57 protein-coding genes and 1 tRNA gene (2 of these 58 cut by a window edge) are annotated in these 54062 nt (G+C 66.3%); 28 read left to right on the top strand and 30 right to left on the bottom strand.

Annotated features, from left to right (window positions below):
- Window positions 1–499: the beginning of an indolepyruvate ferredoxin oxidoreductase family protein gene (locus AC2FAN_RS14870; RefSeq protein ID WP_485175042.1), read on the bottom strand. It extends 3059 nt beyond the left edge of the window; the window shows 499 of its 3558 coding nt (coding positions 1–499); the start codon lies at window positions 497–499; the stop codon falls past the left edge of the window.
- Between the two features lie 312 nt (window positions 500–811).
- Here AC2FAN_RS14870 and AC2FAN_RS14875 point away from each other — a divergent pair, with 312 nt between their 5' ends.
- Together AC2FAN_RS14875 and AC2FAN_RS14880 are read left to right on the top strand one after the other, a co-directional pair.
- The gene (locus AC2FAN_RS14875) at window positions 812–1453 is read left to right on the top strand and encodes a DUF1007 family protein (RefSeq protein WP_265050545.1); all 642 of its coding nucleotides are present in this window, start codon (window positions 812–814) and stop codon (window positions 1451–1453) included.
- Window positions 1444–2469, top strand: a complete 1026-nt coding sequence (locus tag AC2FAN_RS14880; RefSeq protein ID WP_485175044.1) for a nickel/cobalt transporter — start codon at window positions 1444–1446, stop codon at window positions 2467–2469. Before AC2FAN_RS14875 ends, AC2FAN_RS14880 begins: the two co-directional genes overlap by 10 nt.
- Before the next feature lie 3 nt (window positions 2470–2472).
- On the opposite strand, the gene AC2FAN_RS14885 is transcribed toward AC2FAN_RS14880, so the two are convergent.
- From AC2FAN_RS14885 to AC2FAN_RS14910, 6 genes are read right to left on the bottom strand one after another with little or no spacing between them, the layout of a single operon-like run.
- Window positions 2473–3411, bottom strand: coding sequence for a DUF6454 family protein (locus tag AC2FAN_RS14885; RefSeq protein ID WP_265050543.1), 939 nt, complete (start codon window positions 3409–3411; stop codon window positions 2473–2475).
- Window positions 3412–3468: 57 nt separating this feature from the next.
- The gene (locus tag AC2FAN_RS14890) at window positions 3469–3876 is read right to left on the bottom strand and encodes a nitrile hydratase accessory protein (RefSeq protein ID WP_265050542.1); all 408 of its coding nucleotides are present in this window, start codon (window positions 3874–3876) and stop codon (window positions 3469–3471) included.
- Window positions 3863–4522: a nitrile hydratase subunit beta gene (gene nthB, locus AC2FAN_RS14895; protein ID WP_265050541.1), complete on the bottom strand. Its 660-nt coding sequence runs from the start codon at window positions 4520–4522 to the stop codon at window positions 3863–3865. Before nthB ends, AC2FAN_RS14890 begins: the two co-directional genes overlap by 14 nt.
- Window positions 4519–5157, bottom strand: a complete 639-nt coding sequence (gene nthA, locus AC2FAN_RS14900) for a nitrile hydratase subunit alpha (protein WP_485175047.1) — start codon at window positions 5155–5157, stop codon at window positions 4519–4521. Before nthA ends, nthB begins: the two co-directional genes overlap by 4 nt.
- A 12-nt stretch (window positions 5158–5169) precedes the next feature.
- Complete coding sequence (locus AC2FAN_RS14905; protein ID WP_485175049.1) at window positions 5170–6366, bottom strand: amidase; 1197 nt, start codon at window positions 6364–6366, stop codon at window positions 5170–5172.
- 6 nt (window positions 6367–6372) lie between these two features.
- Window positions 6373–7962, bottom strand: coding sequence for a gamma-glutamyltransferase family protein (locus tag AC2FAN_RS14910; RefSeq protein WP_485175051.1), 1590 nt, complete (start codon window positions 7960–7962; stop codon window positions 6373–6375).
- A gap of 132 nt (window positions 7963–8094) precedes the next feature.
- Here AC2FAN_RS14910 and AC2FAN_RS14915 point away from each other — a divergent pair, with 132 nt between their 5' ends.
- A complete protein-coding gene (locus AC2FAN_RS14915) occupies window positions 8095–8334 on the top strand; it encodes a hypothetical protein (protein WP_265050537.1) in 240 nt (79 codons plus the stop codon).
- Between the two features lie 103 nt (window positions 8335–8437).
- Here AC2FAN_RS14915 and AC2FAN_RS14920 read toward each other — a convergent pair whose 3' ends face one another.
- From AC2FAN_RS14920 to AC2FAN_RS14930, 3 genes are all read right to left on the bottom strand, one after another.
- Entirely contained in the window at window positions 8438–8803 is a 366-nt protein-coding gene (locus AC2FAN_RS14920; protein WP_485175053.1) for a DUF1850 domain-containing protein, read from the bottom strand.
- Complete coding sequence (locus AC2FAN_RS14925; protein ID WP_485175055.1) at window positions 8800–10938, bottom strand: TRAP transporter permease; 2139 nt, start codon at window positions 10936–10938, stop codon at window positions 8800–8802. The genes AC2FAN_RS14920 and AC2FAN_RS14925 overlap by 4 nt, the downstream gene beginning before the upstream one ends.
- Before the next feature lie 165 nt (window positions 10939–11103).
- The gene (locus tag AC2FAN_RS14930; RefSeq protein ID WP_265050534.1) at window positions 11104–12072 is read right to left on the bottom strand and encodes a TAXI family TRAP transporter solute-binding subunit; all 969 of its coding nucleotides are present in this window, start codon (window positions 12070–12072) and stop codon (window positions 11104–11106) included.
- Window positions 12073–12296: 224 nt separating this feature from the next.
- Here AC2FAN_RS14930 and AC2FAN_RS14935 point away from each other — a divergent pair, with 224 nt between their 5' ends.
- Window positions 12297–13931: an OpgD/OpgG family glucan biosynthesis protein gene (locus tag AC2FAN_RS14935; RefSeq protein WP_485175057.1), complete on the top strand. Its 1635-nt coding sequence runs from the start codon at window positions 12297–12299 to the stop codon at window positions 13929–13931.
- Here AC2FAN_RS14935 and AC2FAN_RS14940 read toward each other — a convergent pair.
- Entirely contained in the window at window positions 13913–14656 is a 744-nt protein-coding gene (locus AC2FAN_RS14940) for a hypothetical protein (RefSeq protein ID WP_485175060.1), read from the bottom strand. The two genes, AC2FAN_RS14935 and AC2FAN_RS14940, sit on opposite strands and share 19 nt — an antisense overlap.
- Window positions 14657–14788: 132 nt before the next feature.
- Here AC2FAN_RS14940 and AC2FAN_RS14945 point away from each other — a divergent pair, with 132 nt between their 5' ends.
- From AC2FAN_RS14945 to AC2FAN_RS14975, 7 genes are all read left to right on the top strand, one after another.
- A complete protein-coding gene (locus AC2FAN_RS14945) occupies window positions 14789–14935 on the top strand; it encodes a hypothetical protein (protein WP_485175062.1) in 147 nt (48 codons plus the stop codon).
- Window positions 14936–14949: 14 nt separating this feature from the next.
- Window positions 14950–15684: a zinc ABC transporter ATP-binding protein AztA gene (gene aztA / locus AC2FAN_RS14950; RefSeq protein ID WP_476806571.1), complete on the top strand. Its 735-nt coding sequence runs from the start codon at window positions 14950–14952 to the stop codon at window positions 15682–15684.
- A gap of 155 nt (window positions 15685–15839) precedes the next feature.
- The gene (locus AC2FAN_RS14955; protein ID WP_265050529.1) at window positions 15840–16715 is read left to right on the top strand and encodes a metal ABC transporter permease; all 876 of its coding nucleotides are present in this window, start codon (window positions 15840–15842) and stop codon (window positions 16713–16715) included.
- A 34-nt stretch (window positions 16716–16749) separates the two neighbouring features.
- Complete coding sequence (locus AC2FAN_RS14960; protein ID WP_485175064.1) at window positions 16750–17691, top strand: metal ABC transporter substrate-binding protein; 942 nt, start codon at window positions 16750–16752, stop codon at window positions 17689–17691.
- A gap of 44 nt (window positions 17692–17735) precedes the next feature.
- Window positions 17736–18698, top strand: coding sequence for a CobW family GTP-binding protein (locus AC2FAN_RS14965; protein WP_265050527.1), 963 nt, complete (start codon window positions 17736–17738; stop codon window positions 18696–18698).
- Window positions 18699–18869: 171 nt separating this feature from the next.
- Window positions 18870–19877, top strand: coding sequence for a WD40 repeat domain-containing protein (locus AC2FAN_RS14970; protein WP_485175066.1), 1008 nt, complete (start codon window positions 18870–18872; stop codon window positions 19875–19877).
- A gap of 5 nt (window positions 19878–19882) precedes the next feature.
- On the top strand, window positions 19883–20179 hold the full coding sequence (locus tag AC2FAN_RS14975) for a hypothetical protein (RefSeq protein WP_485175068.1): 297 nt from the start codon (window positions 19883–19885) through the stop codon (window positions 20177–20179).
- A 72-nt stretch (window positions 20180–20251) separates the two neighbouring features.
- Here the strand turns inward: AC2FAN_RS14975 and AC2FAN_RS14980 are convergent, their stop codons facing one another.
- Together AC2FAN_RS14980 and AC2FAN_RS14985 are read right to left on the bottom strand one after the other, a co-directional pair.
- Window positions 20252–21076 (bottom strand): OmpA/MotB family protein, encoded by an 825-nt coding sequence (locus AC2FAN_RS14980; protein WP_265050524.1) that lies wholly within the window; start codon window positions 21074–21076, stop codon window positions 20252–20254.
- A gap of 14 nt (window positions 21077–21090) precedes the next feature.
- A complete protein-coding gene (locus tag AC2FAN_RS14985) occupies window positions 21091–21861 on the bottom strand; it encodes a motility protein A (RefSeq protein WP_485175071.1) in 771 nt (256 codons plus the stop codon).
- Between the two features lie 141 nt (window positions 21862–22002).
- Between AC2FAN_RS14985 and AC2FAN_RS14990 the strand changes: the two genes are divergently transcribed.
- From AC2FAN_RS14990 to AC2FAN_RS15000, 3 genes are all read left to right on the top strand, one after another.
- Complete coding sequence (locus AC2FAN_RS14990; protein WP_485175073.1) at window positions 22003–23817, top strand: glucan ABC transporter ATP-binding protein/ permease; 1815 nt, start codon at window positions 22003–22005, stop codon at window positions 23815–23817.
- Window positions 23818–23954: 137 nt separating this feature from the next.
- On the top strand, window positions 23955–25052 hold the full coding sequence (locus AC2FAN_RS14995; RefSeq protein ID WP_476806576.1) for a calcium:cation antiporter: 1098 nt from the start codon (window positions 23955–23957) through the stop codon (window positions 25050–25052).
- A 101-nt stretch (window positions 25053–25153) separates the two neighbouring features.
- Complete coding sequence (locus AC2FAN_RS15000; protein WP_485175075.1) at window positions 25154–25489, top strand: DUF1330 domain-containing protein; 336 nt, start codon at window positions 25154–25156, stop codon at window positions 25487–25489.
- 10 nt (window positions 25490–25499) lie between these two features.
- Here AC2FAN_RS15000 and aroB read toward each other — a convergent pair whose 3' ends face one another.
- Both aroB and AC2FAN_RS15010 read right to left on the bottom strand, forming a co-directional pair.
- Window positions 25500–26645, bottom strand: a complete 1146-nt coding sequence (gene aroB / locus AC2FAN_RS15005) for a 3-dehydroquinate synthase (protein WP_485175077.1) — start codon at window positions 26643–26645, stop codon at window positions 25500–25502.
- Complete coding sequence (locus AC2FAN_RS15010) at window positions 26642–27241, bottom strand: shikimate kinase (RefSeq protein ID WP_476806578.1); 600 nt, start codon at window positions 27239–27241, stop codon at window positions 26642–26644. The genes aroB and AC2FAN_RS15010 overlap by 4 nt, the downstream gene beginning before the upstream one ends.
- Window positions 27242–27414: 173 nt before the next feature.
- Here AC2FAN_RS15010 and AC2FAN_RS15015 point away from each other — a divergent pair, with 173 nt between their 5' ends.
- Together AC2FAN_RS15015 and AC2FAN_RS15020 are read left to right on the top strand one after the other, a co-directional pair.
- A complete protein-coding gene (locus tag AC2FAN_RS15015; protein WP_265050517.1) occupies window positions 27415–27561 on the top strand; it encodes a histidine kinase in 147 nt (48 codons plus the stop codon).
- Window positions 27558–28487 (top strand): site-specific tyrosine recombinase XerD, encoded by a 930-nt coding sequence (locus AC2FAN_RS15020; protein ID WP_485175079.1) that lies wholly within the window; start codon window positions 27558–27560, stop codon window positions 28485–28487. The genes AC2FAN_RS15015 and AC2FAN_RS15020 overlap by 4 nt, the downstream gene beginning before the upstream one ends.
- 117 nt (window positions 28488–28604) lie before the next feature.
- Here AC2FAN_RS15020 and AC2FAN_RS15025 read toward each other — a convergent pair whose 3' ends face one another.
- A complete protein-coding gene (locus AC2FAN_RS15025) occupies window positions 28605–29303 on the bottom strand; it encodes a carbonic anhydrase (protein WP_265050515.1) in 699 nt (232 codons plus the stop codon).
- A 67-nt stretch (window positions 29304–29370) separates the two neighbouring features.
- Window positions 29371–29703, bottom strand: a complete 333-nt coding sequence (locus AC2FAN_RS15030; protein ID WP_265050514.1) for a DUF167 family protein — start codon at window positions 29701–29703, stop codon at window positions 29371–29373.
- Window positions 29704–29849: 146 nt separating this feature from the next.
- Here AC2FAN_RS15030 and AC2FAN_RS15035 point away from each other — a divergent pair, with 146 nt between their 5' ends.
- A complete protein-coding gene (locus AC2FAN_RS15035; protein WP_485175082.1) occupies window positions 29850–31343 on the top strand; it encodes an amidase in 1494 nt (497 codons plus the stop codon).
- Window positions 31344–31385: 42 nt separating this feature from the next.
- Complete coding sequence (locus AC2FAN_RS15040) at window positions 31386–32966, top strand: ABC transporter substrate-binding protein (protein ID WP_485175084.1); 1581 nt, start codon at window positions 31386–31388, stop codon at window positions 32964–32966.
- Window positions 32967–33159: 193 nt separating this feature from the next.
- Here the strand turns inward: AC2FAN_RS15040 and AC2FAN_RS15045 are convergent, their stop codons facing one another.
- Together AC2FAN_RS15045 and AC2FAN_RS15050 are read right to left on the bottom strand one after the other, a co-directional pair.
- Window positions 33160–34755 carry a gamma-glutamyltransferase gene (locus AC2FAN_RS15045; RefSeq protein WP_485175086.1) on the bottom strand — a complete coding sequence of 532 codons (1596 nt, stop codon included), beginning with the start codon at window positions 34753–34755 and terminating at the stop codon, window positions 33160–33162.
- Between the two features lie 109 nt (window positions 34756–34864).
- Complete coding sequence (locus AC2FAN_RS15050) at window positions 34865–35155, bottom strand: YggT family protein (protein ID WP_265050510.1); 291 nt, start codon at window positions 35153–35155, stop codon at window positions 34865–34867.
- Between the two features lie 118 nt (window positions 35156–35273).
- Between AC2FAN_RS15050 and AC2FAN_RS15055 the strand changes: the two genes are divergently transcribed.
- A tRNA-Ala gene (locus AC2FAN_RS15055) sits at window positions 35274–35349 on the top strand.
- A gap of 641 nt (window positions 35350–35990) precedes the next feature.
- Here AC2FAN_RS15055 and AC2FAN_RS15060 read toward each other — a convergent pair.
- On the bottom strand, window positions 35991–36887 hold the full coding sequence (locus AC2FAN_RS15060; protein ID WP_485175088.1) for an NAD-dependent epimerase/dehydratase family protein: 897 nt from the start codon (window positions 36885–36887) through the stop codon (window positions 35991–35993).
- 55 nt (window positions 36888–36942) lie between these two features.
- The gene (locus tag AC2FAN_RS15065) at window positions 36943–38052 is read right to left on the bottom strand and encodes an alkene reductase (RefSeq protein WP_485175090.1); all 1110 of its coding nucleotides are present in this window, start codon (window positions 38050–38052) and stop codon (window positions 36943–36945) included.
- Between the two features lie 130 nt (window positions 38053–38182).
- Here AC2FAN_RS15065 and AC2FAN_RS15070 point away from each other — a divergent pair, with 130 nt between their 5' ends.
- Window positions 38183–39130, top strand: a complete 948-nt coding sequence (locus AC2FAN_RS15070) for a LysR family transcriptional regulator (protein WP_485175092.1) — start codon at window positions 38183–38185, stop codon at window positions 39128–39130.
- On the opposite strand, the gene AC2FAN_RS15075 is transcribed toward AC2FAN_RS15070, so the two are convergent.
- From AC2FAN_RS15075 to AC2FAN_RS15090, 4 genes are all read right to left on the bottom strand, one after another.
- Window positions 39114–39527 (bottom strand): SRPBCC family protein, encoded by a 414-nt coding sequence (locus tag AC2FAN_RS15075; protein ID WP_485175094.1) that lies wholly within the window; start codon window positions 39525–39527, stop codon window positions 39114–39116. The two genes, AC2FAN_RS15070 and AC2FAN_RS15075, sit on opposite strands and share 17 nt — an antisense overlap.
- Before the next feature lie 96 nt (window positions 39528–39623).
- Complete coding sequence (locus tag AC2FAN_RS15080; protein WP_485175096.1) at window positions 39624–40682, bottom strand: L-dopachrome tautomerase-related protein; 1059 nt, start codon at window positions 40680–40682, stop codon at window positions 39624–39626.
- A gap of 10 nt (window positions 40683–40692) precedes the next feature.
- Complete coding sequence (locus AC2FAN_RS15085) at window positions 40693–41133, bottom strand: cupin domain-containing protein (RefSeq protein ID WP_265050504.1); 441 nt, start codon at window positions 41131–41133, stop codon at window positions 40693–40695.
- A gap of 273 nt (window positions 41134–41406) precedes the next feature.
- On the bottom strand, window positions 41407–42531 hold the full coding sequence (locus tag AC2FAN_RS15090; protein ID WP_485175099.1) for a zinc-dependent alcohol dehydrogenase family protein: 1125 nt from the start codon (window positions 42529–42531) through the stop codon (window positions 41407–41409).
- 479 nt (window positions 42532–43010) lie between these two features.
- Here AC2FAN_RS15090 and AC2FAN_RS15095 point away from each other — a divergent pair, with 479 nt between their 5' ends.
- The 3 genes from AC2FAN_RS15095 to AC2FAN_RS15105 all read left to right on the top strand — a co-directional run bounded on the left by AC2FAN_RS15095 (window position 43011) and on the right by AC2FAN_RS15105 (window position 44779).
- Entirely contained in the window at window positions 43011–43538 is a 528-nt protein-coding gene (locus tag AC2FAN_RS15095; protein ID WP_485175100.1) for a peptidase associated/transthyretin-like domain-containing protein, read from the top strand.
- Window positions 43519–44154 carry a ferric reductase-like transmembrane domain-containing protein gene (locus AC2FAN_RS15100; protein ID WP_485175102.1) on the top strand — a complete coding sequence of 212 codons (636 nt, stop codon included), beginning with the start codon at window positions 43519–43521 and terminating at the stop codon, window positions 44152–44154. Before AC2FAN_RS15095 ends, AC2FAN_RS15100 begins: the two co-directional genes overlap by 20 nt.
- A gap of 265 nt (window positions 44155–44419) precedes the next feature.
- Window positions 44420–44779: a nuclear transport factor 2 family protein gene (locus AC2FAN_RS15105; RefSeq protein WP_485175104.1), complete on the top strand. Its 360-nt coding sequence runs from the start codon at window positions 44420–44422 to the stop codon at window positions 44777–44779.
- Window positions 44780–44874: 95 nt separating this feature from the next.
- On the opposite strand, the gene AC2FAN_RS15110 is transcribed toward AC2FAN_RS15105, so the two are convergent.
- From AC2FAN_RS15110 to AC2FAN_RS15120, 3 genes are read right to left on the bottom strand one after another with little or no spacing between them, the layout of a single operon-like run.
- Complete coding sequence (locus AC2FAN_RS15110; RefSeq protein ID WP_485175106.1) at window positions 44875–45918, bottom strand: ABC transporter ATP-binding protein; 1044 nt, start codon at window positions 45916–45918, stop codon at window positions 44875–44877.
- On the bottom strand, window positions 45915–47495 hold the full coding sequence (locus tag AC2FAN_RS15115; protein ID WP_485175108.1) for an ABC transporter permease: 1581 nt from the start codon (window positions 47493–47495) through the stop codon (window positions 45915–45917). The genes AC2FAN_RS15110 and AC2FAN_RS15115 overlap by 4 nt, the downstream gene beginning before the upstream one ends.
- 55 nt (window positions 47496–47550) lie before the next feature.
- Entirely contained in the window at window positions 47551–48558 is a 1008-nt protein-coding gene (locus AC2FAN_RS15120; protein ID WP_485175110.1) for an iron ABC transporter substrate-binding protein, read from the bottom strand.
- A 232-nt stretch (window positions 48559–48790) separates the two neighbouring features.
- On the opposite strand from AC2FAN_RS15120, the gene AC2FAN_RS15125 reads away from it, so the two are divergent.
- Entirely contained in the window at window positions 48791–49066 is a 276-nt protein-coding gene (locus AC2FAN_RS15125; protein ID WP_476806157.1) for a hypothetical protein, read from the top strand.
- Here AC2FAN_RS15125 and AC2FAN_RS15130 read toward each other — a convergent pair.
- Window positions 49063–49968, bottom strand: a complete 906-nt coding sequence (locus tag AC2FAN_RS15130; RefSeq protein ID WP_485175112.1) for an AraC family ligand binding domain-containing protein — start codon at window positions 49966–49968, stop codon at window positions 49063–49065. The two genes, AC2FAN_RS15125 and AC2FAN_RS15130, sit on opposite strands and share 4 nt — an antisense overlap.
- Here AC2FAN_RS15130 and AC2FAN_RS15135 point away from each other — a divergent pair.
- From AC2FAN_RS15135 to minE, 4 genes are all read left to right on the top strand, one after another.
- Window positions 49946–51139 (top strand): MFS transporter, encoded by a 1194-nt coding sequence (locus AC2FAN_RS15135; protein WP_485175114.1) that lies wholly within the window; start codon window positions 49946–49948, stop codon window positions 51137–51139. The genes AC2FAN_RS15130 and AC2FAN_RS15135 overlap by 23 nt on opposite strands.
- A 188-nt stretch (window positions 51140–51327) precedes the next feature.
- Window positions 51328–52062 carry a septum site-determining protein MinC gene (minC, locus tag AC2FAN_RS15140; protein WP_476806159.1) on the top strand — a complete coding sequence of 245 codons (735 nt, stop codon included), beginning with the start codon at window positions 51328–51330 and terminating at the stop codon, window positions 52060–52062.
- A gap of 28 nt (window positions 52063–52090) precedes the next feature.
- Window positions 52091–52906: a septum site-determining protein MinD gene (gene minD, locus AC2FAN_RS15145; RefSeq protein WP_265050491.1), complete on the top strand. Its 816-nt coding sequence runs from the start codon at window positions 52091–52093 to the stop codon at window positions 52904–52906.
- Window positions 52903–53166: a cell division topological specificity factor MinE gene (minE, locus tag AC2FAN_RS15150; RefSeq protein WP_265050490.1), complete on the top strand. Its 264-nt coding sequence runs from the start codon at window positions 52903–52905 to the stop codon at window positions 53164–53166. Before minD ends, minE begins: the two co-directional genes overlap by 4 nt.
- An 84-nt stretch (window positions 53167–53250) precedes the next feature.
- Here the strand turns inward: minE and AC2FAN_RS15155 are convergent, their stop codons facing one another.
- Window positions 53251–54062: the 3' portion of a siderophore-interacting protein gene (locus tag AC2FAN_RS15155; protein WP_265050489.1), read on the bottom strand. The gene runs 268 nt beyond the window's last position; 812 of the gene's 1080 nt are visible here — the last part of the coding sequence; the start codon falls outside the window, past its right edge; its stop codon occupies window positions 53251–53253.

Below are 54062 nucleotides of genomic sequence, written 5' to 3' on the forward strand. Positions count from 1 at the left end.
CGGTATGGTCGTCGCCCATCAGGCAGATCACGCCGCCATGGGGGTCGGTGCCGGCCATGTTGCCATGGCGCAGGACGTCGCCGGAGCGGTCGACGCCCGGGCCCTTGCCGTACCAGAGCGCGAAGACGCCGTCATGCTTGCCTTCGCCGCTCAAGCCGGCCTGCTGCGTGCCCCAGATGGCGGTGGCGGCGAGGTCCTCGTTCAGGCCGGGCTGGAAGACGATGTTGGCCGCCTTGAGCGGCTTGGCCGCGCGCATCAACTGCTGGTCGAGGCCGCCGAGCGGGGAGCCGCGATAGCCCGAGACGAAGCCGGCGGTATCGAGCCCGGCGCGCCGGTCCCGCTCGCGCTGCATCAGCAGCATGCGGGCGACCGCCTGGGTGCCGGTGAGGAAGACTTCGCGCTTGTCGAGGTCGTATTTGTCGTCGAGCGCGACTTCGCGCAGTCCGATCTGGCGCAGCGCGCCCGCCTCGGTGCCGGATTTCCGCGGTGTCTCGGCCATGATCGGCCTCCCGGATCGTCGTTCCCGCCGACGGGCCGGTTGTTCCGGCCTCGTGCTCTGCCGTCATCGCGGCAAATATGTCAGCAACGCTGATATATCGGCCGGAGGCGGTCAATCAACTTGGTATCATTCCAGTTTTCGGGGCTGCGTCCAGAGGCTTGCGGGAACGGCCGAAGCGCGTCATGCGGAAGGCGCCGCGATTTGGCCCCGTTTGGCGGGGATGGCTGTTCGCGCGGTCGCACGCCTGTCGTCGTGGCCGTTGACGATCGGTCATGATCCGCCCGGCGTGCCGGAGCTTGGAGGGGTTCGCCCATGATGCGACGCGCCTATCTGACAGCCCTGACCGGGCTCCTGCTGGCCGCCATGGCGGGGCCGGCGGCGGCGCATCCGCATGTCTTCGTCAATGCCAAGGCCGAGATCGTCTTTGCTCCGGACGGCTCTGTTCGGGCGATCCGGCATCACTGGAGCTTCGACGAGGCCTATTCGGCCTATATCACCCAGGGTCTCGACAAGAACGGCGATGGCAAGCTGACCTCGGACGAACTCTCCGAACTCGCCAAGATCAATGTCGAATCGCTGCCGGATGTCGAGTTCTTCACGGCCGCCAAGCTCAACGGCCGGAAACAGGAGTTCGGCGCGCCGGGCGAGCAGGTGATGTCCTATGAAAACAAGATCCTGACGCTGGTCTACACGCTGCCGCTGAAAAGTCCGTCGAAGGCGCGCTCCTTCGGCATCGAGATCGGCGACCCCACCTATTTCGTTGCCTTCACCATCGTGGATGCCCCGGATGCGGTCGTCACCAAGGACGCGCCGCAGGGCTGCGTGGTGCGCGTCAACCGGCCGCCCAAGCTCGACGATGCCACCCAGAAGCGCCTCGCCGAGGCCGATATCACCGCGACGCCGGATGTCAGCGGGCTTGAGGTGACGACGCGGGCGCTGGTTGCATGTCCCTGACGCCGGCCGAAACCGCTCGCCCTGCCGGCGCTCTGCTGCCGCGCAGGCTGATCGCCTGCGTGCTGGCGCTGCTGCTGGTCGCCGGTGTGCTGACCGCCTTGGCGATGGCGATAGCGGCGGTGAGCCCGCCGCCTCCACCTCCGCCGCGCAATCCTTTCGGCACGGCCCTGCCGCGCGAGGCACTGCCCTCGACGACCGGCTTCGGCGCTTTGCTCATCGCCTGGCAATCGAGCTTCTATCGCGAGCTGACGGCGACGCTGAAGGCGATCGCGACGGCGCCGGGGGCGTTATGGGGGCTGCTCGGGCTCTCCTTCGGTTACGGCGTCTTCCACGCGGCCGGGCCGGGTCACGGCAAGGCGGTGATCTCCGGCTATATCGTCGCCGACAATCGCAGCCTGAAGCGGGGGCTCGGCCTGAGCTTCGCCGCGGCGCTGCTGCAGGCTGTCGTCGCGATCGCGATCGTGGCCGTGGCGACGCTTCTGCTGAGGACCACGGCCATGCAGATGAACGCGGCGACGAGCATGATCGAGCAGGGCAGCTTCCTGCTGGTTGCGCTGGTCGGGTTCCTGATGCTCTGGCGGAAGGCGGGAGCCTTGGTCGGGCTCGAAGCCGGTGCGTCCGCGCATGATCCGGCGGCCTGCGACCACGTCCATATGCCGGACGCCGATGCGGTCGCGCGGCTCGCGGGCTGGCGCGACATGGCCGGCGTCGTGCTGGCGGCGGGTTCGCGCCCTTGCGCGGGGGCGCTGATCATCCTCGTCTTCGCAGCCTCGCAGGGGTTGTTCTGGGCTGGTGTCGCCGCGACTTTCGCAATGGCGCTGGGCACGGCGATCACCACAGGGGCGCTTGCCGCCTTCGCCGTCTTCTTCAAGTTCGCGGCGCTGAAATTCGCCGGCGGCGGCAGCCTGCGCTCGGCGCGATTGATTGCCGGACTCGAACTCCTCGCCGCCGCCTTCGTCGCCGTGCTGGGCACGGCGCTCTTCACCGGCCTGTGGGTCGGCGGGATGGGAGGCTGAGCGCTACGGCGCCGCCTCGTAAACGAAGAGCGTCGACTTGTCGTCATCCGGCATGAAGTAGGCGCGCACGCCCTGACCGGCGGGCTCGACCCAGAACGGATTCTGCGTCATCGGCAACCCGGATGGCGACCAGAGCTCGATCGGGAGCTGGTAGACCGGTCGGTTGTCGCGCAAATCGACGATCTCGAACCCGCCAAGCCGGAAGACCGGGGCATCCGGTGCTGTCCGGTAGGTGTTGAGGCCGGCGCAGAGCATCCTGCTGCGACCGAGGAAGTGGCAATCCTGATAGTCGATATAGAGCGCGGGGTTGGGCACGCGCAGCTGCTCCGGCGGCGTTCCGGCATTGGTCACCTTGTCCTCGGTGTCGAGCGGCCATTTGTAGAAGCGACGCGAGCCCCAGCTGACGCCGTGCAGCGATTTGTCGTCGGTGTTGTGGACGATGCCGCCGATATGGTCCTTGAAGCGGAACACCTCGGTGGCCTTCATCGTCGCCGGGTCGACCTTGTAGATGATCGACTGGCTATTGGGCCGGTACTCGGCGACGGGCACCCAGATATGCTGGCCGTCGAAGTCGATTCCGCCGGGGTGGTAGATCGAGCCCTCGCCAAGCGTGAGATCGGCCAGAAGGCGGCCTTCGGCATCGACCTTGAAGAGATGGCCCACGCCTTCGCCGGTGTCGCGGTCATAGCCGCCCTGCGGAGTCGGGAAGCGCGTCGTCGGCTTGCGGATGTCGACGGAGGAGACGAAGAAGGCGTCGCCGATCTTGACCATGCCCTGCGGGTGGAAGGTCGGGAACTGCAGGGTTATCGCCGCCTTCTGCTGCCATGGCGTCGCGCGAGTCAGCTTCGGGATCGCGTCGTTGAGTGCGGGATCGGCGGCCAGAGCGGAGCCCCAGGACATGAGGGCGGCGGCGAGCAGCCCGGCGGCAAGGCGCGTCTTCATCGGGGTTCTCCCAGGTTGTGACGACGCCCTGTCGGCGTTCTCTCCGATTATAACGCTTTACCTGATCGATGGCGCTTCCGTCTGACGCTGCGGATCATTTTCCAGCAGGATCGGCTTGCCGTGCGGCGTCGCCTCGGCGGCGCGGGCCCAGGAGGCAGCGAGCGCATCGACGCCGTCATGCGAGGCGAGGCCCTTCTCGATCAGCAGATGCTCCAGCGCCTCGCACCAGCGCTCGTAATAATCCGAGCCGTCGCGGCAGCCGCCGGCAGCGAGCGCCTCGCGGATTTCGGCACCGAGAGCCTGCGCCCATTCATCGGCGGTGAAGACGCCCCTGTTCTGGAGCGCGACGACAAGAGCGAAGGCCTGGGCCTGCCAGGGCTCGGCGAAGATCGGACCCTCGGCATCGCGCGGGATCGGCGTATCGGCGGCCAATGCCTGCGCCAGATCGGTCTCAGGCCGGCTCAAGATAGCTCTCCCAGGCCTCGATGCTGACGGTGGAGGTGGGATCGGCGTCGCGGCCCCAGAGTGCGCGGCCGTCGAAGACGACGGTGTAGAGCCACTGCGCCGTCTCGGGTTGCCCTTGGGCGCCCGTATCCGGGAAGACATGGCAGCCGGTGACGCGCTCGATCAGGCCTTCCTTGCCGCGGGCATAGCGCGGCAGGCGGGTGTGGTGCTGCGGGTGCATCACGATGGTGCGGACCTTGTCGCCGACGGCGAAACGCGCAGGTGCCTTGGGTTCGCGCTCATAGGGGAAGCCGCGGCGGAGCACGCCAGCGACCTCCTCGCCCTTGAGCACGCGCTTCGGCTCGCGGCGCTCTGGCGCAGGCTTGCCGGAGGCGAGCTCTTTGGCTGTGAGGAAGCCGTGCTTGACCAGCACCTTGTCGAGCGCGGCGAGCCAGATCTCGTAATAGGTCGAGGAGAGATACTGCGCCGGCGGCAGGCTCTCGCGGGCGTGGCGGATCTCGTCGATCGACCAGGCGCCCATGGCGCCGGCCGCGACGTTGATCGCAAGGACGCGCTTTTCCCAGTCGCCGTGGAAGACCGGCTCGTTCGGCTCCGGCACGACAGGGCCGAAGGCCATCTGGCCGCCGAGGTCATGGGCGCTGTTCATGCTGTGCCCTCCGCCGCATCCTCCAGGTGGGGCAGGCCAGTGCCGATCATCGAATCGCGGCTGACGATGCTCGCCAGCTTTTCCTCGCTCCAGCCCTCGGTGCCGGCCGGGCGCATGGGGATGACGATGAAGCGGGTTTCGGCGGTCGAATCCCAGACGCGGATGCGCTGGTTCTCCGGCAACGTCACGCCGAAATCGGCGATGGTGCCGCGCGGGTCGATCACTGCCTTGGCGCGATAGGGCGGGGATTTGTACCAGACCGGCGGCAGCCCCAGCACCGGCCAAGGATAGCAGGAGCAGAGGGTGCAGACGATCAGGTTGTGCTGCTCGGGGGTGTTGAAGCAGGCGACGATGTGCTCGCCGCCGCGCCCGCCATAGCCGAGTTCGGCGGCCGCCGCCGTGCCATCAGCCTTGAGGCGATCGGCATAGGCCAGGTCCGTCCAGGCCCTGGCGACGATGCGGGCCCCGTCGCGCGGGCCGACCTTGGTCTCGTAGGTCTCGATGATGGCGTCGAGCGCGGCGGGATCGACATAGCCCTTCTCGACCATCAGCGTCTCCAACGCCTTCACCCGCGCCTCGATGGCGGTGAAGTGGTTGTCGTGGCTGTGGTCGTGATCATGGTGGTGTCCGCTCATGGCGACCTCCTCTCAGGCGATCCGGATGCGGGCGGCTTGCTCGTAGCGCACGGCGAAGGCGACGAGCGACCGGTCGGAGCCCTTCGGGCCTATCAGCGACAGGCCGAGCGGGGCACCCTCGCGCTGCGCTACGGGGATGGTGACCTGCGGAAAGCCTGAAAGGCCGGAGAGACAGAGCAGCCGCAGCGCCCGGTTGCGGAAATCCTCAAGCTCCGACTCCTTCGCACCGATCAGCGGCGCGACGTCCGGCATGGTCGGCAGGATCAGCACGCCGTCCTGCGCCAGCAGCCGCGAGAGCTTGGCGCGGAAGGTCTTGCGAGTGGCCTCGCCCCTGGCATATTCGGCGTCGGTCACCGCCTTCGAGAAGGCGAAGCGCTCCTTCACGCCCGGCCCGAGCGGCGGGGCGAAGCGCTCGATCATGGCGCCGTCGGCGATCCAGGCCTCGCGGCCCTGGATCCAGCGGAAGGCCCAGTAGAGCGGGTCGAGGTCGCGGACGAGCTTGACGCCCTCGGGCTGGCCGAGCGCGGGAATCGCCCGCTGCACGACGTTGCGCAGGATCGTCTCCGCTTCAGGCACCGCCTGGGCGAACATGTCGTCGGCGAGCAGCAGGCGCGGGGCTTCCGGCAGTTCGGTCCGGTCCAGGCCAAGCAGCACGTTGGCGACGCGGGCGAAAACGTCACCGTCACGGGCGAACCAGCCGGGCGTGTCGAGGCTTTCAGCCAGCGGCCAGCTTCGCTTCAGCGAGAGCCGGCCATGAGTGGGGCGGATGCCGAAGAGGCCGCCATAGCTCGCCGGCGCACGCACCGAGCCGCCGGTGTCCGAGCCCAGCCCGACATCGGCGAGGCGCCCCGCCACGGCCGCCATCGAGCCGCAGGAGGAGCCGCCGGTGATGCGCTCCGGCGCGGCCGGATTGATCGGCGAACCGAAATGCGCGTTCTGGCCGTTGAGCGAGAAGGCGAGCTCGTCCGTATGGGTCTTGCCGACGAAGCGGGCGCCGGCCTGGAGCAGGTCTTTCACGATCGGCGCGGTCTTCGTCTTGATGCCGGATTGCGCCAGCACGAGCGGCGAGCCGGCCCCGGTCGGATAGCCCTTGACGTCGAAGAGATCCTTCACCGCCAGAGTCAGCCCGGCGAGGGGCCCGGCGACGGCATGCTTCACCGGCGCGTCGGGATAAGGGACGAAACAGCGGAACGGATCGTCGAAAGTCATCTGGCGTCAGATCCCCCTGGAATCGCCGTCGGAGCGCGGATCATGCACCGCCTCGACATGGCCCTTGGCGTGCTTCACCAGCATGCCGGCATGGCCGAAGCCTTCTGAATAGGCCTGGCCGGTCTCGGTGATCGGATGGCCGGCCGCGTCGAGCCGCTCCAGCAGCGACGATTCGAAGCGGCTCTCGAATTTGAGGCTGGTCGAGCTGGCGCCCCAGGTCTTGCCGAAGAGCCAGCGCGGCGCGTCCACAGCCGTGGCGAGGTTCTGGCCGGCGCGGTAGCGCGTCAGGATCTGCGCCTGGAACTGCGGCTGGCCGTCGCCGCCCATCGAGCCATAGGGCAGGATGCGCCCGTCGGCGAAGCCGGCAAGGGCGGGGTTCAACGTGTGGAAGGGCTTGCGGCCGGGCGCCAGCGGATTGGCCGCCTTCTTGTCCAGCGAGAAGGAGACGCCGCGGTTCTGCCAATGGATGCCGGTGCGCGGCAGGACGCAGCCGGAGCCGTACTCCCAATAGATCGACTGGATGTAGGAGACGGCGAGGCCGTTGGCGTCGATGGCGCCCATCCAGACCGTATCGCCGTCGCCATTGCGCAGCGGCAGTTTCGCCGCCCGCTTCCTGTCGATGGCGGCCGCCTCGCGCGCCAGAGCGGCGTCGCTCAGGAAATCGGCTGGGGGATGATCGAGCTGGGTCGGGTCGGTGACGTAGCGGTCGCGGATGGCGAAGGCGCGCTTCGTCGCCTCGATCAGCCCGTGATGATGCTCGAAGCTGTCGAGCTTCACCGGGCCGAGCCGCTCGAAGATGCCGAGGATGAGCAGGGAGGCCAGTCCCTGCGTCGGCGGCGGCAGGTTGTAGACCATGAGGCCGGGCAGCTTCAGCGCCAGTGGCGCGACGCTCCGGGCGCGGTAGCGATCGAGATCGGCGCGGGCGATCGGTGCACCGATGCGCGCGAGATCGGCGGCGATCTCATGGCCGACATCGCCGCGGTAGAAATCGTCGAGGCCGGCATCGGCCAACTGCTGCAGCATCGCGGCCAGGGTCTCCGGTTTGCGGCGGGCGCCGGGCTTCGGCGGCGCGCCGTCGATCCAGAAGGCGGGCAAGAAGCCGGGCGCGGCCTTCAGCGCGTCCAGCTCGTTGGGCTGGTTGCCGAGTTCGGAGCCGGAGATCTCATAGCCCTCGCGGCCATGGCCGATGGCATCGAGGAGCAGGTCGCGCAGGGGCAGGCGCCCGCCCAGCGAGCGGGAAAGGTCGAGCGCGAGCTGCCAGCCGCCGATGGCTCCGGCGACCGTGAGAGCCGCTTCCGGCCCCCGCGAGGGGATGACGTCGTAGTCACGGCGGCGATAATGCTCGATCGTGGCGAGGGAGCCCGCCGGGCCGCAGGCCTCGATGCCGTGCATCCGGCCGCCGGGCTCATGGACCAGCCAGAAACCGTCGCCGCCGATGCCGTTCATATGCGGGTAGACCACGGCGATCGTGGCGGCCATCGCGACCATGGCCTCGATGGCGTTGCCGCCTTCGGTCAAAATGGCGCGCCCGGCCTCCGAGGCGAGGCGGTGAGGCGCGGCGACCGCGGCCGAAGCGAAGACTGGCGTTTCGAGCATCAGGGCTTTTCAATCTCCGAAGCCATGCCCATCTGGTCGGCTGGCGCGATTTTGTTGCATGGCGCGGCAAGCTCCGCTAGGTGCGTGCAGCGCATGACCGCTTGAGGTGCTCGCGCTCGAAGGAAGGACAGCATGGCCGGACGGCACACGAACTGGCGCAACCTGGTCATGGTGACCTCGTTCGGGATCCTGATCGCCGTCGAATTGTTCGGCGTGGCCCTGGCGGCCGGCTGGGCGCTGGCAGGCCTGTTCGATCTCGGCACCATCTTCGAATACATCATGATGGCGATCTTCTCGGTCTTCGCGGCCTATGGGATGCTCAATCTGATGCGCCGCATGCTCAAGATCGAGCATCTGACGGACGTCGACTGAGCTTGCGTCATGCTCGGGCTTGACCCGAGCATCTCGGAAACCAGCTTCTTCTCGTCCTGAGATTCTCGGGTCTGCGCTTCGCTTCGCCCGAGAATGACGGCCTCTACTCGCAGAGCTTCAGCGTGACCGGGTCAGCGTCCGCCGGCAGGTAATCGCCCATCGGGCGGCACTGGCCGGCGATGCAGATGCGCCAGTCGGCCGTGGCGCCTGAGCGGCGCATCACCACCTCCTTGAGCGGCGGCAAAGCCGGATGCCAGCGCCAGAAACCGTGGATCAGGCGGGCGCCCTCCGGCGGGTCCATGCCGGCACCCGAGCCTTCGATGCGCGCTTCCGCGAGTTCGAGACCGGCCGGTGTCTCGCGCCAGACCTCTTCCCACAGCGTCTTCTGCACCGAATGGCGCCAGCCGAGCGTGATCTCGCCGCGTCCGAGCACGACCACGAGCGCGCCGGCCGCGAGGCACAGGCTCATGCGGCGGCGGTCTCGGCCTTGCGCGCCGCGAACCAGTGCCGCAGCACGATGGCAGCTCCCAGCGCATAGCCGAGCGGGTCGCTATAGCTGAACTCGCCGAACAGCAGCACCGCCGCGCCGAAGGACAGCACCCGCTCGATCAGGCTCAGCCGCCCGAACAGGTAGCCGATCGCGACCATGCCGAAGAGCCCGATGGCGACCGTCGCCTTGAAGGTGGCGTAGACGACCGCAGGCCAGAAACCGATCACGGCCGCCATCGGGTCTCCGTTCTGCAGCATCAGCGCCGGCGAATAGACGGCGATGAAGGGGATGACGTAGCCCGCGAGCGCGACGCGCATCGCCTCCCAGCCGATCTTGTCGGGGTTCTCCTTGGCGATCGGCGCGGCGGCCAGCGCAGCCAGCGCCACCGGCGGCGAGAGATCGGCCATGATGCCGTAGTAGAAGGCGAACATGTGGCTGACAATCAGCGGCACGCCGAGCTTTTCCAGCGCGGGAGCCGCGAGCGCCGCGACGATGATGTAGGTCGGGATCGTCGGGATGCCGGTGCCGAGCAGGATCGACAGGATCATGGTCAGGATCAGCGCGAGGAACAGGCTGTGCTGGCCGAGCCCGATGATCCAGGCGCCGAAGGTGGTGCCGATGCCGGTCTGCGTCATCAGGCCGATGATGGTGCCGACGATGGCGCAGGCGATGCCGACCGGCAAAGCGGTCTTGGCGCTGTCGGCGAGCGCGTCGCGGCTGATCGCCAGCGTCGCGCGTCCGCCGAGGGTGAAGGCGTTCAGCAGGATCAGCACCGCGATCAGCCCGGCGACGATGCGGATGTCCATGCCGTCGCGGAAGAGCGCGGCGGCGATCAGCCCGAGTCCGACCCAGAAGATGATGCGCAGCGTCTGCGTGCTGAAGCCGGCGGTGATGCCGGCGCCGAGGAGCAGGCCGACCGTCAGCGCCAGGCCCATCGTGCCGGCGAAGAGCGGCGTGAAGCCGTGGAACAGCATGAAAATCAGCACGGCGAGCGGCAAGGCGAGATACCAGCGCTCGCGCAGGGCCTTGAGCGGGCTCGGCAGCAGCGCGCGCTCGATGCCCCTGAGGCCATACTTGCCGGCTTCGAGATGCACCATCCAGAACGCCGAGGCGAAATAGAGCACGGCGGGGATCGCCGCCGCCTTGACGATCTCGGCATAGGGGACGCCAAGCGTCTCGGCCATGATGAAGGCGACGGCTCCCATCACCGGCGGCATGATCTGGCCGCCCATCGAGGCTGTGGCCTCCACGCCGGCGGCGAAGGCGCGCCGGTAGCCGAACTTGATCATCAGCGGAATGGTGAACTGGCCGACGGTGACGACATTGGCGACGCCGGAGCCGGAGATCATGCCCATCAGGCCCGACGAGAACACCGCCACCTTGGCGGGACCGCCGCGCGTGCCGCCGAAGATGCCGAGCGAGACATCGTTGAAGAGATGGATCATGCCGGCCTTCTCGAGGAAGGAGCCGAAGACGATGAAGAGGAAGATATAGGTCGCGGAGACGTAGATCGGCGTGCCGTAGAAGCCCTCGGTGCCGAAGGAGAGGTGGCCGATGATCTGGTCAAAGCCGTAGCCGCGATGGTTGAACGGCGCCGGCAGATACTGGCCGAAGAACCAGTAGAGCAGGCAGACGCCGCACATGATCGGCAGGGCGTTGCCCATCAGCCGGCGCGCCGCCTCGAAGATCAGGATGATCAGCAGCGTGCCGACGACGAGGTCCAGCGTCGAGGGATCGCCGTCGCGCAGGATCAGGTCGGCGTAGAAGATCCACTGATAGAGGCCGATGCCGAAGCCGACGATGCCGAGCGCCCAGCCGAGCAGCCGGCCGGGCGTGTCCTTCGCCCGGAAATTGGCGACGAGGCCGAAGGAGAGCAGCAGCAGGAAGCCGACATGGACGCCGCGCGCCGCCTGGCTCGGCAGGAAATTCCAGGCCGAGATCGCGATCTGGAAGGCGGCGAAGGCGAGGGCGAGGCCGTAAGCAAGCAGCCCCCAGCCGCCCGGGCCGAAGCCGGGCGGGAAGCCATGCTCGAAATTGTCGAGATCGGGATGCTCGATCGGGACCGGGGTGGCGCCGGAGAGGGCTTCCAACTGGTCGGTATCGGCGGTGGCCATGTTCGAAGTCCTGGCGGTGTCATTGTGTCATCCCGCACGCGCTGCGGCACGTCAGTGCCGCGGCGCAGATGCGGGATCGTCTTTGAGACGAGGTGCCTTCCGGTCACACGGTCCCGTTTCCGCGCGGCAGCGTTGCACGCTGCTGCGCGCACGGGATGACGCGTCTTACGAACCGACCTTCAGGCCCTTTTCCTTGAGATAGCGGGCTGCGCCGGGGTGGAGCGGGATCGGCATGCCGTCCAGCGCCTTCTCCAGCTTGATGTCCTTGCCGGCCGAGTGCGAGGCGGCGAGATCGCCCAGATTCTCGAAGACGTTCTTCGTCAGCTGGTAGACCAGCTCTTCCTTCACGCCCTCATGGGTGACGAGGTAGTTGACCACGGCGGCCGTGTTCACGTCGCTGGTCTGGCCGGTATAGGTGTTGGCCGGGATCGGGGCGCTGATGAAGGGCGGGCCGGCCTTGTCTATGACCGCCTTCGGCACCTCGACGACGTTGATCTCGACCGAGGTCGCGAGGTCGCGCAGCGACGCGACGCCGAGGCCGGCCGATTGCAGGGTGGCGTCGAGCTGGCGGTTCTTCATCAGCTCCACCGATTCGGCGAAGGGCAGATATTCGATCTTGCCGAGATCCTTGTAGGTGATGCCGGCGGCGGCGAGGATGGCGCGGGCATTGAGCTCGGTGCCCGATTTCGGCGCGCCGACCGAGAGGCGCTTGCCCTTGAGGTCCGCCAGCGTCTTGATGCCGCTCTCCTTCGAGGCGACGATCTGGACGAAATTCGGATAGATTGCGGTGATGCCGCGCAGCTTCTTCAGCGGCGTCTTGAAGCCGGCTTCCTCATCGCCCTTCCACGCGGCGTCGAGCGAATCGCCCAGCGTGAAGGCGATCTCGCCACGGCCCTGCTGGAGCAGCACGAGGTTCTCGACCGAGGCCTTGGTCGCCTGGACGGTCGGCCGGACGTTCTGGATCTTCTCGCCGTAGATCTTAGAGAGCGCGACGCCCATCGGATAATACACGCCCGAGGTGCCGCCGGTCAGGATGTTGATGAATTCCTGGGCGCTTGCGGCGACCGGGGCGGCAGCGAGCGCGACGGCGGCAGCAAGGCCGGCGAGGTGCCGGCCGCGAAACAGCATTCTCATGATGACTCCCTAGATGCGTTCCGGCTCATGCGGCCGGTTGTCGCATTTTTAGAGCATGCTGCCAGGGAAAGGGAAAGCGTTCGGGCAACCCGAGCTTTCCGTCTTTAGCCCAACGGCCGGACTGGTTTCGCCATGATTGGCTGACTATCTCTGGCCTCGCGCGGTTGCCCTTGCCCCTGGGACAGGCTAGCCGGGCATTGGAACCGAGAGAGATCAGGATCGACATGCAGGACCGCGCCGGGCAGGGCAGCAGCCAGAGGTTTCGCCTCGATCGACGGACTCTTCTCGCCGGCGCGAGCGCGACAGCGACGCTGGCCGCGCTTGGTTTCTCGCCGGAGGCGCTGGCGCAGCAGGGGCTGAAGCTCGGGCAGGCACAGGATTTCACCTTCGAGGCACTGAAGGCGCGGGCAAAGCAGATGGCCGCGCAGCCCTATGAGGCGCCGCCGAGCCCGCGCCCGGACGTGCTCCAGCGGATCGATTATGATGCGCACGGCAAGATCAGGTTCAAGCCCGAGATGGCGCTGTGGGCGAACGGCCCGTCGCCCTGGCCGGTGACCTTCTTCCATCTCGGCCGCTACTTCCAGAAGCCGGTGCGCATGCATGTCGTCGAGGGCGGCAAAGCGCGCGAGATCGTCTACGACGAAAGCTATTTCGAGATGCCGGCCGACTCGCCGGCGCGTGAATTGCCGACCGGCGCCGGATTTGCCGGCTTCCGCTTCCAGGAAAGCCGCAGCGGCCATCCCGGGCGCAAGGGCGAGACGCTGGACTGGAAGAAGAACGACTGGGTCGCCTTCCTCGGCGCCTCATATTTCCGGGCGATCGGCGAGCTCTACCAGTATGGGCTCTCGGCGCGGGGGCTCGCCATCGATCCGGCAGTCGGTGGCAGGAACGAGGAGTTCCCCGACTTCACCCATATCTGGCTGGAAACGCCGCAGGACGGCGCCGAATATGTCGTGGTTTATGCGCTGCTCTCGGGGCCGAGCGTGGCCGGCGCCTATCGCTTCCGCATGCATCGCGGCAAGGGCGTCACAATGGAGATCGAGGTCGCGCTGAACCTGCGCAAGGATGTCGAGCGCCTCGGCATCTCCCCCCTGACCTCGATGTACTGGTATTCCGAGACGGCGAAGAGCACCGCCGTCGACTGGCGCCCGGAGGTGCATGATTCCGACGGGCTCGCGCTCTGGACCGGTTCCGGCGAGCGCGCCTGGCGACCGCTCAACAACCCCTCGCGCACGACGGCCTCGGCCTTCGTCGACAATAATCCGCGCGGTTTCGGCCTGATGCAGCGCGATCGCGAAGTCGGCCACTACCTCGACGGTGTGTTCTACGAGCGCCGCCCCAGCCTCTGGGTCGAGACGCAAGGGGAATGGGGCAGGGGCGCGGTCCAGCTCATCGAGATTCCGACCGACGACGAGATCCACGACAATATCGTCGCGATGTGGGTGCCGGAGGCTCCTGCCAGGACCGGGAGCGCCTATAATTACCGCTACAAGCTGCACTGGATGGCGGACGAGCCGTTCCCGACCACGCTCGGCCGGGTCGTGGCGACGCGCCTGGGCAATGGCGGCCAGCCCGGCACGACGCGCCCCAAGGGCGTACGCAAATTCATGGTCGAGTTCCTGGGACCGGCGCTGGAAAGCATTCCCTTCGGCGTGAAGCCCGAGGTGGTGCTCTCGGCCTCGCGCGGCTCGTTCTCCTACATCTTCGCCGAGGCCGTGCCGGACGATGTCCCCGGCCACTGGCGCGCCCAGTTCGACCTCACCGTCGAGGGCAACGACCCGGTCGAGATGCGCTGCTATCTCAAGGCGGGCGATACGGTGCTCACCGAGACCTGGCTTTATCAGTACCTGCCGTTCTGAGGAACGCCAGCTTCGAGCAGGCGATAGACATGCGCCCCGGCGATCGCGATTCCGAGAACGCCGAGTTCGCTTGCGACACCCGCTAAGGCGAGCAGGTAGATATAGGCGTCGCCGTCGACGGCATCCAAGACGTCCGTCATGGTGATCATGATCGCGAAGATGCACGCCATCGTCGCGGCCACCGGCAAGACGACGATGGCCAGGAGCTGCCATGTCAGCCCACCCGTTCTCGCGATGGACTGGGCGAGGCTGAGATCCTGCCTGCCGAGCGCCAGGGCGCTGAATGCCAGCGTCGTCCTCAGCAGGACCCAGGCCAACGCTATCGCGAAAACCAACTTCGCAGCCATGATGACCGAAGATGCCGGAACGTCGCTTGAAATCGCCAGCATGGCCGAGAGCGCCACGACGTTATAGGCGCCGTACCGCAAAGCCGCGAATGAAGGCCGGCCGATCCGGAAATCCACGTTCCGTCCCAGGATGACCTCCCGTACTGCAAGGACGCAGAGCGGCAGCCAGAGGATCGTCGACGAGACGTTCAGAAGCCACGATGTCGCGAAGCTTTCGAGCGATGGCACGTCTTGCCCCGCCCGTTCCACCAGCACGAGCCGATGGTGGATCGGGATCGTGCATATCGTCACGACCAGAACCATCAAGGGATGGCGCAGCAGAAAGCGCCCGAGATCGCGCAAGGTCGCGCCCGCGACCGCAAGCACCGGCAACGTCATGATAAGCCCCCCGGCCAACTAGAACAGATAGAGTACAAAATCTTGCTTGATGCAAGCGTTTTCGCTGTGATGTCGTAGCAGCCGGGCAGACCGCCATTGCGCGGCGGCGAATGTAATATTATAGCAGTGCATATGCCGTCGCAGAGTCACAATCACTCGCATGCCGTTGCGATCGAGCCCGGTTTCTCGCTGCTGCGGCTTTCCGCGCCGGCGCGGGTTGGTTTCGCCGCGCTCATCGTCGCCGTGCTGTGGCTGGCGACGCTGGCCGTCATCCTCTGATCGAGTTGCGTTCGATGTCCGCCATCCGCCTGACAGATCTGACGCTGGGGTATGACCGTCACCCGGCGGTGCATCACCTTTCGGGCGAGATCGAAACCGGCAGCCTCACCGCCATCGTCGGGCCGAACGGGGCCGGCAAATCGACGCTGCTCAAAGGCATCGCGGGCGCGCTCGCGCCGCTGTCCGGCGGCATCGCGCTCGCCAAGGGCAAGCGCCTCGCCTATCTGCCGCAATCGGCCGATCTCGACCGCTCCTTCCCGATCCATGTCTACGACCTCGTCGCCATGGGGCTGTGGAACCGCGCCGGCATCTTCGGGCGCATCGGCGCCGGGGCGGCTCAGAAGATCGACGATGCCATCGCGGCGGTGGGTCTGACCGGCTTCGAGCGCCGGCCGATCGGCACGCTGTCGGGCGGCCAGATGCAGCGCGCGCTGTTCGCACGCCTGCTGCTGCAGGATGCCGACGTCATCCTGCTCGACGAACCCTTCACCGCCATCGATGCGCGCACCACCGCCGATCTGCTCGATCTGGTGAGGCGCTGGCATGGCGAGAACCGCACGGTCGTGGCGGTGCTGCACGATATCGAGACGGTGCGGCAGGCCTTTCCGCGGACCTTGTTGCTGGCGCGCGAGGCCGTCGCCTGGGGCGAGACCGGCGCGGTGCTGACGGCGGAGAACCTGCTGAGGGCGCGGCGCATGGTCGAATCCTTCGACAGCCACGCCGCACCCTGCCAGCGCGACGCGGCGTAGCGACCGGCTTCATCGATTTCCGCAACCCGCGCCGTCATTCCGGGCGCAGCGAAGCGGAGACCCGGAATCCATCATAGAGCGCCTCGCCCTTCGATGGATTCCGGATCGGCGCGGCTCCGCCGCTTGTCCGGAATGACGAGAATTGGTTGTCTGCGTTGCTCTACGATCTCCTCATCGGCCCCTTCGCCGAATTCGACTTCATGCGCCGCGCCCTCGTTGGCGTCGTGGCGCTGTCGGTCTCGGGCGCGCCGATCGGCGTCTTCCTGATGCTCCGGCGGATGAGCCTGACCGGCGATGCGATGGCGCATGCCATCCTGCCCGGCGCGGCGCTGGGTTATCTCGTCGCGGGGTTCTCGCTGCCGGCGATGACGATCGGCGGTCTTGCGGCCGGTTTCGCCGTGGCGCTGGCGGCCGGCGCGGTGGCGCGGGCGACGGTGCTCAAGGAGGACGCCTCGCTCGCGGCGTTCTACCTGATCTCGCTGGCGCTCGGCGTCACCATCGTCTCGCTGCGCGGCTCGGCCATCGACCTGCTGCATGTGCTGTTCGGCAATGTGCTGGCGCTCGACGACCAGGTGCTGATCCTGCTCGCCAGCGTCGCCACGATCTCTCTGTTGACGCTCGCGGCGCTCTACCGGCCGCTGGTGCTGGAATGCGTCGATCCCGGCTTCCTGCGCTCGGTCAGCCGCTCCGGCGGTATCGTACACCTGACCTTCCTCGCCCTTGTCGTGCTCAACCTCGTCGCGGGCTTCCATGCGCTGGGCACATTGCTGGCCGTCGGGATGATGATGCTGCCGGCCGCCGCTGCGCGTTTCTGGACGGCGGATATCACCAGGCTGCTGCTGCTCGCCGCCGGTTTCGGCATGGTTTCCGGCTATGTCGGTCTCGTCCTGTCTTATGCGGCGGGCTCCAGCCTGCCGGCCGGTCCCTCCGTCATCCTGGCGGCGGGGGCGATCTATCTCGGCTCGCTCCTGTTCGGATCGCAGGACGGACTTGCGCGCCGCCTCTTGCCTCGCGCCCATCTCCAGAGATAGAAACGTTATATCGTTTCATTTGCGGAGACCTCCGATGCCTAACCGTCGCGCCCTCATCGCCGGGCTTGTCGTGGGGCTGACCGCAGCCGCCGCGCCCTTTGGCGCCTTCGCGCAGGAGAAGCTGCCGGTGGTGGCGAGCTTCTCGATCCTCGGTGACTTCGTCCGGCAGATCGGCGGCGATCGTGTCAGCGTGACGACTCTCGTCGGGCCCGACGGCGATGCCCATGTCTATTCGCCGACGCCGGGCGATGCCAAGGCGATGGCGGGCGCCAAGCTCGTCGTGGTCAACGGGCTGCATTTCGAGGGCTGGCTGCCGCGCCTCGTCAAATCCTCGGGCACTAAGGCCACGCTCTTCGAAGCGACCAAGGGCATCACGCCGCTCGAGGCGGATGACGACCATGACGACAAGGGCAAGGGCGGTCCGGCGCATGCGCATGGCCATGACGATCCGCATGCCTGGCAGAACATCGCCAATGCAAAGCTCTATGTCGCCAATATCCGCGATGCGCTGAGCGCGGCCGATCCGGCGGGCAAGGCGGATTACGAGGCCAACGCCACGGCCTATCTGGCCGCGCTCAATACGCTGGAAGGCGAGGTGAAGGCAGCTATCGCCCGCATCCCGGCCGACCGGCGCAAGGCGATCACCACGCATGATGCCTTCGGCTATTTCGTCAAGGCCTACGGCATCGCCTTCATCGCGCCGCAGGGCGTCTCGACCGAAGCCGAGGCCTCGGCCAGGGATGTCGCCCGCATCATCCGGCAGGTAAAGGGGCAGAAGATCCCGGCCGTCTTCCTCGAAAACGTCACCAATCCCCGCCTCGTCGAGCAGATCGCGCGGGAAAGCGGGGCCAAGGTCGGCGGCCGGCTCTATTCGGATGCGCTGTCCGACGCGTCCGGCCCGGCGGGGACTTACATCCGGATGATGAAGCACAATATAAGCGAGATCGAGAAGGCGCTGACCGCCGGCCCGGCTTGACCGGGCGGCGCCGTCGCTAGCGTCGCAGCCATTCAGGTCAAGCCATGTCCGAGAAAATCCCCGTCACGGTGCTCACCGGCTATCTGGGCGCCGGCAAGACCACGCTCCTCAACCGCATCCTGACCGAGGACCACGGCAAGAAGTTCGCCGTCATCGTCAACGAGTTCGGCGAGGCCGGCATCGATGGCGACCTGATCGTCGGTGCCGACGAGGAAATCTTCGAGATGAACAACGGCTGCATCTGCTGCACCGTGCGCGGCGATTTGATCCGCATTCTCGACGGGCTGATGAAGCGCAAGGGCAAGTTCGACGCGATCATCGTCGAGACCACCGGTCTCGCCGATCCCGCGCCGGTCGCCCAGACCTTCTTCGTCGACCAGGATGTCGGCGACGCGACCCGGCTCGACGCCGTCGTCACCGTGACCGACGCGAAGTGGCTGAAAGACCGGCTGAAGGACGCGCCGGAGGCCAAGAACCAGATCGCCTTCGCCGACGTCATCATCCTCAACAAGACCGATCTCGTCTCGGCCGAGGAACTGGCAGAGGTCGAGGCGCAAATCCGCAAGATCAACCCCTATGCCAAGCTGCACAAGGCCGAGCGTTGCGACGTGGCGATCGACCAACTGCTCGACCGCAACGCCTTCGATCTCGACCGCATTCTCGACATCGAGCCTGACTTCCTCGAATCCGGCCATCACCATCATCATGCCGAGGATATCCGCTCGATCTCGCTGACCGTGCCGGGCGAGGTCGATCCCGAGAAGTTCATGCCGTGGATCAATGACCTCACCCAGATCCAGGGACCGAACATCCTGCGCTCCAAGGGCATCCTCGCCTTCAAGGACGAACCGCGCCGCTTCGTCTTCCAGGGCGTGCACATGATCCTCGACGGCGATCTCCAGCGCGACTGGAAGGATGGCGAGAAGCGCGAGAGCCGCCTCGTCTTCATCGGGCGCGGTCTCAACGAGAATGAGTTGCGCAAGGGGTTTGAAGCCTGCGCGGCTTGAGGCCTCAATTCTCGCCGTCGTCATCCCGGACCAGCAGCGAAGCTGCGCCGATCCGGGATCCATGCCTGAGCCTTCATCGGAAGCGCTGGGGCATGGATCCCGGGTTTCCCTTCGGTCACCCGGGATGACGCAGTGGTTTTCACGGATAACGAGCTGCGCTAGACCGGCCGCATGAGCACCATCGCCCAAACCGTCTCGCTGCGCGAGCATGTCACGCCCATCGCGGCCGAGACCCATGTCGTCGCCATCCGCTGGTTGAAGCAGGGCCTTGCCTTCGCGCTCGCCGACGGGCGCGTGCTGCGCTGGCGCGACGGCACGACGGACAGCGTCGAGGCGCATGCCGGCGGTATCCTGTCGGCGACGGGCGATGGCGAGCGGCTCATCACCGGCGGCGATGACGGGCGCGTCGTCGCAACCCGCATCGAAGGCGAGCCGGAAGAGCTGGCGAAGGACCCGAAGCGGCGCTGGATCGATGCGATCACGCTCTCGGCCTCCGGCAATCTCGCCTGGAACACTGGCAAGAGCGTGCATGCCCGCGACGAGAAGGGCCGCGTGCGCACATTGGAAGCGGCGAGCACGCCGCAGGGCCTCGTCTTCGCGCCGAAGGGCTATCGCCTCGCCATCGCCCAGATGAACGGTGTCTCGCTCTGGTATCCCAACACCGAGGCGAAGCCGGAATTCCTGGAATGGAAGGGTTCGCATCTCGATGTCGCCTGGTCCCCGGACGGGCGCTTCGTCGTCAGCTCGATGCAGGAGAATGCGCTGCATGGCTGGAAGCTCGGCGACAAGCCCGGGCATATGCGGATGACCGGCTATCCGGCCAAGCCGCGTTCGCTCTCCTGGTCGCATGACGGGCTCTGGCTCGCCTCCAGCGGCGCGGACGGCGCGATCGTCTGGCCGTTCCAGGGCGACGGGCCGCAGGGCAAGGCGCCGCGCGAATGCGGCGTGCGCCATGCGCGCGTCACCCGCGTCGCCTTCCACCCCGGCGCGCTGGTGCTGGCGATCGGCTATGACGACGGCTGCATCCTGCTGGTGCGACTGACCGATGGCTCCGAGTTGCTGGTGCGGCCGGCCGAGCGCGGCAGCGGCATCAGCGCCTTCGCCTGGGACAAAGGCGGCAAGCGTCTCGCCTTCGGCGCCGAGGATGGCGCGGCGGGCGTGCTCGTGTTGCCGAGCTGAGACCCGTGCGCTTCGGTCTCTTCGGCAAGCCCGATACCCGCAAGGGCGGCGAAGCGAAGGCCGAAGCGAAGGCTGTGGCCGAGCGCTTGAAGGTACAGGTCAGAGAGATGCTCGGCCTGGCCGAGGCGACCGCGATCGCCGTCAACGAGATCATCTGCGCCGATCCTGCCTGCCCCGGCAGCGAGACGGTGATCCTGGTGATGAAGCCCGGTGAGAAGACCCGGGCTTACAAGCTGCAGATGGCCATGGCCGAGGTGACGGCGGAGGCGCTGGTCGAGGCGCTTCGTCATGCTCGGGCTTGACCCGAGCATCTCGGAAACAGGCACCTTCTCGTCATGAGATGCTCGGGTCGAGCCCGAGCATGACGTGCCTTATCAGGGCTTCAAGCCGTTCGGGATGGCCGGCGCTTCGGCCTTCAGCACGATGCCGACGCGGCGGTTATAGGGCAGGTAGGGATTGTCCTTGATCAGCGGCTCGGTGTCGCCCTTGCCGGTGACGGACGAGAAGCGCTCGCTCGGCATGCCGGCATTGGCGAGGATTTCGCGGACTGCATTGGCGCGGCCGATCGAGAGCCCCCAGAGATCGCCCTCGGGCACCGCACCCGGCCGCGGCGTCGCGCTGTGGCCGGAGATCGCGATCTTGTTCGGCATGCGCCGCAGCGTCGGGGCGACGGCGGCCAGGACCTTGCGCATGCGCTCGTTGGGCTGAGCGGAGCCCTCGGCGAACATGGCGCGGCCCTCCTGATCGACGAGCTGGATATCGACGCCGGCCTCGGTGACCTCGACGAGGACGTTGCGCGAGATCTCGGCGATCTCCGGCATGTCGCGCAGCGCCTGCCTGAGCGAGGCGGCGGCCAGCGCGAAGCCGCGGTCGAAGGTCGCCGACATCAAGCCGTCGTCCTTCTGGTTGTGCTGGCTGGGCCCGGGCGTGTCCGTCGCGTCCTCGAGAGGGCGGATATGGGCGTTCTTGATATGGCTCTTGGTCGGGATGCCGTCGCGCTCGACGATGCCGGCGAGGCGAACGTCGCTCTGCGTGCCGAAAGCCTCGCGCATCGAGCCGGCGACGATCTGGAGCTTCTGCTTGTCCTGGCTCGAATAGGCGGCGACCATGACGAAGAACGCCATGAGCAGCGCCATCAGGTCGGCGAAGGTCACGAACCAGCCGTGGCCGCCGTGGCCGCCGCGTTTCTTCTTCGCCATGGCCTAGAGCCCTGTCACGCCGCTGCCGCCATCTCTGCGCGATGGTGGTCGGGCAGATAGGCCAGCAGCATCTCGCGCACCAGCGTCGGGCTCTTGGCGTCGCGCATCTGCAGCACGCCGTCGATGATCAGCGTGCGGGAGATCTCCTCCTCCTCAAGCTTGATGTGCAGCTTGTCGGCGATCGGCAGCGTGAACATGTTGGCGACCATGGCGCCGTAGAGCGTCGCCAGCAGCGCCGTCGCCATGGCCGGGCCGAGCTTGGAGGGGTCGGACATGTTGGCGAACATCGTGACCATGCCGAGAATCGTGCCGATCATGCCCCAGGCCGGCGCACAGTCGCCGATGGCGCGGTAGACCTTGGAACCTTCGTCGAGCCGCTGCAGGAAGTTGTCGCGGTCGCGCTCCATCGTGTCGCGAATGAAGTCCTTGTCGTAGCCGTCGGCGATGTAGCGCAGCCCCTGGGCGAGGAACGGGTCGGAGACCTCGACGTTCTCGAGCGCGACCGGGCCGCTCTTGCGGGCGATCTCGGCGACGCGCGTGATCTCGTCGATCAGTTCGCGCGGATGGATCGAACGCATGGTGAAGGCGAAGCGGACGCCCATCGGCAGGCCGTGCGCGATCACCGAAAAGGGAAAGCGCAGCATGGTGGCCGCACTGGCGCCGCCGAAGATGATGATCGCGGCGTGCTTGTCCCAATAGGCAGCGAAATTACCGCCATCGATCATGATCAGCGCGACGATTGTCGCGATGCCGCCCAGAATGCCTGCGCCGGTGGCGAGATCCATAACAGCACCCTGATGCGCGCGATGCTCCGGGATCGCGAGCCGGGGCTTTTCGCAGTGCGGAAACCATAAGATGTGTGGTTTGAACGAAGCGTTAAGGTTGAGACGCTTGCCCCGGCGAAACGCTCCGTTAAGAATCGGCCGATGTCGCTCTTCACGCTCTATGCCCGTGTCCTCGGCGAACTCGGCCCGGAAAGACGGCTGGGCATCGTCCTGGCGCTGGCCAACGTCCTGCTGGCGGCGGTCGCCTTCGCCGAGCCGATGCTGTTCGGCGCGCTGATCGACCGGCTGACCACGATCCAGACGTCGGGCGGCTCACTGACCTGGAGCAGCATCAACCTGCTGATCTTCGCCTGGGCCTGCTTCGGCCTCGCCAACATCGGTGTCGGGGTCTTCGTCGCACTCAATGCCGACAAGCTCGCCCATCGCAGCCGGCTTGCCGTGATGGCGCGCTATTTCGAGCACGCGCTGACGCTGCCGCTCGCCTATCACACGCAGACCCATTCCGGCCGCGTGCTCAAGGTGATGCTCGACGGCACGAGCGCGATGTGGGCGCTGTGGCTCTCCTTCTTCCGCGAGCACTGCGCCTCGATCGTCGCGCTGTTCGTGCTCTTGCCCTTCACGGTCTGGAAGAACTGGCAGCTCGGCCTGCTGCTGATCTGCCTCGTGCTGCTGTTCGGCTCGCTGACCGCCTTCGTGCTGCGCAAGACCGACCAACTCCAGCGCAATGTCGAGGCCTATCATTCGAACCTCGCCGAACGTGCCTCCGATGCGCTCGGCAACGTGCCGGTGATCCAGAGCTTCACTCGCATCGAGGCGGAAGTGCGGGGGTTGCGCAGCACCATCAGCAGCCTGCTGGAGGCGCAGCTGCCGGTTTTGTCCTGGTGGGCGATGGCGACGGTCGCGACGCGGGCCTCGGCGACGCTGACAGTGCTCGCGATCTTCGTCGTCGGCACCTGGCTGCTGATGCATGGCCAGACGACCGTCGGCGAGATCGTCACCTTCATGGGCTTCGCCACCATGCTGGTCGGGCGTCTCGAGCAGATCGTCGCCTTCGTGAACTTCATCTTCATGCAGGCGCCGAAGATGCGGGAGTTCTTCGAGGTGCTCGACACGCCGCCGACCGTGCGCGACCTGCCGAGCGCCAAGGATCCCGGCCGGCTCCAGGGCGCCGTCTCCTTCGAGGACGTCTCCTTCTCCTATGATGGCAAGCGCGCGGCGGTCCGCGACGTCTCCTTCGCGGTCAGGCCCGGCGAGACGATCGCCGTCGTCGGCTCGACCGGCTCGGGCAAGTCGACCACGCTTGGCCTGCTGCACCGGGCCTTCGACCCGCAATCGGGGCGGATCACGGTCGATGGTCTGGATATCCGCGAGATCTCCCTGCTGTCGCTCCGGCGCAATATCGGCGTCGTCTTCCAGGAGCCGATGCTGTTCGCCCGTTCGATCCGCGAGAACCTGCTCGTGGGCAAGCCGGACGCCACCGACGCCGAGCTGATGCAGGCGCTCGACCGGGCGCAGGCGAGCGAGGTGATGGCCCGCCAGACGGATGGGCTCGACACGCTCGTCGGCGAGCGCGGCCGGACGCTGTCAGGCGGCGAGCGCCAACGGCTTTCGATCGCGCGCGCGCTCCTCAAGAACCCGCCGATCCTGATCCTCGACGAGGCCACCTCGGCGCTCGATGCCGCCACCGAGGTCAAGCTGCAGAAGGCGCTGGAGGAGGTGATGAAGGATCGCACCACCTTCGTCATCGCGCATCGCCTCGCCACGATCCGCAACGCCGATCGCATCCTCGTCTTCGAGCATGGGCAGGTCGAGGAGATGGGCACCTTCGACGAGCTCGTCGCCAAGGGCGGGCGCTTCGCGGCGCTGGCGCGGGCGCAGTATCTCGTCAGCGACAAGCCGGCCCCGCTCGCGGAAGGGGCGGCGAGCCCGCTGGCGCAGAAGATCCTGCCGGGTTGACGCTTCTGCCGGGCTGAACGCGAGAAATCGTTCGTCGAGGGCCCTGCGTCGATGTCAGGCGTTGCACCAGCGTCGCCTTTCCCGCTTATGTAGGTCACACCCTTTCCGCAACGAACTTCCGTGTGACGACGACGATGATGATCCTTCGCCTTGCCTGTGCCTGGGCTTCGGTTGCCGTATTCCTGCTGTTCGGCGACACTCTGCTCGGTCAGCTCGGCGCGCCGTTGCCGTCCCTGCTCGTTTTCCTCTGGTTGCTCGGCGTCATCATCTGGTCGTCCTTCGGCGTCGTGCACGAGGCCGAGGACCTGGCCGACAGGTTGGGCGAGCCCTATGGCACACTGATCCTGACCCTCTCGATCGTCATCATCGAGGTGGCGCTGGTCGGCGCCGTCATGCTCGGCGCGAAGGGGGCGCCGACGCTCGGCCGCGACACGATGTTCGCGGTGCTGATGATCGTGCTCAACGGCGTGGTCGGCATCGGCCTGCTGATCGGCGGCCTGAGGCATTTCCAGCAGCGCTACAACCTGAAGGGCGCCACGTCCTATCTGGCCGTAATCATCCCGCTGACGGTGATCCCGCTCTTCCTGCCGAACTTCACGACCTCGACGCCGGACGGCACGCTGACCTCCTTCCAGGCCATCGCCTTCTCGATCTTCACGGTCGCGCTCTACGGCGCCTTCCTCGCGCTCCAGACGGGGCGGCACAGCATGTTCTTCCGCGAGCCGGAGGAGGACGGCAAGCCGGTCGCGGCTGCCGGCGTCGAGGAGGAGTCTTCTTCCGCACGCGAAATCCTGCCGCATGTCGGGCTGCTGCTCGCCAATATCCTGCCGATCGTCATCCTCTCGAAGAGCCTGGCGGCGGTGCTCGACTTCGGCATCGCCAAGCTCGGCGCGCCCGCCGCGCTCGGCGGCATCCTGATCGCGATGGTGGTGTTCACGCCGGAATGCATTGCCGCGCTCAAGGCGATCACCGCCAATCAGCTGCAGCGCGCGGTCAATCTCTGCCTGGGTGCGGCCGCCTCGACGCTGGGCATGACGGTGCCGGCTGTGCTGCTGATCGGTGTCTTCACCGGCCAGCCGGTGGTGCTCGGCCTGTCGGCGACGAACATGGTGATCGCCGCCATGACCCTGCTGCTCTCGACGCTGACTTTCACCGGCACGCGCACCACCATGCTGGAGGGCGCGGTGCATCTCGCCGTCTTCTTCGTCTTCCTCGTGCTGGTGTTCAGCCCCTGACGCGCAAGCGATAACCCCGCAGGTAATCGACCCGCGCCATCTGCGACGTCATGGTCCTCCGCAACGGCCGGCTTTCGAGCGGCCCTTCGACGGAGAGCACCATGACCGCCTATGCCATCGCCCACCTCCAAGAAGTCCGGCTCGGTCCGGAGATCATCGACTACATCCGGCGCATCGATGCGACGCTTGTTCCCTATGAGGGCCGTTTCCTGATCCATGGCGCGACGCCGGAGATCATCGAGGGGCCATGGCCCGGCGATCTCGTCATCATCGCCTTTCCCGATCTGGAGCAAGCGCGCGCCTGGTACGACTCGCCCGGCTACCGCGAGATCCTGCCGCTGAGGACGGAGAACTCGCTCAGTATGGCGATGATCGTGAAGGGCGTGGAGCCCGGCTACCGCGCGACCGATTTCCTCGCCAAGGCCGGCCTTGCCTGATCCGTTTCGATCAGCTGTGCGAAGCGAGCTCGGTCTCGATGAAGCCTCGCACTTCCTCTGCCGCGACACCCGGCGCGATGAAGCTCTTGCCGATGCCGCGGGCGAGGATGAAGGTCAGGACGCCGCGCTTGACCTTCTTGTCCTGCGCCATGGCGTTGACGATCTCCTCGGCGCTGCCCGCCCCGCCCGGAACCTGCTGCAAACGGCTGGGCAGGCCGACATGGTCGAGATGACGCGCGACCCGCCCGGCATCCTGGCCCGGGCAGAGCCCGAGGCGCTGCGAGAAGCGGAAAGCGAGCGCCAGACCGATGGCGACGGCCTCGCCATGGACAAGGCGCGCGGAATCGTAGTTGGTCAGGCGCTCCAGCGCATGGGCGAAGGTGTGGCCGAGATTGAGGAGCGCGCGGTCGCCCTCCTCGCGCTCGTCGCGGGCCACGATCGCCGCCTTGGCGCGGCAGGAGACGGCGACGGCATGGTCACGCTCCGGGCCGCCGGCGATAACGCGGCTCCAGTTCGCCTCGCACCAGTCGAAGAAGACGGGGTCGTCGATCAGCCCGTATTTCACGACCTCGGCGTAGCCGGCCTTGAACTCGCGCTCGCTCAGCGTGTCGAGGAGGGCGGTGTCGGCGACGACCAGCGCCGGCTGGTGGAAGGCGCCGATCAGGTTCTTGCCATATGGCGAGTTGATGCCGGTCTTGCCGCCGACCGAGGAATCGACCTGCGAGAGCAGCGTTGTCGGCACCTGGATGAAGCGGACGCCGCGCCGCAGCACCGCTGCGGCGAAGCCGGTGAGATCGCCGACGACGCCGCCGCCGAAGGCGATGACGAGGTCGTTGCGTTCTATCTTCGCCGCCAGCAGGGCATCGCAGAGCGCGATGAACTGGGCATAGGATTTCGAGCCTTCTCCCGGCGGTATGGTGATGCGGCTCGACGTGATGCCTTCCTGGTGCAGGCAGGCCTCGAACGCGGCGCCATGTAGGGCGGCCACGCTGGTATCGGTGACGAGGGCGGCCTTGGCGCCGGGCGCGAAGGCCGCGATCAGGGCGGCGGCCTCGCAGAGCTGGTGGCGGCCGATATGGATGTCGTAGGCGCGGCCCTCCAGCGCGACGGGGACGGTGATCCGCGCGCCGGCCTTCTCGGTCAGGGTGGCGTTCATGGCGTGTCTTCTCCGGCCGTCAGGCGCAGATAGCCGCCCAATGCGGCAATGGTTTCGCCGACCACGAGTTCGTGAGGCTCGTCGCTCGACTGGATCGTCAGGTCGGCAAGCGCGTAGACGGGCTCGCGATCGGCCAGCATCCGGCGCAGGGTCGCCTCGGGGTCGGTCGTCTGGAGCAGCGGGCGGTTGGAGCGCTTGCGGACGCGGCGCATCAGCACATCGGGCTCGGCCTTGAGCCAGACCGAAACGCCGAGCTGCTTGATGCGCTCGCGCGTTTCGGCATTCATGAAGGCTCCGCCGCCGGTCGCGAGAACGAGCGGTGCGCGGGTCGTGAGAATGCGGCTGATGACGCGGCGCTCGCCATCGCGGAACTCGGCCTCGCCGCGCTGCGCGAAGATCTCCGGAATCGTCATGCCCGCGGCCGTCTCGATCTCGGTATCGGCGTCGACGAAGGGCATGCCGAGGCGGCTGGCGAGCCGGCGCCCGACAGAACTCTTGCCGGAGCCCATCATCCCGACGAGCACGATGGCGCGGCTGCCGAGGGCAGCGCGGAGATCGGCCGTGTCCGGGGCGGTGATTGTGGCGGCGGCAGTCATCGATCTTATTTCCTCGGCACGCTGTAGCACGCAGGCGCCGGCCGCGTCATGCCTCCGTCATGGTTTTGCCGCGCTTTGCGTGGGGCTGTGGCCTGCCTGCCCTTGCGCGGCGCGGGCGGCATCGCGGATAGTCGGCTGGCCCAAGATCGCGCGATTGCAAGAGTTCGCCCGAAGTGCCGACGTTATTCCGTTTCCTCGTCTTCGTCGCGGTCATCGCCGGTCTGGTCTTCGGGGGCATGGTGGCGCTCGTGACCTTCGTCCAGCCGGTGCAGCGCGAGATGGTCGAGATCGTGCCGCCCTCGAAACTTCAGCCGAAATGAGCCGTTTGTCGCGCCAGCGGCTGAATGCTTACCTCGACATGCTGGCGGCGGAGCGCGGCGCGGCGCGCAACACGCTCGAAGCTTATGAGCGCGACGTCGAGGATTATCTCGGCTTCCTCGCCAACAAGCCGGTGGCCGACGCCACGGCGGATGATATCCGCGGCTGGCTCGCCGATCTGTCGGCGCGCGGGCTCAAGGCCTCCTCGGCGGCGCGGCGGCTTTCCGCCGTGCGGCAGTTCCATCGCTTTCTCTATACCGAAGGGTTGGCGGGGACCGACCCCTCCGCCGCGATCTCGGGCCCCCGCCAGGGGCGGCCGCTGCCGAAGGTGGCCTCGGTCGGCGATGTCGACCGGCTTCTCGAAACTGCGCGGGCGGCATGTTCGCGGGAGGGGCTGACCAAGACGGCCCGGCTGAAGGCGTTGCGAATGCGCTGCCTCGTCGAGATGCTCTACGCCACGGGCCTGCGTGTTTCCGAGCTGATCGCGCTGCCGCGATCGGCCGCGACGACACGCGAGCGCTTCCTGATCGTGCGCGGCAAGGGCGACAAGGAACGGCTGGTGCCGCTGAACGAGGCGGCGAGGCAGGCTGCACGCGAGTGGCTGGAGGCGCTGACGGAAGCGGGCGAGACCGATGGGCGTTGGCTCTTCCCCTCGGATGGGGAGAGCGGCCACCTGACGCGGCAGGTCTTCGCGCGCGATCTCAAGGTGCTCGGCGGAGCGGCGGGGCTCTCGGCCGCGGCGCTCAGCCCGCATGTGCTGCGGCATGCCTTCGCGAGCCATCTGCTGCAGAACGGGGCCGATCTGCGGGTCGTGCAGGAGCTGCTGGGCCATGCCGACATCGCGACGACGCAAATCTACACCCATGTCCTCGACGAGCGGTTGAAGAGCATGGTGCGCGATCTCCATCCGCTGGCGGATAGCGAGTGAGGCACGGCCGTCGCCGCGTCATTCTCGGGCGGAGCGAAGCCTAGACCCGAAAATCTCAGGACGAAAGAAGCTGGTTTCCGAGATGCTCGGGTCAAGCCCGCGCATGACGTACAGCGCTCACGCCTCAGAGCAGCGGATCTGCTGGACGCGCCGGGGCATCTCGCCGACGGCCGGGATGAACTGGCCGGTCGCGGGATCGAGGATCATCAGCACACCCGTGGCGACCGCGAAATAGGCGCCGTGCAGGTGCAGCCTGCCCTTGCTTTCGAGGATCTGGACGCAAGGGAAAGTGCGGAGATTGTCGAGCGATTGCTGGACCGAAGCCAGTTCAAGCCGGTGCAGGTAGCCGTCGAAGCTCTCGTTGCGGCCGCGCCCGCCGGTGCGCTCGGCCGCCGGGCCGATCAGGGTGATCCATTTGCCGATGAAGTCGCCGGGCGAGAGCGCTTCCTGGCTGTCGTCGGCGAAGGCGCGGATGCCGCCGCAGCGGCCATGGCCGAGCACGACGATATGCTGGACCTTGAGCGCCTGCACGGCATATTCCAGCGCGGCCGACGTGCCGTGGAGCTGGTTGTCCGGCTGGAAGGGCGGCACGAGATTGGCGATGTTGCGGGCGACGAACATCTCGCCCGGCCGCGCATCGAAGATGACTTCCGGCGAAACGCGCGAGTCGCAGCAGCCGATCAGCATGATCTTCGGCGTCTGGCCGTGTTCGCCAAGTTCTTCGTATCGGCCCTTTTCGCGGAGAAAACGGTCGTCGAGGAAGGTCCGATAGCCTTCCGTCAGGCGCTGCGGGAACGGCTCTGCAGGCTTTTCCATGGCTCTTCTCGAACAGGAAAGCGCGGGCTTCGTCAAGTCGATGTTGCGGTGCGATACGGGCGAGCGCCTATCGGCCGCCGCAAATCCGCGCTTCGAGCACGGAGACGAGCGTGCGCGGCTCACCCCGCAGCAGCACGGTCTTCAGCCGCGCGCTGGCGCCGGCGACGATGGCGATCTGCGAACGCGGCAGCCTGAGTTCACCCGACAAAAGCAGGATGAGGGCGGCGTTCGCCTCACCCTCCGTCGGTGCTGCCCGGACGCGCGCCTTCAGCACGGAGCGACCATCGGCCAGGGTCTCGACACCATCTAACGCATCGCGGCCGCCGCGCGGCGTCAGCCTGACGGTCAGGCTGACGCCTTCGCCTGTTTCCCGCCAGGGACGGCTGGTCGGATCGCTCATCGGCTCTCTCTTCGGCCCTCTCGTCGGGAAGGAGCAGCCATGCGCCGCCGGGTCATGGACATACCGGTCGCGTCGCCTAGTCTGGCTGCCTGCGCCCTGTGCGGCATAACGCTTGCCAAGGCGCCTGCGCAACGGAGACACCCGCCTTGACCGAACCTTGCGATCTCAGCGCCGTCGCCGCGCGCGCCCTCATCGGCGCCCGGAAGCTTTCCGCCCGCGAACTGCTCGAAAGCTGCATCCGCCGCATGGACGAGGTCGATCCGGCGGTGAACGCGATGGTGGCGCGGGACGACGAGGCGGCACGCAAGGCGGCCGCCGAGGCCGACGAAGCGACGGCGCGCGGCGATGCGTTGGGCGCTCTGCACGGCCTGCCGGTCGGGATCAAGGATCTCGAAAACACCGCGGGACTGCGCACCACCTATGGCAGCGCGCTCTATCGCGATTTCGTACCGAAGGAAGACCAGCTGATCGTCGCCTCGGTGCGCAAGGCCGGCGCGATCATCGCCGGCAAGACCAACACGCCCGAATGGGGCGCCGGGGCCAATACCCGCAATGCCGTCTACGGCGCGACGGGCAACCCCTTCGATCCGTCGAAGAGCGCGGCCGGCTCCTCCGGCGGCTCGGGCGTGGCGCTGGCGACGGGCATGGTGCCGATCGCCACCGGCTCCGACACGGGCGGTTCGCTGCGCAATCCGGCGGCCTTCAACGGCATCGTCGGCTTCCGCCCGACGCCGGGCCTCGTGCCGAGCGAGAAGCGGGCGCTCGGCTGGTATCCGCTTCCGGTGCTCGGGCCGATGGCGCGCAATGTGCCCGATCTCTGCCTGCTGCTTTCCTCCATGGTCTCCGACAACGGTGCCGATCCGCTCGCCACGACCGTGCATGGCCAGACGATCCGCCGGCCGCAGGATTTCGCCCGACCCGATGCCATCGATCTCGCCTCGCTCAAGGTGGCGCTGACGCCCGATTTCGGCTTCGCCCCGACGGAGCGGCATATCAAGGACGTCTTCGCCGAGAAGACCGGGGCGTTCAGCCATCTCTTCCACGCTGCCGAGGAAGCCACGCCGGATTGCGACGGCACCGACGAGGTCTTCGAAATCCTGCGCGCGGTCGGCTTCCTTGCGGGCCATCTCGACAAGGTGCGCGACACGCCGGACATGGTCGGGCCTAATGTGCGGGCCAATGTCGAGGAAGGCCTGGGCTATTCGGCCCTCGACGTCACGCGGGCGCTGAAGCAGCAGACGGCGATCTACCAGCGCTGGCAGCAGTTCTTCGAGCGCTACGACGTCATCCTCTCGCCGGCGGTGACGTTGAGCCCGCGGCCCTGGACCGAGCTCTTCCCCGCCGAGATCGACGGCAGGGCGACGCGGACCTATTTCCACTGGCTGGCGCTGGCCTATGCCGTCACCATCGTCGGACACCCGGCGATCTCGCTGCCGGTCGGGCTCGACCGCAACGGCATGCCCTTCGGGCTCCAGATCGTCGGGCCGCGCGGCGGCGATGCCAAGGTGCTGGCGGTGGCCGCCGCGCTGGAGGCGGCGCTGGCGGGCGACCCGCTGACGGCGCGGCCGGTGCCGGACCTCGCCAGACTCGCCAAGGCCCGGCCGATCAGCGAGAGCCCGAATTTCATGGGCTTCGCTTGAACGGACACAACGATCGTCAACCAGAAAAAGGGGAGAGCAAGCATGAAGCGTCGCGATTTTCTTACGGGGACGGCCGCGCTGGCCATCGCCGGCCCGAGCCTGACGCGCTCCGCCGCCGCGCAGAGCGCCACGACCCTGAAGTTCGTGCCACAGGCCAACCTGACGGCGCTCGATCCGATCTGGACGACGGCGACCGTGACCAACAACCACGGCTATTTCGTCTTCGACACGCTCTATGGTGGCGATCTCGATCTCAAGCCGCAGCCCCAGATGGCCGAGGGCCACGAGATCTCGGCCGATGGCAAGACCTGGCGCATCAAGCTGCGCGAGGGGCTCGCCTTCCATGACGGCGCCCCGGTCAAGCCGGCCGACTGCATCCAGAGCATGAAGCGCTGGTGCCAGCGTGATCCGTACGGGCAGCTCCTGACCAAGGTCGTCGAAGCCTGGAGCGCGCCCGACGAACGCACCATCGAGATCAAGCTGACCCGGCCCTTCCCGATGATGCTGGACCTGCTCTCCAAGGCGGACAACCCGCCCTTCATCATGCCGGAGCGGCTGGCCCAGACCGACGCCACCAAGCAGGTGACGGAGATGGTCGGCTCCGGCCCCTACAAATTCGTCCCCGGCGAATATGTCACCGGCAGCCGCGTGGTCTACGAGAAGTTCGACGGCTACAAGCCGCGCAGCGAGGCGCCGAGCCGCAATGCCGGCGGCAAGGTCGCGAACTTCAAGCGGATCGAGTGGCACATCCTGCCCGATCCGGCGACCTCCGCCGCGGCCCTGACGACGGGCGAGGTCGACTGGTGGGAGCGTCCGCTCGCCGATCTGCAGCCGATGCTGGCCCAGAGCCCCGACATCAAGCGCGAGATCATCGACAAGGCCGGGCGCGGCGCCATCATCCGGCTGAACCATCTGCAGCCACCCTTCAACAACCCGAAGGTGCGTGCCGCCGTCCGCATGGCGGTGAAGCAGGAAGACTATATGCGCGCCGCCCAGGGCGACGATACCTCGACCTGGCAGGTCTGCCGCAATCTCTGGTGGCGCGGCACGCCGTACTACACGGGCGAGCAGGAAGATCTGATGCCGGGCAGCATCGAGAAGGCCAAGGCCGCGCTGAAGGAGTCCGGCTACAATGGCGAGAAGGTCGTCATCATCAATCCGACCGACTTCCCGGATATCGGGCCGCTCGGCGAGGTGACCTACGAACTGCTCAAGCAACTCGGCATGAACGTGGAGATGGCGGCGAGCGACTGGGGTACGGTGATCCAGCGCCGCAACAGCCGCGAGGGCGTCGAGAAGGGCGGCTGGAGCATCTTCCACACCACCGGCGCGGCAATCGGCTGGGGCAACCCGGCGCTGTCGAACCTTGTGCGCGGCCAGGGCGACAAGGGCTGGTTCGGCTGGTGGAAGAGCGACAAGGCCGAGGAACTGGCCGAGCAGTGGCTCTATGCGCCCGATGAGGCCGCGCAAAAGAAGACGGCGGTCGATCTCGGCCGGCTGGCGCTGGAAGAATGCGGGACGATCCCGCTCGGCCAGTTCGTCATCCGCACCGCCTATCGCAAGAACCTGACCGGCATGCTGCCAGGCTCCGCGCCCTATCCCTGGGGCTTGAAGCGGGTCTGAGACCGTCCGGCAACTCTACTGCGGCGGTCGCCTGACGGCGTTTTCTGCGCTTCCGGTGCTCACGTACTGATGTACGCTCCGCTCCGGTTCTCGAAAACGCCGCCATTCGACTCCCCGCAGCGAGTGGCCGGACGGTCTCCGGGCGGTTCGCGGCAGGGGCGGGTACGTCCCATCCCGTGCCGCCTTCGGTGCTTCAGTGCTGTGCCGCGACTGCCGCCGACCAGGGTGAGGCGGCGTCGCTCGAGCCTTCGGCGCCGTCACGGTAGACCCGGATGAAGTTCGGGCAGGCGAAGTTGATCGGCAGCACGGCATGCTCGACGAGGGTCGTCGGGCCAGCCTGCTCCAGCGCCGCCAGCGTCTCGGCGGGCAGTCGCAGATCTGCGCTGGTCGAGTCGGGGCCGGAGACGTCGATGCGCTGCTGGTGCGCCGTCGCTTCGGTATCCATGCCGAAATCGAGCTGCCAGGCGAGGGTCTGGTAGACGCTGGCGAGGATGCGACGCCCGCCGGAGGAGCCGGCGGCGAGACGCGGCCAGCCGCCATCCCTGGGCGTCACCACGACCGGGCACATGTTGCAGAGCGGGCGGGCGCCGGGCGCGATCGCATTGGCGCTGCCGGGGCGCGGATCGAACCACATCATGCCGTTGTTCATCAGCACGCCGGTGCCCGGCAGCACGACGCGGCTGCCCATCGAGGAGAGCAGCGTCGTGGTGACGGTGACGAGATTGCCCTCGCCGTCGACCACGGTGAGGTGCGTGGTGCAGGTGTCGCCCGGTTCCTTGGCCGTGGTGGCGGCGCCAAGCCCGTCGAGGCGTTCGCGATAGGCCTCTCGCATGACGCGGGAGAGCTGCGCGAACCAGGCGGCCGAAGGGCTGTCGCCATCGATCGGCGCATCGGCCATGCCGGCGACGACGCGCTCGAGCGTCGGCGCCGCGGTGAGGCCGCCGGCCGTATGGACGACGTGGCTGCCGCGCCAGTCGATCGTCGGCGCCTCGCGCAGCTCGGCCTTGCAGCCCGCCAGATCCTGCTCGCCCACGACGCCGCCGGCGGCGGCGATGTCCGCCGCGAGCTGGCGGGCGAGATCGCCGCTGTAGAAGTCGTCGAGGCCGGCTCTGGCGAGGTGTTCGAGGGTCTCCGGCAGCTTGCCGAGCGTCATGAAGCCGGGCGAGCCCTGATAGGGCGGCACCGGCGGCAGCCCGCCCGGCAGGTAGATGCGCGCGCTCTCCTGATAGAGCCGCAGCACCGCGGCGGAGGAGGCGATCTTCAGCGTCGTGTACCAATCCGCCGGCAGGCCGCGCCGGGCGAGCGCGATCGCGGGCTGCAGGATATCCGCCAGCGGCAGCGCCGAGCCGAAGGCCTGCTTGAGCTTGGCATAGCCGGCGACCGAGGACGGGATGCAGAAGGAGAGGGGGCCGTGGATGTTGCGGTCGCCGACCACCTCCGGCCAGGTGAAGAGGTCCTTCTTCATCTCGCCCGTGAGGGGGTAATCGGCGGGATCGGCGCGGCGTGGCGCGACAGGGCCGAAATCGACGACCTGCGCTCGGCTTTCCCCAGCCTTCAGCACCACCGCGAAGCCGATACCGCCGAGGCCGCTGTTCCAGGGTTCGACCGCCGCGAGCGCGAAGCAGGCCGCGACCGCTGCGTCGGCGGCATTGCCGCCCTGCTCGAGGATCGCCGTTCCGGCCTCGGCCGCCTCGCGGCTCTGCGAGACGACGATGCCGTGCCTGCCGCGGGCGGCGGGCTTGGTCAGAACCCAGTTCTGGCTGCGATATGGGCGAGCGGCTGCGGCCATGCGGGCGACCTCGATCGATTGTGGAGGTCGCCATACTGCATGCCGGCCGCGGCGCCGTCGAATGCGTCGTGGAAGCCGGGGAGCCGCGCGGCGCGCAGGGCAGACGCCGTCAGAACACGTTCGGGTAGATGTAGCGGACGATCACGCTCTGGATGAAGTAGATGATCAGCAGCAGGATGATCGGCGAGATGTCGATGCCGCCGAGATTGGGCAGGCGCTCGCGGATCGGGCGCAGGGCCGGCTCCGTGACGCGGTAGAGCGCGTCCCAGATGGTCGCGACGAACTGGTTGCGGGTGTTGATGACATTGAAGGCGATCAGCCAGCTCAGCACCGCCGAGGCGATCAAAATCCACACATAGATCTGCAGGGCGAGCAGAACCACGTCGAGAACGGCACGCATCGATCTTCCTCTTGGGCCTTTTCGGAAAGGTGTCGCGGAATATCGTCCGCCGGCGCCAAAACAGATGGCGGAGGTGATTGACATCCACGCGGCGCACGGCCTAGAAGGCCAGCGCCTTGGGGCTGTAGCTCAGATGGGAGAGCGCTGCAATCGCACTGCAGAGGTCAGGGGTTCGAATCCCCTCAGCTCCACCAAGGCTTTCGTATAAATAGCTGATCTTGTTGAGGCTGCGGCGTCATTGGCCGCGGTACCCAACATACCCCAACAGTAAACGCAAATCAGTTCGGACGGAAACGGCTCTATAGGGCTGCATTCGGATTTCAGTCCCTACGCACTGAACGCCCCCGTGGCTGGCTCACCTGGGAAAGCACGTGATCCACGCGCATAAAGATGTCGTCCAGGACTTCTTCGGCGTCGAAATCCTTGTCCTTCGCGGAAATCGCTTTTAGCGCGTCGCGGGATTGGGATTGCAGAATTAGCACTCATCATGCGGCGAACGCTTTGATGCTGCGAATCGTTTCGCTACGGCCAGTATCAAAGCTCGCAAAGCGGTTATTTCAGATCGGTCGAAATCGTCAGGGCCATCCGCAGGTGCCCCTCTATCTGCTGTTCCGCAAGAGAGTTGAGGAGGTGCAAGCGAGCGTCAGGGCTATCCCGGTTTGCTGTCCGCAAGGTCCAGATCGCGCTGGAGGCTGCCGGTGTCGAGTTCCTGAATTGCGGCCAGCCCGGCGTTCAGAGGCGGAGTTTGGGAGCCGGAGTATTATGTCACCTTATGCTTCTCGTGGGGGCGAGCGCTCGCAGGCTGGAGGACGCGTTGCTCGTTGTGATCGCGAGGTCAGGGGTGCACGAAATCGTTCTCGATCCACTCGATCACCGAACCGTGCCTTGGCTTCCAGCCGAGTTCCTTGCGGGCCTTCGCGGCACGGACGCGGCTATTCGAGCCGAGCGCGAAGACCGCAAGCTCCCGGCCCCATTTCGCGATTGCCTCCTGCGCCGACCAGGACTGTGCCGGGGCGAGCTTGAGCGTACTTCCGATCGCGCGGACGAGGTCACCGAAGGCTGCCTCGCCATTCTCGACATAGTAGAAACTGCCGGCCGGCGCCTTTTCGAGCGCCAGGACATAGAGTTCTGCCATGTCGGCAATATGGACGTTCGACCAGACGTTAAGCCCGCGCCCGATGTAGCGGGGGATGCCGCTTTCCTTCGCCTGTGCGACGAGGGGCGGGATCTGCACGCTTTGTGCCGGCGGGCCGAACGTGTGGCCATAGATCAGACTGTTGCACAATACGATCGAACGCACCCCGGGGGCCGCATCGACGATCAATTGGTTGAGCGCGACTCGAGGCTCCTTGTCGGGCTCAGGCTTGACCGGCGTCTCCTCCGTGAAGGTGGCGTCCGAAGGCTCGCCCATCGCCTCATCGCCGACGAGGCTGGTACCGCTTGTATGAATGAACGGCTTGTCAGATCCGGCGAGGCCCGAGAGCAAGGCTTCGACCGCACCCCTATGGTCGCTGTTGGCAGCGTTGACCACGGCATCCGCGGCTGTCGCCTCGGCCGCAAGCAGCTCGCGGTCATCGAGCGTACCGAAGACGGGCACGATGCCCTTGGCGAGGACGCCGTCCGCCTTGCTCGCGCTCCGCACGAGACCGCGCACCTGATGACCTTGGGAGGCGAGCAATGTGGCGACCGCTCCGCCGATATACCCGCTCGCACCGGTAACGAAAATCTTCACTGGATTTGTCCTTGCATTAGTTCCGATCCTGGCCGGCGTCGGGGGCGGCACGGGCTCAGGCGACTTTCGCGTCTTCGTAGGTCGGGTAGTCGGTGTAGCCGCGCGCGCCGCCGCCGTAGCTGAGCTCACGATCAGGTGTGACAAGCGGCCAATCGTTGCGCAGCCGTTCGACCAGATCGGGGTTGGCGATAAAGGGTTCGCCGAACGCGGCGATATCGATCAGCCCCTCCGCAATGTAACGTTCGGCCAGCTCCCTGGTCATCCCGCCGGCGAGGACGAGCGTGCCTCGAAAGCGGGCCCGGAATTTCGGCAGAAAGCCTGCCGGGATAGGCGAGCTCCCTCGCGAGCGCTGGTCCATGAAATGGACATAGGCGATGTTTCGCTTCGAGAGTTCGTCGGCGATGTGCAGATAGGTCTCTTCGATCTCCGGGTACTGTCCCATGTCGAAGAGGCCGCCATAGGGCGAGAGGCGTATTGCCGTCCGCTCGGGGCCAGTCGACTCGATGACGGCGTCGACAGCTTCGACCAGGAAGCGGACGCGGCCTTCGAGCGTGTCACCTCGATAGGCATCGGTGCGGTCATTCACCAGCGGGTTCAGAAACTGCTCGATAAGATAACCATTGGCACCGTGAAGTTCGACTCCGTCGAAGCCCGCATCGACCGCATTGCGTGCTGCCTTGGCAAAATCCGCAATGACGCCTCCTACCTCCTCTGTCGACAGTGCGCGCGGCTGCGATACGTCGACAGCGCCGGGCGTGCCATCGGCGGTCAGACCCCAAGCCTGCGAGTTGCGCGCGATCTGTGTGGTCGAACTGACCGGCGCGATGCCGCCCCGCTGATTGGAAACATGGCTGACCCGCCCGACATGCCATAGCTGGGCGAAGATGGTGCCACCCTCTTCATGCACCGCCTCGGTCACCCGGTGCCACCCGGCGACCTGCTGGCTCGTGTAGATGCCGGGGATGAAGAGGAATCCCTCGGCGGAGGGCGAGATCGGGGTTCCCTCGGTAACAATCAGGCCGGCGCCCGCGCGCTGGCGGTAATACTGCGCAGTGAGATCGTTGGCGATGCCATCCGGGTTTCGCGATCGCGTCATGGGGGCCATCGCGATGCGGTTCGAGAGCGTATGGCCGCGCATGGCGAAGGGCTCAAACAATTTGCTCATCTCTAGAATCCTCATCGGATTGGAAATGGCGGCTCCATGTCGCCTGGACCTGCAAGATGGCGGTGGGGCGCCTGCTTGATAATCCGCTCACGCTTCATCTAATCTGTGATTCAATTTCAAAGGCGAGAGCATGGACAACCGGGCAGGCGAGATGCAGGTCTTCCTGCGGGTTGTTGAAGCCGGCAGCTTTTCCGAGGCTGCGCGGCAGTTGCTGACGACGCCATCCACGGTGAGCAAGCTCATTGGCAGGATCGAGGACCGGCTCGGCGTGCGTCTCGTCGAACGCTCGACGCGGCGCCTTTCGCTGACTGATGAGGGGCGGCTCTATTATGAGCGCAGCAGCGCCTTGCTCGCGGAGCTCAACGATATCGAACGCGAGCTTGCGCAGGGGGCGGGTCACGCCAGCGGTACTGTGCGCGTCAACGTGTCGGTCGCTTTCGGAGTGCACGGATTGGTGCCGCTGCTGCCGGCATTCTGGGAGGCACATCCTAACATCATTGTGGATGTCTCGCTCTCGGACGAGATCGTCGATCTCTATCTCGATCGGACTGACATCGCATTCCGTGTCGGGGTGCTGCCCGACTCGAATTTGATGGCGCGCAAAATCGGCTCAGCCTCCCGGCGGATCGTTGCCGCTCCAGCTTACCTCGAAAAGCACGGCGTGCCCCTCACGGTCGAAGATCTCGACGGGCATAACTGCCTTGGTTTCAATTTCCGGCGAGCGGCTCCGGTCTGGCCCGTTCGGCAACACGGGCGTATCGTTGACCGGTTGGTTCGCGGCAGCCTCCTCGCCAATAACGGGGAGACCGTCCGTCAGATGGCGCTCCAAGGCGTGGGGTTGGCACGGCTGGCCGACTTCCATGTCGATCCCGACCTCGCCGCCGGACGTCTTGTCGAAGTGCTCGCCGATCCTGCCACGGCCGATTTCGAAGAGGTTCACGCCCTTTATCTTGGCGGACAGCGCGTGCCGCAACGCGTGCGCGCCTTCCTCGATTTCATGGTGCCGCGGCTGCAGGCCTTCATGGCGAACGGACGCGCTCCGGCCTCCGCCGGCGGCTCGGTCAGCCCTGCTCGATAAGCTGTTTCAGCGCCGCCAGGCCCTCGCGATAGACCGTTTCGTAGCGTGCGACGGCTTCGGTCGGACTGATACCTATCGGATTGAAGCTGCTCGACCAGGTTGCTACCGCTCCGCCTTCCTCGTCGCGGACAGACATGACACCGACATAGCCCGATACCGGGTCCGGACTGTCGAGGTGAGCATAGCTGTAGCGGTGCTCGGTCTGGCTGAATTCCAGCAGTCGTTCGACGATTGTCGCGCCGTTCGAGGTTACAAGCCGGCGAACACGCCCACCGTCGCTAAGCTCGCTGCTGATGACCATATTCAGCCAGCGGGGCAGGAAGTCGAACCCGCCCATGATCGACCAGACGCGTTCCGCGGATGCGGCAATCGCGACGGAAACCCTCACCTCGATCATCGCTCTTTCCTTTTCAAAACGGGCTGAACCGCCCGCTCTTTCGGCCAAAGCTCGCCACGATCTTCCCGTGTGAAGCCGTGTGGTCGAAGGTGACGATCAGGCCACCTTCTCGGCTTTCATCGGCGCATCGACGCGGATGCGCAGCAGGCGGAACGGTGGGGAGCTTTCATCCACACCGCCATTGAGGACGGGGAGGCGATGCAATTGATTGGCGGTAATGTAGAGCCAGCGTCCTTCGCTATCGAGTTCGACCCCGTCGGGCCAAGCGAGCCGGTCGCGATCTTGAGCGAGGATCGAGTAGCCCATGGGCGAGGCCAATCCAATCGCGCTGTTCTCGACATCGGTCACATAGATGTTGCCGAGGGCGTCGACGTCGAAGCCGTCACAGCGCGGTTTGGCGCACCAGTACTCCATCTGCGCCGCGAGCGCCGCGACGTCGCTTTCGTCAGCCAGTGCGTCGGCAGGGATCCGATGGACGGACGTTCCTGACATCGCGCCGAAATAAACCCATTTCCCAAGGGGATCCATCGCGATCGGGTTGAGCCCGTAGCGATAGGGAACGAGTTCGCCGTCCGCCATTCGAAGCGATATCGTCTTGCCGTCGACCCGCACCGGGTCTTCGCTGGGCATCAGCGTGGGGTGCGCCTCGAGCATGCGCCGGGACAGGCCGGTATCGAGATCAACAACGATGATCGCCGGGTAGTCGCTGGCCCCGCCTGGATTCAGCGTCATGTCGGCGATGTAGATGCGCCGGCGGCGGCGATCGATGACGAAATCCTGGGCGAAGGAACTCGGCCGCAGGACGTTTTGCGGCAGGACAATCACCTTGTGAAGTCGGTTCTCGTAATCATTCCAGCCGACGAGCTTCGGCTGGTGAGTGCGATCACCGAGATCGAGCATCCAGACGATGCCGTCCGCATCCGCCCGAATGCCAATTACGCCAGCCATCCCTCGGCCATCGGGCCGTGGCTTGCCGGCCCAGAACTCATCGGGATAGGGGGTGTGGTTGCCGTCGCTTGCGATGGCCCGAACCGCGAATTCGGGAGCGATGATCGCCGAGATGGAGACCAGAACCCGCCCGTCGCGCATCACCGTCGGGTTGCCCGGTCGCTCGTCGGGAAAGATGGCGACCGTTTCCAATTGACCCTTGTTCATCATCGCCCCCTTACGATTTCGGCTGAATGAAACCGGCGGGCGTTCCATCCGCCGGTTCGACAAAGATGATGTCGCTCGGTTCGCGGCGCGGCGTATCCACCGAAACCATGAACAGCGGGTGCTCGATGATCTCGGGCATGCCGTGCACCGTGCCCTTCTTGAAGAACAGCATCTGGCCAGGGCCGACTTCAAAGGGCTCGCGCTCGCCCATGAAGAAGCGCCCGCGGCCCGACAGCACGATCAGGTACTCGTCGCAGGTCGCGTGGTAATGCGCTGGCGTAGGGCGATAAACGCGGAAGACGCGCGCGCTCGCTTCGTCCTCGTCGGTCAGCCGCGCATCGACGAGGAGCGATTCCGCAGTCTCCGGGAAAGTCGTGATGATTTCAGTGAGGTCAAAGGCGGCGTGAGGGGCCGCCTCTACAAGCTTTTTGCGTTGGTGCGTCGGGGCCATGGCGAAGTCCTTTGCATCTGGCGCCTTGCTGAGCGGCGCCTGGTCCGCAGCGAACCTAGGCCCGTCGAGTCGCAGGCAGAATGAGGTGGCGACGAACAGGATTTGAGAACCGAAAGCACAGATGATCAGTCGCTAGCCCGGCGCAGGATCATCCTCGCGGCGCCGGTGGCGAAGACCGGAGCGCGCAGGGGTTGGTGGAGTGTCGGTTGCAGTCGGGCGCATGCCGTTCCCGCATTGCCCATGCTCGAGGATCGGCAGGAGTTTTTTATCGCGCTAGAATTCGATGACTTGGCGCACCGCGCTGCCATCATGCAGCCGGTCGAAGCCTTCGTTGATGTCTTCAAGTTTCAGCTTGCCGCTGAGCAACTTGTTCACGGGGAGGCGCCCGTCGCGATAAAGGTCTACGAAGCGCGGAATGTCACGAACGGGTACGCAGGTGCCAATATAGCTGCCCTTCAGGGTGCGTTCCTCGCCGACCATCTGCACCACATTCACCGCCAGCGCGGAACCGGGTGGCGGCAGCCCCGCCGTCACCGTCGTGCCACCCCGCTTCGTCATCTTGAAGGCGTTGTCGAGGGCGCGGATCGAACCCGCCATCTCGAAAGCATAGTCGGCTCCGCCTCCGGTCCATTCGCGAACCTGTTCAACCGCATCCTCGTCGCGGCCATTGACCACCGCGGTCGCTCCTAGCTCCTTGGCTAGCGCAAGCTTCTCGGGCGAGAGATCGACTGCGACGATCTTGCTGGCGCCCGCAGCCCGCGCTCCCAGGACTGATGCGAGGCCGACACCACCGAGGCCGATCACGACTGCCGTAGACCCCATTCGAACTCTTGCCGTGTTCACGACCGCGCCGACACCGGTCAGCACCGCGCAACCAAACAGCGCGGCTTCGACGAAAGGAAGGTCGCGGTCGATCTTCACGAGAGAGTTGCGGGACACGACCGCACGCTCGGCGAAGGCCGAAACGCCGAGATGGTGATGGATTCTGTCGCCACGCCCGCTCAACCGGACCGAGCCACCCATCAACGTACCTGCTGCGTTTGCGACGGCTCCCGGTTCACACAGAGCTGGACGTCCCTCAGCGCAGGGACGGCAGTGGCCACAACTCGGCATGAAGACCATGACGACGTGGTCGCCGGGCTCAAGATCGTCGACGCCCTCGCCCAGCGCCTCGACCACGCCGGCGGCCTCGTGCCCCAGGGCCATCGGCATGGGACGGGGCCGGTCGCCGTTGATGACGGAAAGGTCGGAATGGCAAAGGCCGGCTGCTCCGATGCGGACCTGCACTTCGCCGGGTCCCGGCGGGGCCAGGTCGATCGTTTCGATCACGATCGGCCGGCTCTGGGCATAAGGCCCTGGGACGTTCATCTGCCGCAAGACGGCTGCCTTGACCTGCATGTTCCTATCTCCGGTTGGGCCGAAACGTGACGGCCTTCACACCGGAGCTTGCAGAGACCCTATCATGCCCGGAAGCAGGCGAGGCTTCGCATCAGTTGGGAAGCGAATTCGGGAATAGAGCGCGCCGAGGTGGCCTATGGTTGCTCATCCAAAGCCTGCTGCGGTGGAAGCGCAGGCGAAGCAGCTATTCTCAGACTTGCCACCTTTTCCGTCGACGCGACCCATCCAACCGATCTCGTTGAGGAACAGAATTTTTTCGCTTGCAGTCCGCTTAAAACGAAATATGATATATGATGTTTTAAGTCAGATCATTCCCCGATCGGCTATCCGGCGGGCCGCATCCATAGGCATTCCTTCGTCAATTCAGCTCTCGCTGAATGCGGAATCGACGCCTTGGTCGTGCGCTGGCAGGAGGCGCCCGGGAACCTTCTCGCCAAGGGGAGGGCTGCAGACATTCAAAACGTTTGAAGGAGCAGACAATGACCGGCAAGATCATCGATCGTAGAGCTGTTCTCGCAGGCGCGGCCGCCGTGGGGGCTGCGGTATTGCTGCCGCGCTCCTTCACATCCGCCATTGCGCAGTCGTCGGCGAGCAGCACGTTTTCCCCAACCGAGACGATGCCCGGCGGCTCCAACAATTACGTTCCGAATGCGCCGGTGGTGCGGAATCTCGGCACCGGCTTCGTCGCGTCGGGCGTGGTTCGCAGGGCGGGTGATGGCGCGCCTCTGCCCAATGTCCGGATCCAGATCTGGGCCGCCACCGAGCGCGGCGGGGAGCGGGTTGCAAGCAACCGCGGCAGCGTCATGACGGGGCCGGATGGCGGCTACCGGCTTGAGATTTCGCCGATAGTCCCCCAGTTTGGACAGCCGCACATTCATATTGCCTATGACGACCCCGGCTTTGCGACGCTGTTCCTGCGACCCGTATTGAACAGTCGGCATGACACGAGCATCACGGCCGATTTCGTCCTCGCGCCGGAGGTTTCGAATGGGCCGCGCCGGAGTTGATGCGCGCCGGATCGCAGCATGGATCGTGGTGGTGGGCATTGCCGCAGCGCCGGTCATCGCCGCCGCGGCAAATCCGCTGCAGGGCGGGCGAGAGATGCTTTGGATCATGGGCGGCATGGCCGGGGTGGTGGCGCTATGCCTGCTGTTCGTTCAGCCGCTTCTGATGGCGGCCGCACCGCCGCTGCTGGCGGCGAAGGACGGCGTCCATTGGCACCGCTGGACAGGGATAGCGATCGTCGCCGTGGTGGCATTGCATGTCGGTGCGCTCTACGCCTACAGCCCCGACGACGTGACCGATGCGCTGCTGCTGGTCGCACCGACGCCCTTCTCGCTCTACGGAGTGATCAGCCTGTGGTGTCTGGTGCTTATGGCCGTGCTGGTGGCGACCCGGCGTTTGCTACGGTTTGGCTATCGGCTCTGGCGCATCCTTCACAGCGTACTGGCGGTGGCTGTTGTCGGCGCCGGCGCGATACACGCCATTCAGATCGAAGGGGTGATGGAGGAATACTCCAAGCTCTCGGTCTGCATCGCGGCGCTGGCGGCGACAACTGTCGGCGCGCTTGATGTCAATGTGCTTGCGCCCTTACGTCGCCGGCGGATTCTCCAAAGCATATAGGTCAGATAGCATCGACCTGAGACACCTTCTTACGGGTAGCGTTCTACAGTTTCAGAAGAGTTTTTTTCGGGGGCGTCGTATCTGTTCTCAATATGAGCTCGAGTCGCTGTAATAAAATGGCAATGGAATTGCTAAATAAACAAAGTACATCGATTGATTTAATTATAATAAAAGTTTCTCGTTCGATTCCGTAAATTACATATTTACCTCGCAAATTTCGGTGTGTTTTTACGTCGCCCCAACCAGAATAACTGGAGAGTATTCGATGACGACAGACCATTCTGATGTGACATCGATGTCCAGGAAAGTCCTGGAACATCATATGGGCGCGTTTGCTGCGGGCGTGGACGAGGTCCTTGCCGACTATACGGATGAATCAGTGGTGATCACGTCGAAGGGCGCCATTCGCGGCCTTTCGGAGTTGCGCTTGTTTTTCCAGGGATTCATCGATAGTGCGGCGCCTGCATTCTGGGACGCCTATGTCCTCGAAAGCAAGGTTTGTGATGGCGAATACGCGTTCATTACCTGGAATGCGAAACCGTTCGTGACCTTCGCTACCGATACATTTCTCATACGCGATGGCAAAATCCTGATGCATACCTATGCTTCGGTGGCCGTATCGTAACATTGCGGTCGGTATTGAATCCGCAATTCACCGACCGACGCCGGCCCAACATCGTTGACTGCGCTGGCTGAGAGCGGACGTTTGCGATCGAGGCCCTAGACGGTGGGGGGCAACAGAAACGCTGCCCCTCTTACCGATATCGAAACGGTCTCTCCGATCTGCGGCTGATCGACACTCGAAACCTGTGCGGTGAAGCTGATCGTCTCCGCCCCGTGATGTGCCCGCAGCGTCACGGTGCATTGGGCACCCTGGAAAGAGACGTTCTCGACATGAGCTTCAGGACCCGAGCCATCCGGCGAAAGCTGGAACTGCTCGGGCCTGAGCATGATGACGCCTCTTCCGCGGCGGTCCCCTGTCTCCGCTGACAGCTTGCCCAGCCCGCAGGTGACGGTGCCGCCTCCGATCTCGGCTTCGAGCAGGACGGCGTTGCCGAGGAACAGCGCGGTGTCGACATCCATCGGATGCCAATAGAGTTCGGTCGGCCTGCCCGATTGCACCAGGCGGCCTTCACGCATGACCGCGAGCTGATCGGCAAAGGACAAAGCCTCGGCCTGATCGTGCGTGACCAGGATCGTCGTGATTCCGGCCTGGGCCAACACGCGTGCCACAGCCTGCCGGACATTCTCGCGCAGCCCCGTATCGAGCGCGGAAAACGGTTCGTCGAGGAGCATCAGGGTCGGCTTCCGGGCGAGCGCCCGGGCGAGCGCGACACGCTGCTGCTGTCCTCCCGAGAGCTCATGCGGCCGGCGCGTCAGCATCGCGGCATCGAGCTCGACGAGCTCCAACAATTCATGCAACCGGGTCGCCCGGTCCGGCTCGGTCCGCGGGATGCCGAAGCCGAGATTGCCGGCGACGTCGAGATGCGGAAACAGCGCCCCGTCCTGGGCGACATAGCCGATCCGGCGGCGATGCGCGGGTGCGATCGCCGGTCCGTCGGCCAGGGTCTGCCCGTCCAGAGTCACCCGGCCCGTATCGGGAGCCTCGAAACCGGCGATGACGCGCAGCAGCGTCGTCTTGCCCGAGCCGGAAGGGCCAACGATGGCGACACGGCTGCCCGCCGCCACGGAGAGGGACACGCGGTCCAGCGCCGCTGTCGCGCCATAGCGCTTCGAGACATCCGAAATGACGAGCTGGGTCATGAGCCGAGGGATTTGCGGGCCTGAGCGTGCAGCAGCGCGGTCATCGGCAGCGACAGGAGGATCATCAGGACGGCATAGGGCGCGGCCTTCGCATAGTCGAGTTCGCTGGTCAGCGCCCAGAACTCGGTCGCCAGCGTGCGGGTGCCGTTTGGCGCCAGCAGCAACGTGGCCGTCAGCTCCGTCGCCACGCCCATGGCCACCAACGCCATCGCAGCGGCAACTCCGGGCGCCGCTAGCGGCAGCGTCACCGCGAGAAGGGCTCGCGCCGGGCTGCGGCCAAGCGACATCGCGGCCCGCTCCAGCTCGACCGGCACTTGCGCGATGCCGGCACGCAGCCCCACCAGCGCACGCGGCAGGGACATCAGGATATAGGCGAGGATCACGGTCGCGACCGTCTGGTAGAGCGGCAGGGCGATGCGCACCGTCACCGTGACGAGGGCCAGCGCCACCACGACGCCCGGGAGTGCACCTAGATAGCTGTGGCAGCTCTCCAGGAAACGGGTTGCGCGGCCGGGGGCGCGTACCGACAGCCAGGCCATCGGCAGTGCGGCCGCCACGGTCGCCAGCGCCCCGAGACCGGCATAGCCCAATGTCCCGGCGAGGGATGCGGCCAGCGCATCCTGCCGCCAGACATCGGCTCCCGCCACCATGAGCCAGCGGGAGAGCGTCAGCATGGGCACGCCGAGGCTGAGCGCGGCGAAGGCGAGCGGCAGCGCGAGCGCCAGAACCCGCCAGGCTCCGAGCCCTTGCGGCGTGGCGGGACGCGGCGCGCCGGAACCGAGCCGGGCGTAGCGCGCGCTGCCGCGCAGCAGCCATTCGAGACCGATCAGTCCGAAGCAGTTCAAAACCAGCACGCCCGCGAGCATGTTCGCTGCCGGGCCGTTATAGCTCGACTGGAACTGGTCGATGATCGCGGTGGTGAAGGTGTCGAAGCGGATCATCGCGTAGAGCCCGTATTCGGCCAGCAGATGCAGCCCGACGAGAAGGCTGCCGCCGCAGATGGCGAGCCGCAGCTGCGGCAGGACCACCCTCATGAACACGCCAGACGGAGACTGCCCGAGCGAGGCGGCGGCATGCTCGAGCGCAGGATCGAGCCGGCGCAGTTGCGCGGCGACGGGCAGATAAAGGAACGGCAGATAGGCGAGGACGGACACCAGCACCGCGGCCGGCAGCCCGTGAAAGCGGGGCAGCAGGCTGAACCAGGCATAGGACTGGACGAAGGCGGGCACGGCGAGCGGCGCGACGGCGAGCCAGGAGAAAAACTTGGCCCCCGGCATGTCGCTGCGCTCGGTGAGCCAGGCCAGCGCGACCGCGAGCAGGATCGCGGGTGGCAGCGTGCACAGTTCGAGCAGCAGCGTGTCGACGAGCAATTCGCCGACACGGGGGCGCCAGATCAGGGCGAAGGCCGTCTGCCAGCCTGTCTCGATCGCAATCCAGGCGATGAATCCGAGCGGCAGCAGCGCGCACAGCGAGACGGCGCCGGCGAGCAGCAGCGTCGCCCGGCCGGCGAGATGGCGCTGCCGCCTGAGCGGCAAGACCGGCAGAGCCGGCGTGTCGAGGGAAAGCGAAACGGTCATGGGAGAAGGCGCGTGCGAGGGGCTCTCGCACACGCCATCAGCCGGCGCAACTGCGTCAGAGCAGGCCGGCAGCGGTCATCAACTCGGTGACCTTCTTGCTGTCGAGCTGCGAAGGCTCGACCTTCGGCGCGTCGAGCTTGGCGATCGGCTCCAGCTTCGGATTGGAGGCCTCGCCGTTGCCGATGGCGTATTCGAAGGAATCGCCGTCGCGCAGGACGGCCTGCCCATGCTTGCCGCCCATCCATTTCACGAAGGCTTCGGCCTCCTTCTTGTGCTTGCTGGATTCGAGAACGCCGGCGCCCGACGTGCTCAGGAAAGCGCCGGGATCCTGGTTGCGGAAATAGTGCAGCGCGACGTTGCCGCTGTTCTCGGCCGTCTTCGCCTGATCGCCGAAGAAGTAGTAGTGATAGATCACCGCGCCTTCGACCTCGCCGGCGTTCACGCCCTTCATGGCGACGCTGTTGCCCCGATAGGCGCTGGAGTTTTCCTTCATGGCCTTGAGCCAGTCGGCGGTGACCTTCTCGCCCTTGAGGACGAGAAGCGCGCCGACGATCGCCTGGAAATCGGCGCCCGACGGCGAAGCCGCCCAGCGGCCCTTCCACTTCGCATCGGCGAGGTCGAGCATCGACTTCGGCAGGTCGGCTTCCTTCAGCTTGCGCTTGTCATAGGCGAAGACGGTGCTGCGCGCGGCGACGCCCGTCCAGCGACCGCTCGTGGGGCGGAACTGGGCCGACACCTGATCTAGGATGTCCTTGGGCAGCGCCTCGAACAGGCCGGCCTTCTCGACCAGCACCATGGCCGGAGAGTTTTCGGTGACGAAGACGTCGGCGGGGGAGGAGGCGCCCTCCTGGACGATCTGGTTGGCGAGTTCGGTGTCGGAGCCCTTGCGGATCGTCACCTTGATCCCGGTCTCCTTGGTGAAGCCATCGGCCCAGGCCTGGGTCAGGCTGGCGTGCTGGGCGTTGTAGACCGTGATGCCATCCTGGGCCCGAACCGCGCCCGCCGCAGCGAGGGAGATGGCGAGAACGCCAATTCGAAGAGCGAGGGACGAATAGGACCTCATGGCGACCTTCTCCTGCCAACACAGATTGCGAGATGGGCCGGCGTTAGATTCCCATGAGTCACCGCTGTCAATTATTATCGCTCAGTTTATAATCATTTGAAACAATGGCTTCTCTCCGTCGGACGTCAGCCATCCGCCAATGGCGGGCGTGGGGTTGCAAGCCGGAGGGTTGCTGCCGCTATGCTGGAACTTGATCCGGATGCAGAGGTTCGACTCCGAGAGGAGTGAACCCATGAACATCGATCGAGACCGCAAAACCGATACGCCCGCGGGCTACTCGACGGCTCGGCGCCCCGGGCAACCCGGGGAGGAGAACGAGCATCGAGCCGGCCCAAACCCGCGCTCGGCTCACCCGACCGGTCCACATGCGCCCTATGAACCGCGCGACTCCGAAGGCCTTGCTGCCGAGAAGCACCACTCCGACACCGTCGAAATCGGAGGCGGCGAGGTTCCCGAGCGCGAGCCCAGCGGAACCATCAAGGTGATCGACCTCAAGAAGCCCGGCTAGTTCTCTCGCAGATCAGCGCCTGATCCACTCCGCCAGGACAGGTCTGCGCTGCCGAGGACCCGCGCGGCGGCTGTGCGGAGCGCCCGCAGATTGGCATAGCCGACGGCACGGGCGATGTGGTGCGGAGGGCTGCCATCCGTCGCCATAGCCAGCGCGCGCACCACCCGCATGCGTGTCCGCCATTCGCCGAAGCTCATGCCGGTATCCGTGCGGAAACTGCGGGTCAGCGTGCGCCGGCTTGCTCCCGCGCGCTGGGCCCAGTCGTCGAGATCGAGGTTCGAGGCGGGGTCCTTCAGCAATGCATCGCAGACACGCCGCAATCGCGGATCTCGCGGCAGAGGCAAGGTCAGAGGTGTTTCGGGCGCGCGTGCGATCTCTTCCAGGATCAGCGCGGCGAGATGTCCGCCGCGCCCGCCTTCCTCATAGAGGAGAGGCTCGGCCGCCAATGCCACCAGCGAGGAGGCAAGCAGCGGCGTCACCTCAAGCACGCGGCAGCCCTTCGGCAGAATTCCGACGGCCTCGGGCGCTATGTAGGCCGAACACATCGAAACCTGCCCGTGCATTCTTACCTCATGGGAAAGTCCCGGCGGAATCCAGAGCGCATGGCGCGCGGGCAGAATCCAGGTGCCGTCCTCCGCCGTCACCAGCGTTAAGCCGGTGGTGGCGTAAAGCAATTGAGCGCGCGGATGACTGTGCCAGCCGGTGCTCGCGCCCGCCTCATATGTTTTGGGCATGACGGCGACTGCGCGCGGAACCGTCTGATAGGCGTCGCTTTCGCTGCGCATGGGCACGCTCCTTTTGGCCCGAGGATGCCGAATAACGGCCCGACGGGCGCAATGGGTCAAGGTAGAAGAGTACGTCGCCGCCAAGAGCATGCCCATGAGCCCCGAGACGCTGTCCAAGCGAACGCTCCTCTTCGTCAACGCCGCGCATGCGCTCGATCACTTCGTGCTGCTGATCTATCCGACGGCCGTGATCGCCATCGCGGCGCAGACCGGCCTGGGCTATGCCGAGCTCATCGGGCTTGCGACGGGGGCCTTCGTCGCCTTCGGCCTGTGTTCCCTGCCGATGGGGTGGCTTTCGGATCGCTTCGGCCGGCGCAACATGCTCGCCGTCTTCTTCCTCGGCTATGGCGTTTCCTGCCTCGGCGTCGCCAGCGCGAACGGGCCGACGGCGTTCGCGGGCTGGCTGCTCGTGCTCGGCGTGGCATCGGCGATCTATCACCCGGTCGGCTCGACGATGCTGGTCAATCATGCCCGCCAGCTCGGGCGCGATCTCGGGATCAACGCGGTCTGGGGCAATCTCGGCGCGGCTTCGGCGGCCGGCGTCACCGCCCTTCTGGCGGCTAGCCTCGGCTGGCGCGCTGCCTTTGTGCTGCCCGGCCTCGTCTGCCTCGCGCTTGGAGCGGCCTTCATCGCGCTCGTTCCCGGTGACGGGACGCCACATGCGAGCCGGACCGGGAAGACCGAGCTCATCCCGGTCAGCCGTCCGCTGGCGCTTCTCGCCGTGTTCGCCGTCGCGGTCATCGCCGGCGGCATGACCTTCAACATCACCACGATCGCGCTGCCGAAAGTCATCGACGAACGGCTCGGCCTCGACCTGCCGCTGGCGCTCATCGGCTCCCTGGCGACACTGGTCTTCGTGTTCGGGGCCGGAATGCAGTGGCTGATGGGCCGATTGGTGGACCGTTATACGCTGCCTTCGCTGTTCGTCGGCCTTGCTCTCTTCCAGCCGCTCGGCCTTGTGATCGCGGCCACGACGCAGGGCCTGCTGCTGCTGGTCGGCCTCGTTCTGACGATCGCCGCGATCTACGGGCAGGTCGTCGTCAACGATGCGATGGTCGCCCGCTACGTGCCGGCCCAGCACCGCGCCAAGGCGTTCAGCGTGCGATATTTCCTCGGCTTCACCGTGAGCGGTTTCGTCGTTCCGATGCTGGCGCTCCTGCATGCGCAGGGCGGGTTCGGATTGGTCCTGGCTGGCGCCGCCGTGTTCGGCCTGATCGTCTGGCTTGCTTCGCTGGCGTTCTACTGTCTCGCGCAGGGAGCGTCGGAGACGGCCGCTCCGGCGGAATAAGCGGGTTATCCCAGGCGAATTCCGGCTGGAACTCAGGCCGCCGTCGCGCGCAACGAGCGGCTCTTGCTCCCGGCCTCGGCCGGACGGTCCGGCGCATGCCGTCGGCTTCTTCCCGTGGATACGAGCCAGCGGTTTACCGCTTGTTAACCATACGCTCGATACACCGAAGAAACCGAAAATTTACCAAGATGACCGGCGTGTTAACCCAACCCCGACCCATTCGTCTCAAGGGGCGCAGCTTCCTTGCGCTGTCGCTGACCCCGGAGCTTCCCTTCGAAGACTGGCTGGCGCGGCTCGACGACCTGGCTTCGCGCTCGACCGGCTTCTTCATGCGGCGGCCGGTGGTCCTCGACATCACCGGGCTGGATGTCGACCGTCCGCAGCTTCGTGACCTGATCGACAGGCTCGGCACCCGCAATGTGCGGATCATGGGCATCGAGGGCGCGCGCCCCTCGCTGCTCGGGGCGGATCTGCCGCCGGCGATGACGGATGGCCGCCCGACTTCGGATATCGAGGTGCCCGCGGCGGACGAGGGCGGCCAGTCTCATGCGTCCGAAAGCGCCGCCCCGCCGTCCATCCCAGTGCCGAAGGCGGCGCCTTCCCTGGTCGTGACCCAACCCGTCCGTTCGGGCCAGTCGGTGATCTTCACCGAAGGCGACGTGACCATCGTCGGCTCGGTCGCCTCGGGGGCCGAGGTCATCGCGGGTGGCTCGATCCACATCTACGGCACGCTGCGGGGCCGGGCCATGGCCGGAACGATGGGCAACGCCTCGGCGCGCATCTTCTGCCGCAAGCTCGAAGCCGAGCTGGTCGCTATCGACGGCTACTACAAGACGGCCGAGGACCTGGAAACGGACCTGCGCGGGAAGGCCGTCCAGTTCTGGCTGGAAGGCGACAGTTTCAAGGTCGGATCACTCGCCTAAGGCGCGTCCACATCAACAGGAGAGGTCAATGGGCAAGGTCATCGTGGTCACATCGGGCAAAGGTGGCGTCGGCAAGACGACGTCGTCGGCGGCGCTCGGCGCAGCCCTCGCCCAGAACGGCGAGAAGGTCGTGGTCGTCGATTTCGACGTCGGGCTGCGCAATCTGGACCTGGTCATGGGCGCCGAACGGCGCGTGGTCTACGACCTCGTCAACGTGATCCAGGGCGAAGCCAAGCTGACCCAGGCGCTGATCCGCGACAAGCGGCTCGAGACGCTCTACCTGCTGCCGGCCTCGCAGACGCGCGACAAGGACAACCTGACGGCGCAGGGCGTCGAGGCGGTCATCGGTGCCCTCAAGCATTCGTTCGACTGGGTGATCTGCGACAGCCCGGCCGGCATCGAGCGCGGCGCGACGCTGGCGATGCGCCATGCCGATATCGCCATCGTCGTCACCAATCCGGAAGTCTCTTCGGTGCGCGATTCCGACCGGATCATCGGCCTGCTCGATTCCAAGACGCTCAAGGCCGAGAACGGCGAGCGCATGGAGAAGCATCTGCTGCTCACTCGCTACGACCCCGTCAGGGCCGAGCGCGGCGACATGCTGAAGGTGGACGACGTCCTCGAAATCCTGTCGATTCCGCTGCTCGGCATCGTTCCGGAAAGCATGGACGTGTTGCGGGCGTCGAACGTCGGTTCTCCCGTCACGCTGGCGGACGAGCGCAGCGCGCCGGCGATCGCCTATTTCGAAGCGGCGCGCCGGCTCAAGGGCGAGGCCCTGCCGATCACTATCCCCGGGGAGAAGCGCGGCTTCTTCGGCAAGTTCTTCGGAAGGAAAGCGGCATGAACCTGCTCCGTCTTTTCTCCCGCTCCCAGTCGGCCCCGGCTGCGCGCGAGCGACTGCAGGTGCTGCTGGCGCATGAGCGCGCCGCCGTCGGCGACTCCGACCTCGTCACCAAGCTCAGGGATGAAATCCTGCGCGCGATCTCGAAGCACATGCAGGTCGACGACGAGAAGGTCAGCGTCCGCATGGAACGCGGCGCTCAGGTCTCGACGCTGGCTGTCGACATCGAGATCCCGTTCGACGCGGGCAAAAAGGCGGCCTGACGGCCGCTCTCTCCGATCCGCGCCTCGACCGACCGAGGGTCTGGCCGGCCTCGTACCCGTTACGGGGCGCGGCCGGCGGGGCTCTCAATCGCCGTGGTCGTGCACGTCGGAATGGCCGCGGCGCCAATAGGCCGCGACGAGATGGCGGTCCTTCGGCAGTTTGCGCTCTTGGCGCAGATGCTTGCGGATGGCGCGCGCGGCAGCCTGCTCGCAGCCCGCGAAGACGAACGGGTCGCCGCTCTCCGGCAGCGCGATCGAGCGGACAGCGTCAGGCAGCAGATCCGTCGAGCCGGCCGATGCGCCGTTGCGATGCAGCCAGATGACCTCGATTGCGGCGTCGGACAGGATTTCCTGCTCCTCGGCCCCGTCGGCGACCTCGATCACCACCGCCGCGCGGGCGGTGGCGGGCAGCGAGGTGGCGATGCGCGCGATCGCCGGCAGGGCGGTCTCGTCCCCGCAGAGCAGATACCAGTCGGCCGGCGCGACGTCGCCGCCGCCCGGTCCGAGCAGGCCGACACGGTCGCCGGCCCCTGCGTTGCGCGCCCAGACCGAGCCTGGCGAATCGTCGTGCAGCACGACGTCAACGGTCAACTCCCTGCGCTGATGGTCGATGGCGCGGATGGTGTAGACCCGCTTCACCAGTTCGTCCTCGCCTTCCGGCCAGATGACACGGCTGTCGGCCCCCGCGCTCGGCCAGACCGGCGCGCGCCCCGGCGGTGGGATCAGGACCCGGACATGCAGGCCGCCGCTTTCGAAATGCGCGGTGTCCTCGCAGGCCAAGACGACGCGCCGCATCGTCGGCGTGATGTCATGGGCGCTGCGCACCACCGCCTCGCGGAAATAGGGGATCTGCATCTGCGCGGGGATATCCCCCTGCCAGCTCAGCTCGAACGCTT

It is taken from the genome of Allobosea sp. RIT-PG3_2 (assembly GCF_057321085.1).

Bases quoted from the DNA above. Each gene is read 5' to 3' on its own strand.
- AC2FAN_RS14875 (WP_265050545.1), top strand. From the start codon at position 812: ATGATGCGACGCGCCTATCTGACAGCCCTGACCGGGCTCCTGCTGGCC.
- AC2FAN_RS14880 (WP_485175044.1), top strand. From the start codon at position 1,444: ATGTCCCTGACGCCGGCCGAAACCGCTCGCCCTGCCGGCGCTCTGCTG.
- AC2FAN_RS14885 (WP_265050543.1), bottom strand. From the start codon at position 3,411: ATGAAGACGCGCCTTGCCGCCGGGCTGCTCGCCGCCGCCCTCATGTCC.
- nthB (WP_265050541.1), bottom strand. From the start codon at position 4,522: ATGAACAGCGCCCATGACCTCGGCGGCCAGATGGCCTTCGGCCCTGTC.
- nthA (WP_485175047.1), bottom strand. From the start codon at position 5,157: ATGAGCGGACACCACCATGATCACGACCACAGCCACGACAACCACTTC.
- AC2FAN_RS14905 (WP_485175049.1), bottom strand. From the start codon at position 6,366: ATGACTTTCGACGATCCGTTCCGCTGTTTCGTCCCTTATCCCGACGCG.
- AC2FAN_RS14910 (WP_485175051.1), bottom strand. From the start codon at position 7,962: ATGCTCGAAACGCCAGTCTTCGCTTCGGCCGCGGTCGCCGCGCCTCAC.
- AC2FAN_RS14915 (WP_265050537.1), top strand. From the start codon at position 8,095: ATGGCCGGACGGCACACGAACTGGCGCAACCTGGTCATGGTGACCTCG.
- AC2FAN_RS14920 (WP_485175053.1), bottom strand. From the start codon at position 8,803: ATGAGCCTGTGCCTCGCGGCCGGCGCGCTCGTGGTCGTGCTCGGACGC.
- AC2FAN_RS14925 (WP_485175055.1), bottom strand. From the start codon at position 10,938: ATGGCCACCGCCGATACCGACCAGTTGGAAGCCCTCTCCGGCGCCACC.
- AC2FAN_RS14930 (WP_265050534.1), bottom strand. From the start codon at position 12,072: ATGAGAATGCTGTTTCGCGGCCGGCACCTCGCCGGCCTTGCTGCCGCC.
- AC2FAN_RS14935 (WP_485175057.1), top strand. From the start codon at position 12,297: ATGCAGGACCGCGCCGGGCAGGGCAGCAGCCAGAGGTTTCGCCTCGAT.
- AC2FAN_RS14940 (WP_485175060.1), bottom strand. From the start codon at position 14,656: ATGACGTTGCCGGTGCTTGCGGTCGCGGGCGCGACCTTGCGCGATCTC.
- AC2FAN_RS14945 (WP_485175062.1), top strand. From the start codon at position 14,789: ATGCCGTCGCAGAGTCACAATCACTCGCATGCCGTTGCGATCGAGCCC.
- aztA (WP_476806571.1), top strand. From the start codon at position 14,950: ATGTCCGCCATCCGCCTGACAGATCTGACGCTGGGGTATGACCGTCAC.
- AC2FAN_RS14960 (WP_485175064.1), top strand. From the start codon at position 16,750: ATGCCTAACCGTCGCGCCCTCATCGCCGGGCTTGTCGTGGGGCTGACC.
- AC2FAN_RS14965 (WP_265050527.1), top strand. From the start codon at position 17,736: ATGTCCGAGAAAATCCCCGTCACGGTGCTCACCGGCTATCTGGGCGCC.
- AC2FAN_RS14970 (WP_485175066.1), top strand. From the start codon at position 18,870: ATGAGCACCATCGCCCAAACCGTCTCGCTGCGCGAGCATGTCACGCCC.
- AC2FAN_RS14980 (WP_265050524.1), bottom strand. From the start codon at position 21,076: ATGGCGAAGAAGAAACGCGGCGGCCACGGCGGCCACGGCTGGTTCGTG.
- AC2FAN_RS14985 (WP_485175071.1), bottom strand. From the start codon at position 21,861: ATGGATCTCGCCACCGGCGCAGGCATTCTGGGCGGCATCGCGACAATC.
- AC2FAN_RS14990 (WP_485175073.1), top strand. From the start codon at position 22,003: ATGTCGCTCTTCACGCTCTATGCCCGTGTCCTCGGCGAACTCGGCCCG.
- AC2FAN_RS14995 (WP_476806576.1), top strand. From the start codon at position 23,955: ATGATCCTTCGCCTTGCCTGTGCCTGGGCTTCGGTTGCCGTATTCCTG.
- AC2FAN_RS15000 (WP_485175075.1), top strand. From the start codon at position 25,154: ATGACCGCCTATGCCATCGCCCACCTCCAAGAAGTCCGGCTCGGTCCG.
- aroB (WP_485175077.1), bottom strand. From the start codon at position 26,645: ATGAACGCCACCCTGACCGAGAAGGCCGGCGCGCGGATCACCGTCCCC.
- AC2FAN_RS15010 (WP_476806578.1), bottom strand. From the start codon at position 27,241: ATGACTGCCGCCGCCACAATCACCGCCCCGGACACGGCCGATCTCCGC.
- AC2FAN_RS15020 (WP_485175079.1), top strand. From the start codon at position 27,558: ATGAGCCGTTTGTCGCGCCAGCGGCTGAATGCTTACCTCGACATGCTG.
- AC2FAN_RS15025 (WP_265050515.1), bottom strand. From the start codon at position 29,303: ATGGAAAAGCCTGCAGAGCCGTTCCCGCAGCGCCTGACGGAAGGCTAT.
- AC2FAN_RS15030 (WP_265050514.1), bottom strand. From the start codon at position 29,703: ATGAGCGATCCGACCAGCCGTCCCTGGCGGGAAACAGGCGAAGGCGTC.
- AC2FAN_RS15040 (WP_485175084.1), top strand. From the start codon at position 31,386: ATGAAGCGTCGCGATTTTCTTACGGGGACGGCCGCGCTGGCCATCGCC.
- AC2FAN_RS15045 (WP_485175086.1), bottom strand. From the start codon at position 34,755: ATGGCCGCAGCCGCTCGCCCATATCGCAGCCAGAACTGGGTTCTGACC.
- AC2FAN_RS15050 (WP_265050510.1), bottom strand. From the start codon at position 35,155: ATGCGTGCCGTTCTCGACGTGGTTCTGCTCGCCCTGCAGATCTATGTG.
- AC2FAN_RS15065 (WP_485175090.1), bottom strand. From the start codon at position 38,052: ATGAGCAAATTGTTTGAGCCCTTCGCCATGCGCGGCCATACGCTCTCG.
- AC2FAN_RS15070 (WP_485175092.1), top strand. From the start codon at position 38,183: ATGGACAACCGGGCAGGCGAGATGCAGGTCTTCCTGCGGGTTGTTGAA.
- AC2FAN_RS15075 (WP_485175094.1), bottom strand. From the start codon at position 39,527: ATGATCGAGGTGAGGGTTTCCGTCGCGATTGCCGCATCCGCGGAACGC.
- AC2FAN_RS15080 (WP_485175096.1), bottom strand. From the start codon at position 40,682: ATGAACAAGGGTCAATTGGAAACGGTCGCCATCTTTCCCGACGAGCGA.
- AC2FAN_RS15085 (WP_265050504.1), bottom strand. From the start codon at position 41,133: ATGGCCCCGACGCACCAACGCAAAAAGCTTGTAGAGGCGGCCCCTCAC.
- AC2FAN_RS15090 (WP_485175099.1), bottom strand. From the start codon at position 42,531: ATGCAGGTCAAGGCAGCCGTCTTGCGGCAGATGAACGTCCCAGGGCCT.
- AC2FAN_RS15095 (WP_485175100.1), top strand. From the start codon at position 43,011: ATGACCGGCAAGATCATCGATCGTAGAGCTGTTCTCGCAGGCGCGGCC.
- AC2FAN_RS15100 (WP_485175102.1), top strand. From the start codon at position 43,519: ATGGGCCGCGCCGGAGTTGATGCGCGCCGGATCGCAGCATGGATCGTG.
- AC2FAN_RS15105 (WP_485175104.1), top strand. From the start codon at position 44,420: ATGACGACAGACCATTCTGATGTGACATCGATGTCCAGGAAAGTCCTG.
- AC2FAN_RS15110 (WP_485175106.1), bottom strand. From the start codon at position 45,918: ATGACCCAGCTCGTCATTTCGGATGTCTCGAAGCGCTATGGCGCGACA.
- AC2FAN_RS15115 (WP_485175108.1), bottom strand. From the start codon at position 47,495: ATGACCGTTTCGCTTTCCCTCGACACGCCGGCTCTGCCGGTCTTGCCG.
- AC2FAN_RS15120 (WP_485175110.1), bottom strand. From the start codon at position 48,558: ATGAGGTCCTATTCGTCCCTCGCTCTTCGAATTGGCGTTCTCGCCATC.
- AC2FAN_RS15125 (WP_476806157.1), top strand. From the start codon at position 48,791: ATGAACATCGATCGAGACCGCAAAACCGATACGCCCGCGGGCTACTCG.
- AC2FAN_RS15135 (WP_485175114.1), top strand. From the start codon at position 49,946: ATGAGCCCCGAGACGCTGTCCAAGCGAACGCTCCTCTTCGTCAACGCC.
- minC (WP_476806159.1), top strand. From the start codon at position 51,328: ATGACCGGCGTGTTAACCCAACCCCGACCCATTCGTCTCAAGGGGCGC.
- minD (WP_265050491.1), top strand. From the start codon at position 52,091: ATGGGCAAGGTCATCGTGGTCACATCGGGCAAAGGTGGCGTCGGCAAG.
- minE (WP_265050490.1), top strand. From the start codon at position 52,903: ATGAACCTGCTCCGTCTTTTCTCCCGCTCCCAGTCGGCCCCGGCTGCG.